At 72.1% G+C, this 57,164-nt stretch carries 50 protein-coding genes (2 of these 50 only partly in view); 32 read left to right on the top strand and 18 right to left on the bottom strand.

Annotated elements, in window-relative coordinates:
• Both ACFFRH_RS16875 and ACFFRH_RS16880 read left to right on the top strand, forming a co-directional pair.
• Positions 1-1,450: the 3' portion of an ABC transporter ATP-binding protein gene (locus ACFFRH_RS16875; RefSeq protein WP_344746289.1), read on the top strand. The gene continues 425 nt to the left of window position 1, outside the view; only the last 1,450 of its 1,875 coding nucleotides appear in the window; its start codon lies off the left edge, out of view; the stop codon is at positions 1,448-1,450.
• 127 nt (positions 1,451-1,577) lie between these two features.
• Entirely contained in the window at positions 1,578-1,922 is a 345-nt protein-coding gene (locus ACFFRH_RS16880; protein WP_386157504.1) for a transposase, read from the top strand.
• A gap of 77 nt (positions 1,923-1,999) precedes the next feature.
• Here ACFFRH_RS16880 and ACFFRH_RS16885 read toward each other — a convergent pair whose 3' ends face one another.
• Entirely contained in the window at positions 2,000-2,887 is an 888-nt protein-coding gene (locus ACFFRH_RS16885; RefSeq protein ID WP_344746290.1) for a sulfotransferase family protein, read from the bottom strand.
• A 30-nt stretch (positions 2,888-2,917) separates the two neighbouring features.
• On the opposite strand from ACFFRH_RS16885, the gene ACFFRH_RS16890 reads away from it, so the two are divergent.
• The 5 genes from ACFFRH_RS16890 (at position 2,918) to ACFFRH_RS16910 (ending at position 10,713) form a co-directional block, all read left to right on the top strand.
• Positions 2,918-3,853 carry a S66 peptidase family protein gene (locus ACFFRH_RS16890; protein ID WP_344746291.1) on the top strand — a complete coding sequence of 312 codons (936 nt, stop codon included), beginning with the start codon at positions 2,918-2,920 and terminating at the stop codon, positions 3,851-3,853.
• A gap of 39 nt (positions 3,854-3,892) precedes the next feature.
• Complete coding sequence (locus ACFFRH_RS16895) at positions 3,893-4,822, top strand: hypothetical protein (protein ID WP_344746292.1); 930 nt, start codon at positions 3,893-3,895, stop codon at positions 4,820-4,822.
• 265 nt (positions 4,823-5,087) lie between these two features.
• Complete coding sequence (locus tag ACFFRH_RS16900; protein WP_386157509.1) at positions 5,088-7,769, top strand: Hsp70 family protein; 2,682 nt, start codon at positions 5,088-5,090, stop codon at positions 7,767-7,769.
• Positions 7,770-8,204: 435 nt separating this feature from the next.
• A complete protein-coding gene (locus ACFFRH_RS16905) occupies positions 8,205-9,770 on the top strand; it encodes a serine hydrolase domain-containing protein (protein WP_344746294.1) in 1,566 nt (521 codons plus the stop codon).
• 160 nt (positions 9,771-9,930) lie between these two features.
• The gene (locus ACFFRH_RS16910; RefSeq protein WP_344746296.1) at positions 9,931-10,713 is read left to right on the top strand and encodes a MerR family transcriptional regulator; all 783 of its coding nucleotides are present in this window, start codon (positions 9,931-9,933) and stop codon (positions 10,711-10,713) included.
• Between the two features lie 279 nt (positions 10,714-10,992).
• Here ACFFRH_RS16910 and ACFFRH_RS16915 read toward each other — a convergent pair whose 3' ends face one another.
• The 6 genes from ACFFRH_RS16915 to yczE all read right to left on the bottom strand — a co-directional run bounded on the left by ACFFRH_RS16915 (position 10,993) and on the right by yczE (position 18,916).
• Positions 10,993-12,921 (bottom strand): dynamin family protein, encoded by a 1,929-nt coding sequence (locus ACFFRH_RS16915; RefSeq protein ID WP_344746297.1) that lies wholly within the window; start codon positions 12,919-12,921, stop codon positions 10,993-10,995.
• Between the two features lie 59 nt (positions 12,922-12,980).
• Complete coding sequence (locus ACFFRH_RS16920) at positions 12,981-14,849, bottom strand: dynamin family protein (protein ID WP_386157515.1); 1,869 nt, start codon at positions 14,847-14,849, stop codon at positions 12,981-12,983.
• 155 nt (positions 14,850-15,004) lie between these two features.
• Positions 15,005-15,961 carry a nucleotide exchange factor GrpE gene (locus ACFFRH_RS16925; RefSeq protein WP_386157518.1) on the bottom strand — a complete coding sequence of 319 codons (957 nt, stop codon included), beginning with the start codon at positions 15,959-15,961 and terminating at the stop codon, positions 15,005-15,007.
• A 105-nt stretch (positions 15,962-16,066) separates the two neighbouring features.
• Positions 16,067-16,321, bottom strand: coding sequence for a hypothetical protein (locus tag ACFFRH_RS16930; RefSeq protein ID WP_344746303.1), 255 nt, complete (start codon positions 16,319-16,321; stop codon positions 16,067-16,069).
• Between the two features lie 180 nt (positions 16,322-16,501).
• Entirely contained in the window at positions 16,502-18,262 is a 1,761-nt protein-coding gene (locus ACFFRH_RS16935) for a glycoside hydrolase family 15 protein (RefSeq protein ID WP_386157522.1), read from the bottom strand.
• Positions 18,263-18,271: 9 nt separating this feature from the next.
• Positions 18,272-18,916 (bottom strand): membrane protein YczE, encoded by a 645-nt coding sequence (gene yczE, locus ACFFRH_RS16940; protein ID WP_344746304.1) that lies wholly within the window; start codon positions 18,914-18,916, stop codon positions 18,272-18,274.
• A 75-nt stretch (positions 18,917-18,991) separates the two neighbouring features.
• On the opposite strand from yczE, the gene yczR reads away from it, so the two are divergent.
• On the top strand, positions 18,992-20,428 hold the full coding sequence (gene yczR / locus ACFFRH_RS16945; RefSeq protein ID WP_386157526.1) for a MocR-like transcription factor YczR: 1,437 nt from the start codon (positions 18,992-18,994) through the stop codon (positions 20,426-20,428).
• Positions 20,429-20,438: 10 nt separating this feature from the next.
• Here yczR and ACFFRH_RS16950 read toward each other — a convergent pair whose 3' ends face one another.
• Both ACFFRH_RS16950 and ACFFRH_RS16955 read right to left on the bottom strand, forming a co-directional pair.
• Positions 20,439-21,050, bottom strand: a complete 612-nt coding sequence (locus tag ACFFRH_RS16950; RefSeq protein WP_344746306.1) for a trimeric intracellular cation channel family protein — start codon at positions 21,048-21,050, stop codon at positions 20,439-20,441.
• Positions 21,051-21,105: 55 nt separating this feature from the next.
• Positions 21,106-22,617: a peptide MFS transporter gene (locus tag ACFFRH_RS16955; RefSeq protein ID WP_344746307.1), complete on the bottom strand. Its 1,512-nt coding sequence runs from the start codon at positions 22,615-22,617 to the stop codon at positions 21,106-21,108.
• Between the two features lie 180 nt (positions 22,618-22,797).
• Here ACFFRH_RS16955 and ACFFRH_RS16960 point away from each other — a divergent pair, with 180 nt between their 5' ends.
• A complete protein-coding gene (locus tag ACFFRH_RS16960; protein ID WP_386157930.1) occupies positions 22,798-24,633 on the top strand; it encodes an AMP-dependent synthetase/ligase in 1,836 nt (611 codons plus the stop codon).
• A 412-nt stretch (positions 24,634-25,045) separates the two neighbouring features.
• Positions 25,046-25,927: a hypothetical protein gene (locus ACFFRH_RS16965; protein WP_386157530.1), complete on the top strand. Its 882-nt coding sequence runs from the start codon at positions 25,046-25,048 to the stop codon at positions 25,925-25,927.
• A 184-nt stretch (positions 25,928-26,111) separates the two neighbouring features.
• Here ACFFRH_RS16965 and ACFFRH_RS16970 read toward each other — a convergent pair whose 3' ends face one another.
• Genes ACFFRH_RS16970 through ACFFRH_RS16980 form a run of 3 tightly spaced genes read right to left on the bottom strand, consistent with a single transcriptional unit; the run spans position 26,112 to position 28,910 of the window.
• Positions 26,112-27,125, bottom strand: a complete 1,014-nt coding sequence (locus ACFFRH_RS16970; RefSeq protein WP_344746311.1) for an NAD(P)/FAD-dependent oxidoreductase — start codon at positions 27,123-27,125, stop codon at positions 26,112-26,114.
• Positions 27,122-27,685 (bottom strand): isoprenylcysteine carboxyl methyltransferase family protein, encoded by a 564-nt coding sequence (locus ACFFRH_RS16975; RefSeq protein WP_344746312.1) that lies wholly within the window; start codon positions 27,683-27,685, stop codon positions 27,122-27,124. Before ACFFRH_RS16975 ends, ACFFRH_RS16970 begins: the two co-directional genes overlap by 4 nt.
• 7 nt (positions 27,686-27,692) lie before the next feature.
• The gene (locus ACFFRH_RS16980; RefSeq protein WP_344746313.1) at positions 27,693-28,910 is read right to left on the bottom strand and encodes a type III polyketide synthase; all 1,218 of its coding nucleotides are present in this window, start codon (positions 28,908-28,910) and stop codon (positions 27,693-27,695) included.
• Between the two features lie 351 nt (positions 28,911-29,261).
• On the opposite strand from ACFFRH_RS16980, the gene ACFFRH_RS16985 reads away from it, so the two are divergent.
• Positions 29,262-30,131 carry a UbiA family prenyltransferase gene (locus ACFFRH_RS16985; RefSeq protein ID WP_386157535.1) on the top strand — a complete coding sequence of 290 codons (870 nt, stop codon included), beginning with the start codon at positions 29,262-29,264 and terminating at the stop codon, positions 30,129-30,131.
• 216 nt (positions 30,132-30,347) lie between these two features.
• Here the strand turns inward: ACFFRH_RS16985 and ACFFRH_RS16990 are convergent, their stop codons facing one another.
• Positions 30,348-31,538: an FAD-dependent oxidoreductase gene (locus ACFFRH_RS16990; RefSeq protein ID WP_386157538.1), complete on the bottom strand. Its 1,191-nt coding sequence runs from the start codon at positions 31,536-31,538 to the stop codon at positions 30,348-30,350.
• A 53-nt stretch (positions 31,539-31,591) separates the two neighbouring features.
• Here ACFFRH_RS16990 and ACFFRH_RS16995 point away from each other — a divergent pair, with 53 nt between their 5' ends.
• The 14 genes from ACFFRH_RS16995 to ACFFRH_RS17060 all read left to right on the top strand — a co-directional run bounded on the left by ACFFRH_RS16995 (position 31,592) and on the right by ACFFRH_RS17060 (position 46,269).
• Complete coding sequence (locus ACFFRH_RS16995) at positions 31,592-32,161, top strand: PadR family transcriptional regulator (protein WP_386157540.1); 570 nt, start codon at positions 31,592-31,594, stop codon at positions 32,159-32,161.
• An 875-nt stretch (positions 32,162-33,036) separates the two neighbouring features.
• Positions 33,037-34,464, top strand: coding sequence for a DegT/DnrJ/EryC1/StrS family aminotransferase (locus tag ACFFRH_RS17000; protein ID WP_386157543.1), 1,428 nt, complete (start codon positions 33,037-33,039; stop codon positions 34,462-34,464).
• Positions 34,465-34,466: 2 nt separating this feature from the next.
• The gene (locus ACFFRH_RS17005) at positions 34,467-35,660 is read left to right on the top strand and encodes an MFS transporter (RefSeq protein ID WP_386157546.1); all 1,194 of its coding nucleotides are present in this window, start codon (positions 34,467-34,469) and stop codon (positions 35,658-35,660) included.
• Positions 35,657-36,676 (top strand): sulfotransferase, encoded by a 1,020-nt coding sequence (locus tag ACFFRH_RS17010; protein WP_386157549.1) that lies wholly within the window; start codon positions 35,657-35,659, stop codon positions 36,674-36,676. Before ACFFRH_RS17005 ends, ACFFRH_RS17010 begins: the two co-directional genes overlap by 4 nt.
• Positions 36,677-36,789: 113 nt before the next feature.
• A complete protein-coding gene (locus tag ACFFRH_RS17015; RefSeq protein ID WP_386157551.1) occupies positions 36,790-37,617 on the top strand; it encodes an SDR family NAD(P)-dependent oxidoreductase in 828 nt (275 codons plus the stop codon).
• Positions 37,618-37,756: 139 nt separating this feature from the next.
• On the top strand, positions 37,757-38,608 hold the full coding sequence (locus ACFFRH_RS17020) for a class I SAM-dependent methyltransferase (protein WP_386157554.1): 852 nt from the start codon (positions 37,757-37,759) through the stop codon (positions 38,606-38,608).
• A gap of 195 nt (positions 38,609-38,803) precedes the next feature.
• On the top strand, positions 38,804-39,661 hold the full coding sequence (locus ACFFRH_RS17025; RefSeq protein WP_386157557.1) for a family 3 encapsulin nanocompartment shell protein: 858 nt from the start codon (positions 38,804-38,806) through the stop codon (positions 39,659-39,661).
• Between the two features lie 96 nt (positions 39,662-39,757).
• Positions 39,758-41,083 carry an NAD(P)/FAD-dependent oxidoreductase gene (locus tag ACFFRH_RS17030; RefSeq protein ID WP_386157560.1) on the top strand — a complete coding sequence of 442 codons (1,326 nt, stop codon included), beginning with the start codon at positions 39,758-39,760 and terminating at the stop codon, positions 41,081-41,083.
• Positions 41,084-41,148: 65 nt separating this feature from the next.
• Entirely contained in the window at positions 41,149-41,898 is a 750-nt protein-coding gene (locus tag ACFFRH_RS17035) for an aspartate/glutamate racemase family protein (RefSeq protein ID WP_386157563.1), read from the top strand.
• A gap of 131 nt (positions 41,899-42,029) precedes the next feature.
• Positions 42,030-42,761 carry a hypothetical protein gene (locus tag ACFFRH_RS17040; RefSeq protein WP_386157566.1) on the top strand — a complete coding sequence of 244 codons (732 nt, stop codon included), beginning with the start codon at positions 42,030-42,032 and terminating at the stop codon, positions 42,759-42,761.
• Between the two features lie 139 nt (positions 42,762-42,900).
• Complete coding sequence (locus ACFFRH_RS17045) at positions 42,901-44,088, top strand: RtcB family protein (protein WP_386157569.1); 1,188 nt, start codon at positions 42,901-42,903, stop codon at positions 44,086-44,088.
• 184 nt (positions 44,089-44,272) lie between these two features.
• Positions 44,273-45,262 (top strand): GTP 3',8-cyclase MoaA, encoded by a 990-nt coding sequence (gene moaA, locus ACFFRH_RS17050; RefSeq protein WP_386157571.1) that lies wholly within the window; start codon positions 44,273-44,275, stop codon positions 45,260-45,262.
• Positions 45,263-45,292: 30 nt separating this feature from the next.
• Positions 45,293-46,015 (top strand): molybdenum cofactor guanylyltransferase, encoded by a 723-nt coding sequence (gene mobA, locus ACFFRH_RS17055; protein WP_386157574.1) that lies wholly within the window; start codon positions 45,293-45,295, stop codon positions 46,013-46,015.
• Positions 46,012-46,269, top strand: coding sequence for a DUF6457 domain-containing protein (locus ACFFRH_RS17060; protein WP_386157577.1), 258 nt, complete (start codon positions 46,012-46,014; stop codon positions 46,267-46,269). Before mobA ends, ACFFRH_RS17060 begins: the two co-directional genes overlap by 4 nt.
• 195 nt (positions 46,270-46,464) lie before the next feature.
• Here ACFFRH_RS17060 and ACFFRH_RS17065 read toward each other — a convergent pair whose 3' ends face one another.
• Positions 46,465-46,776 carry a DUF3099 domain-containing protein gene (locus tag ACFFRH_RS17065; RefSeq protein ID WP_386157580.1) on the bottom strand — a complete coding sequence of 104 codons (312 nt, stop codon included), beginning with the start codon at positions 46,774-46,776 and terminating at the stop codon, positions 46,465-46,467.
• 75 nt (positions 46,777-46,851) lie between these two features.
• On the opposite strand from ACFFRH_RS17065, the gene ACFFRH_RS17070 reads away from it, so the two are divergent.
• Positions 46,852-47,064 carry a dodecin gene (locus tag ACFFRH_RS17070; RefSeq protein WP_362836493.1) on the top strand — a complete coding sequence of 71 codons (213 nt, stop codon included), beginning with the start codon at positions 46,852-46,854 and terminating at the stop codon, positions 47,062-47,064.
• Between the two features lie 20 nt (positions 47,065-47,084).
• Positions 47,085-48,221: a carcinine hydrolase/isopenicillin-N N-acyltransferase family protein gene (locus ACFFRH_RS17075; RefSeq protein ID WP_386157583.1), complete on the top strand. Its 1,137-nt coding sequence runs from the start codon at positions 47,085-47,087 to the stop codon at positions 48,219-48,221.
• Between the two features lie 287 nt (positions 48,222-48,508).
• Here ACFFRH_RS17075 and ACFFRH_RS17080 read toward each other — a convergent pair whose 3' ends face one another.
• A complete protein-coding gene (locus ACFFRH_RS17080; RefSeq protein ID WP_386157586.1) occupies positions 48,509-49,876 on the bottom strand; it encodes a metallopeptidase TldD-related protein in 1,368 nt (455 codons plus the stop codon).
• Positions 49,877-49,944: 68 nt separating this feature from the next.
• Positions 49,945-51,444 (bottom strand): TldD/PmbA family protein, encoded by a 1,500-nt coding sequence (locus ACFFRH_RS17085; RefSeq protein ID WP_386157589.1) that lies wholly within the window; start codon positions 51,442-51,444, stop codon positions 49,945-49,947.
• A gap of 76 nt (positions 51,445-51,520) precedes the next feature.
• Here ACFFRH_RS17085 and ACFFRH_RS17090 point away from each other — a divergent pair, with 76 nt between their 5' ends.
• Together ACFFRH_RS17090 and fabI are read left to right on the top strand one after the other, a co-directional pair.
• Complete coding sequence (locus tag ACFFRH_RS17090; protein ID WP_386157591.1) at positions 51,521-52,225, top strand: beta-ketoacyl-ACP reductase; 705 nt, start codon at positions 51,521-51,523, stop codon at positions 52,223-52,225.
• A 1-nt stretch (position 52,226) separates the two neighbouring features.
• Positions 52,227-52,991 (top strand): enoyl-ACP reductase FabI, encoded by a 765-nt coding sequence (gene fabI / locus ACFFRH_RS17095; protein ID WP_386157593.1) that lies wholly within the window; start codon positions 52,227-52,229, stop codon positions 52,989-52,991.
• A 123-nt stretch (positions 52,992-53,114) separates the two neighbouring features.
• Here fabI and ACFFRH_RS17100 read toward each other — a convergent pair whose 3' ends face one another.
• Entirely contained in the window at positions 53,115-54,116 is a 1,002-nt protein-coding gene (locus tag ACFFRH_RS17100; RefSeq protein WP_386157596.1) for a hypothetical protein, read from the bottom strand.
• A gap of 275 nt (positions 54,117-54,391) precedes the next feature.
• Positions 54,392-55,336 (bottom strand): aldo/keto reductase, encoded by a 945-nt coding sequence (locus ACFFRH_RS17105; RefSeq protein ID WP_386157599.1) that lies wholly within the window; start codon positions 55,334-55,336, stop codon positions 54,392-54,394.
• Between the two features lie 65 nt (positions 55,337-55,401).
• Here ACFFRH_RS17105 and ACFFRH_RS17110 point away from each other — a divergent pair, with 65 nt between their 5' ends.
• The 3 genes in view from ACFFRH_RS17110 to ACFFRH_RS17120 are tightly spaced (at most 9 nt apart) and all read left to right on the top strand, a layout consistent with a single transcriptional unit that may run on beyond the window.
• Positions 55,402-56,103, top strand: a complete 702-nt coding sequence (locus ACFFRH_RS17110) for a histidine phosphatase family protein (protein WP_386157602.1) — start codon at positions 55,402-55,404, stop codon at positions 56,101-56,103.
• Between the two features lie 9 nt (positions 56,104-56,112).
• Complete coding sequence (locus ACFFRH_RS17115) at positions 56,113-56,688, top strand: Rv2134c family protein (protein WP_386157605.1); 576 nt, start codon at positions 56,113-56,115, stop codon at positions 56,686-56,688.
• On the top strand, positions 56,685-57,164 hold the 5' portion of the coding sequence (locus tag ACFFRH_RS17120) for an Rv2133c family protein (protein ID WP_386157608.1). 282 nt of this gene lie beyond the right edge of the window; 480 of the gene's 762 nt are visible here — the first part of the coding sequence; its start codon is at positions 56,685-56,687; the stop codon falls past the right edge of the window. Before ACFFRH_RS17115 ends, ACFFRH_RS17120 begins: the two co-directional genes overlap by 4 nt.

A 57,164-nucleotide genomic window follows, 5' to 3' on the forward strand; every position in this document is an offset into this window, starting at 1 on the left:
CCTGATCTCCCGGCTCAACACCGACGTCATCGGCGCCCAGCGCGCCCTGACCAGCACCCTGTCGTCGGTCGTGGCCAACGTGGTCATGCTGGTGCTGGTCCTCGGCGCCATGCTGGTGCTCTCGTGGCAGATCACCGTCGTCGCCCTCGTGCTGTTGCCGATCTTCATCCTCCCCGCGAAGTGGGTCGGCAGGAAGATGTCCGGGCTCACCCGCGAGCAGATGGAGCTCGACGCCGAGATGAGCACCATGATGACCGAGCGGTTCAACGTCGCCGGGGCGATGGTCGCCAAGCTGTACGGCCGCCCGGCCGACGAGACCGCCGCCTTCGGCGACAAGGCGGGGCGGGTGCGTGACGTCGGCGTCACCGTCGGCATGTACGGGACGGTCTTCCGCGTCGCGCTCGGCCTGGTCGCGGCGCTGGCCACCGCCCTGGTGTACGGCGTGGGCGGCGTGCTGGCCGTCTCCGGCGTCTTCGAGCTCGGCACCCTGGTGGCCCTCGCCGCCCTCCTGATGCGCCTGTACGGTCCCCTGACGAGCCTGTCGAACGTGCACGTGGACGTGATGACCGCGCTGGTGAGCTTCGACCGGGTCTTCGAGGTCCTCGACCTGCGGCCCATGATCGCCGAGAGGCCCGGCGCCGTGCCCCTCCCCGGCGGGCCGGTCTCCGTGGAGTTCGACGACGTCCGGTTCAGATACCCGTCGGCCTCGGAGGTGTCGCTGGCCTCGCTGGAGGCGGTGGCCCGCCCCGACACCGGGCCCGGCCACGAGGTGCTGCGCGGCGTGACCTTCACCGCCCGCCCCGGCGAGATGGTCGCCCTGGTCGGCCCCTCGGGCGCGGGGAAGACCACCATCACCGGCCTGGTCTCCCGTCTCTACGACGTCACCGAGGGCGCGGTCCGCGTCAACGGCCTGGACGTGCGCGACGCCACCCTGGCCTCCCTGCGCGACACCGTGGGGGTCGTCATGCAGGACGCCCACCTGTTCCACGACACCATCGGGGCCAACCTCCGCTACGCCAGGCCGGGGGCCACCGACGAGGAGATCTGGGACGCCCTGCGGGCCGCCCAGATCGCCGACCTGGTCCTGGACCTTCCCGAGGGCCTGGAGACCGTGGTGGGCGACCGGGGCCACCGGCTGTCCGGCGGCGAGAAGCAGCGGCTGGCCCTGGCGAGGCTGCTGCTCAAGGCGCCCCGGGTGGTCGTCCTCGACGAGGCCACCGCGCACCTCGACTCCGAGTCCGAGGCCGCCGTCCAGCAGGCGCTGAAGGTCGCGCTGGCCGGGCGCACCTCGCTGGTCATCGCCCACCGGCTCTCCACGATCCGCGAGGCCGACCAGATCCTGGTGATCCAGGACGGCCGGGTGGTCGAGCGGGGCCGCCACGAGGAGCTGCTGGCCAGGGGAGAGGTATACGCCGAGCTCTACCGGACCCAGTTCAGCCAGACCTCCTGACCCCTCCCGGATCCGGTCCGGCCGGACTCTTCGCCTTTTCCCGGACCTGGGTCACCGGACCTGCTGACAGGGGGCGGCGCGGCTCCGAGTGGATCTTCCGGGGCCAATGGTGTTAGATCATGGGTACGTGGACGACCGGCTGAAACGCGATGACCTGACTGACGACGAGTGGGGGCGGCTGGCGCCGTTGCTGCCCGCTCACGCCCGGCGGGGAAACCGGTGGGCCGATCACCGCACGATCATCGACGGGGTGTTCTTCCGCTCCAGGACCGGCTGCCCCTGGCGCAAGCTGCCGGAGACGTACGGCAACTGGAAGACCGTCTACAACCGGCACCGCCGGTGGTCGGCGGACGGCACCTGGGAGACGATCCTGGGCGCGCTGCGGACCGGCGAGGACCCGGTTCCCGGCTCCGGGCCCGCCCCCTGGGGGGACATCCGGCCCGGTGCGACGTTCGAGGTCCCGAACTGGTGACCCGCGCCGCGCCCCCGTGACGAAGGGGCCCGGACGGCTCGTACGGACGGCACGGCACGGGGGAGCGCCCGCCGGCGTCAGGACGAGGCGTAGCCCAGGCGGGTGAGCTCCTCGCGGGCGACCTTCGCCACCAGTTCGGCGTCCTGCCCGCGCAGGCGGGTGCGCCAGACACCGACCTTCGGGACGTTCCTGCCCAGCAGGGCGATCTTGGGGACCCGCGTCTCCAGGAAGCCGGAGAGCCCCTCCAGGGCCTCGGCGGGGGAGGAGGCCAGGTCCTCGTAGCGCAGGGTGAGCAGCTGCTCCCTGGGCAGCTCCTGGTGGAGCGAGGCCGACAGTCGCACCGCGCTGCGCCAGCGCAGCGCGCACTTGCCCGCCGTGGGCATCGCCTTCCAGCGCTCGCGGTGCTCGCCGGAGTTGACGCCGAGGAACGGGTTGGGGAACTCCGTCTCGTCGCTCAGCATGGCCGGCTTGAACCACGTCAGGGACGCGGGGTCGGCCAGCATGTCGGCGGCCACGTCGCGGCCGTCCCTGATGAGCTGGACGAAACGGGCGTCGGGGAAGGCCTGCAGCAGCACCGAGGCGCTGTAGAGCAGGTCGGGGCTGGCGTCGCCGAAGCGGACCACGGAGCCCGAGGCCACGCAGGGCCCCGCCCCGGTCACGCCGCCCGCCTCCCGGCACGGGGCCGGGCACTCCTCGCAGGCGCCGGGGACGATCTGCCAGGACTCGGCCATGGCGTCGCGGAGCACGCGGGTCGCGCCCATGCCCCGTCCCGCGATCGAGGGCCGCCGGGCGAAGGCGTAGACGACGTGCGCCACCGCCGCCCGTCCCATGGTGACGTGGAATCCGGGGGAGCGTTTCAGGGCGCGGGCCAGCAGGTCCGCGCCGGAGTGCGGGGCGGCGAGCACGAACACCGGCCTGCGGACCTTGATGCCGTTGACCACCAGGATGTGGGGCGGAGGTCGCATATGAAAGCCCAGTGTGGCACCGTTTGCGGAGTGAACGAACCGGCCGCCGGGATACGGGTCCCGCCTCCGCCGCGTCCGGGCGACACGGTGGCGGTGGTCGCCCCGTCCGGACCCCCCGATTCCGAGCGGCTGGCGCGTGGCATCCGCGTCCTGGAGGGGCTCGGGCTGAAGGTCGTCGTCGGTGCCCACGTCCTCGACAGGGACCGCTACCTCGCGGGCTCGGACGCCGGCCGCGCGGCCGACCTGCGGGACGCCTGGTGCGATCCCGCGGTGAGCGCGGTGCTCTGCGCCCGGGGCGGCTACGGCGCCACCCGCCTCCTCGGCCACCTCGGCCCCCTCGACTGGGACGCCATGCGGGCCGCCGGCCCCAAGGCGCTGGTCGGCTCCAGCGACGTCACCGCCCTGCACAGCGCGTTCGCCGTGGAGCTGGGCGTCGCCTCCTGGTTCGGGCCGATGCCGGCCTGCTCCACGATCAGCGACCCCGAGGGGCCCGAGCCGCGCACCTTCGAGAACTTCACGGCCGCCCTCGCCGGAGCCCCGCCGACGATCACCGGCGACCGGGTGATCGTTCCCGGCGAGGTCACGGCGCCGGTCACCGGCGGTAACCTCACCCTGCTGGCCGCGCTCTGCGGAACGCCGTACGCGCTGTCGGCACGGGGCCGGATCGTCCTGCTGGAGGACGTCGCCGAGGCCCCGTACCGGATCGACAGGATGCTCACCCAGCTGCTGCAGGCCGGGGCGCTCGACGGGGCGGCGGGGTTCGTCCTGGGGTCCTGGGTCGGCTGCGGCGACCCCTACCCGGTGCTGGAGGAGCTGCTCGCGCCGCTCGGGGTGCCTGTTGTCGCGGGGCTTCCGATAGGGCATGGAAAGCCACAGTTTTCTGTATTGCTCGGGGCACTTGGTGCTATTGATGCAAAATCGTGCTCTCTGGCCTACTCAACAGGGGGCGCCGACAAGGCACGCTAGGTGCGAACCTAGGAGGAAACCGGCAGAGGGGGCGCACGCGTGAGATTGTTCCGGCGGCACCGTGACCGGCGGACCGAGACGCCGCGGCGTCCGGTCGAAGAGGTCGATCTCGACTCCCTGCTCGCCCTGGTCGCGGACAGTCTCGGCTACACGTGCGCCTTCGATCCCGGCGGCGGGACCCTCACGCTCACCGGCCCGCGCCGGGTCGTGGTACGGCTCACCGGACTGCGCGCCGAGGCGCTCCGGAGCTCCCGCGAGGACTGGCCCATGCTCGTCTCCGAGCACCTGACCCACACCCTGGCCACGGTGGACGAGCCGTTCGACGCCTGCGAGCTGGAGCAGGTGCGCCCGATGCTGCGGACCCGCATCCAGCTCGACGACGACCTCGAGCCGGCCCGCGTGGTCGGGCGCCACCTCACCGCCGACCTGGTCGAGGTGCTCACCATCGGCGACGCCGTCTCCGGGCGCCCGGTCCGCCCCGAGGAGGTCGGCTGCTGGCCGATCACCGCGGGCCAGGCGCTCGACCTCGCCCTGGAGAACACCCACCGGGAGGAGCGGCTCTCGGTCACGGAGGGTGACCTCGGCGGCGTGGCGGTCCGCAGGCTGACCGGCCCCACCGAGGGCGCCGCCGCCCACCTGCGCAGGCTGGGCGACTATCTTCCGGTCCCCTCCGACGGGGTCCTCGTCGCCCTGCCCGACCCGGCGACGCTGATCGTCCATCCGGTCGAGAGCATCGGCGTGGTCCGCGCGATCGAGCGGCTGCGGCTGTTCGCCCAGCGGGAGTTCGACAGGCGTGCCGGCGCCCTCAGCCCGCAGGTCTACTGGTGGCACGGCGGCCGTCTCTCCCTGATCAGGGCCGACCTGGTCAGCCAGGACGGGCAGACCCGGCTGGTGGTCGCGCCCCCGCCGGACTTCGCCCGGGTCCTCGCCGCCCTCGCCGTCCGCCCCGACGGCGCCACCGGCGGCTGACGACCGGCCACCCCCGGGGGTCCCCGGTGGCCCGTTTTCGTACGGCGGAATCGTGAGCCGCGGAGACTTCCCGTACGGCGGAATCGTGAGCCGTGGAGACGGCACCGGCGCGGGCGCGAGATGATGAGACGCCCCCGCGCCCGTCCCGGCCGCCGCCGACGCCCCGGGGCCGGACGGGTCCCGGACCGGTACCGGCGCCCCGGCCCGTGCCCTGGCCGTGGTCGCCGGATGCGGGATGACGGGGCCCGATGTACGAGGAGTGGACATGGCGCAGTGGTGCCTCGGTGTCGATCTGGGGACGAGCTTCTCCGCCGGGGTGATGGCGGCGGAAGGGCGCTTCGACGTCCTGGAGGTCGAAGGAGAGCGGCGCATCCCCTCCGCGGTCATGCTGGACGAGCGGGGGACGCTCGTGGCGGGCAGGATCGCCCAGCGGGGCATCGCGATCAGCCCCGAGCGCGTCGAGCGCAACCCCAAGCGCTACGTCGGCCGGGGCCGGATGCTGCTCGGCGGGGTCCCGGTGGACGTCGCCGACGCCCTGGCGGCGCTGCTCGAACTGTTCGTCAGCGAGGGGCGGCGGCGGTTCGACGGCGCCGACCCCGACTGCATCGCGCTCACCCACCCGGTGGCCTGGGGCGCCGACCGCAAGGCGGTGCTGCTCGCGGCGGCGAGGAAGGTCGTCAGCGGCGTGCGGATCGCGCTCATCGACGAGCCGGTGGCCTCGGCCCGCTACTTCGCGTCCGCGGGGCGGGCGACCGGCGGCTCGCGGCTCGCCGTCTACGACCTCGGCGGCGGCACGTTCGACGCGGCCGTGCTCACCGTGGACGGCGGCGACTTCGCGGTCGTCGGCGAGCCGGGGGGCAGCGACGAGATCGGCGGCGAGGGGTTCGACGAGCAGGTCTTCGCGTTCCTCGGCGCCCAGATCGAGCGGCTCGACGCCGACTGGTGGCTGCAGGTGACCACCAACCCCGAGCGCCGCTACGTCAGCTACGCCGCCGACCTGCTCAAGATGGCCAGGGAGGCGAAGGAGACGCTGTCGAAGTTCGACACCTCCTCCCACTACGTGGTGGGCATCAACGAGGACGTGCACATCACCAGGGCCGACCTGGAGGACCTCATCGGCGAGGAGATCGTCAGGACGGTCGACATCCTCGACGAGACGATCCGCGGCGCGGGGGTCGAGTCGGACGAGCTGGCCGCGGTGTTCATGACCGGCGGTCCCAGCAGGATGCCGCTGGTCCAGAAGGCCGTACGCGAGCGCTTCGGCGAGCGGGTGAGGACCTACGACGACCCGAAGATCGTGGTCGCGTACGGCGCCGCGCAGCTGGCCTGGAAGCTCAAGGTCGAGCACCGCGAGCCCGGCCCGGGCCCTGTCCCCGCCACCGGCGGCCACCCGGTGCCCACCGGCGCTCCCGGCGTTCCCGGCGTTCCCGGTGCCGGGCGGGTCTCCGGTACGGAGCAGCGGGCCTTCACCGGCCCCGCGGCGGACTCCCCGGTCCCCGCGGGCGGTCCGGCCGGGGGCCACCGGCCTCCCGGCGCGCCGGTCGCGGGCCCGATCGCCTCCCCGCGGGCCTTCACCGGCCCGGCGGGCGGCGCCACCGGGGACCACCGGGTGCTCACCGGCCCCGAAGACGGCGCCACCGGCGGCCACCGGGCCCCCACCGGCCCCCCAGGGGTCTCAGGGGCAGGGGGTGCCGGGGGCGGCGGGGGCGGGCCCACGGTCCAGGGGATCGAGAAGGTCATGGACGCCGTGCTGGAGGCGCGGGCCGAGGCGGGCCGGGTCTTCGTCCACCAGGCCTTCGACCACGGCCACTTCCTGCGCAGGCTCGACGGGATCGGCGGCCGCCACGACCGGGAGCTCCGCTTCGGCAGGCTCGTGGAGTGGGCCGCGTCCGGAGAGGGCGTCGTGGCCGTGGAACAGGTGGGGCCCGCGCAGGTGCTGGTCCGCACCCTCACCCCCGACCTGGCCATCCGCGCCACCCACCCGCTGCAGATGTGGGGCGACCCGACCGTGATCGCCCATGGCCGTACGGCGTGGGTCTTCTTCCAGCCCCGGCAGGCCGTCCCGGTCGACACCTCGATGGGCCTGCCCTGGGGCGAGACCGGCCACCTGGCCATGGTCGAGATCGACCTGGCCGGGACCTTCGCCTTCCAGGCTCCCCAGCCGCGCGAGCTGGGCCCGTACGCCCAGTGGTTCCTCAACGAGGACAACAGGCTGCGCCGGCTGCTCGACCAGGAGGCCCCCAGTGGTACCGAGCCGTCGCCCTCGGTGGGCGCGCCGGGCTGCACCGTGGTGCTCGGGCAGTTCACCAGCAACAAGCCGATGTTCCAGAACCGCCACCAGGACTTCAGGCCGTGGCAGGTGCTGTGCCTGGTCGACCCAGGTGGCGTCGTGCGCCCGACGGTGCGCGAGCCGGGGCGGAGCTGGCTGCACCAGGTGGTCCTGCACCGGGGCAGGTGGTTCACCTCCGGTTCGGCGGGGCTGGAGGCCGACACCGCGGACGGCAGGACCAGGCTGGTCATGCCGCGGCCCCGGGGCGGCGCGCTGCGCTGGTTCCCGGCCGGTGGCCAGATCTACGCGGTCGGCGTCGACCAGGTGAGCCCGGCGAGGGGCTGGTCGGTCGGGATCTTCGACCAGCGCTCCCAGACGCTGGAGTTCCTGATGGGCAAGCAGTCGGCGACGCTGGCCGGTCACCTCACCTCACGGCACCGCTGGGAGCGTCCCAGGTTCGTCGCCGACGGCGACTCGATGTGGATGACCATGCGCGACGCGGGCCGCAGCAGGCTGCTGCACGTCACCCCGGCCGGGGCGCGGGAGGTGCACCGCACGCCGGGGACGTTCGAGCCGGTCGCCCGGGTTCCCACCGGCCTGCTCTGCCTGCACCACCCCGACGACGCGACCGGCGCCGCCCGCGACCAGCCCGCCACCCTGGTGCACCTGCCGCTCTGACCGTTCACGGCCCCGGCCCGGGGAGGCGGGGGCCGTGAACGCCTTCACGGGCGTGTCACACCCCCCCGTGCCCGGCCCCCGGTTCCCCGCCGGCACGAAAACCGACGACGGGCGACGGCGGGCGACGGGCGACGACCGGCGACGAGCGACGATCGCCGACGACGGGCGAGGGCCGACGCCGACGTGTCGTCCGGGCGGAGACCTGCCCTGTTGGCCGTTCGAGGCCGGTGATCGTCCCGTACGGCCCCCGGTCACCGGGACAGCGCCCGGAACACCCCAAGATCGGATGTCCCGGGCGGCCGATCGCCCCGCGGAACACCCCCGCAAGTGGCTGTGAGCCAAATCACGGTTGAGGTTGACCTTGGGTCAGGGTGCACGTTCGTCGCAACGGCACGACGCCGACCGGACATAACGGATTTGAAGGAGTGCGCCACCATGTCCATCACCCTTTCCGACCAGGACAAGAGCACCTTGCGGACCGCCGCGTACGGCGCCGTGTCGCTGATGGCCGCCGCGGACGCCACCGGTAAGCCTCGCGAGACCGCCATGAACGGTTCCGTCACCCTGGCGTCGGCGACCGGCCCGATCGGGCACGTGCTCGCCGCGAGGTCGAAGGACATCGACCTGAGGAGCGAATCCGTCGCCGAACTCGCCGATCAGGTACTCCCGGCCCTGACCGCGGCCATGAGCCTGCTCGAGAAGCAGGATCCGGTCGAGGCCGGCAACTTCCGCGGCGTCGTCCTCATCGCCGTCGACGCGGCCGCCCGGTTCCGCCGGGGAGCGCCCAACCCCGCCCTGGCCGAGATGGCCCGCAAGATCACCGCAGCCCTCGACGCCGCCGGGGTGGCCACCGCGGAGAGTGGTGCCGCGCCGATGGCCTCCGGTGGGCAGGATCGTCCGGAGCTGCGGAAGGTGATCGAGGAGATCGTCGACTCCGGGTTCATCGGGGTGTCGTTGCGCGTGAACGACGAGCGGGGCGAGTGGGTCGGCAGCGCCGGGGCGGCCGAGCTGGGCGGGGCCGCCAGGCCGCCGATCGACGGGCACGTCCGGATCGGCAGCAACACCAAGACCTTCACCGCGACCGTGGTGCTGCGGCTGGTGGCCGAGGGAAGGATCGAACTCGACGCCCCGGTGGCGGACCACCTGCCCGAGTTCGGGCTGGACGAGCGGATCACGGTGCGGATGCTGCTGCGGCACACCAGCGGGGTGTTCAACTTCACCGGCGAGGTCCATGACGACGGGACGATCGCGCCGGGCATCCCCATCCCCTACGGCACCACCGGCAAGGAATGGATGGACAACCGGTTCAGGACCTACCGGCCGCAGGAGCTGGTGGAGCTGGCGCTGTCCAAACCGGCGCGGTTCGAGCCGGGGACGGGCTGGAGCTATTCCAACACCAACTACGTGCTGGCCCGGCTGCTGATCGAGAAGGTCACCGGCCGCTCGCTCGCCGAGGAGACACGGCGGCTGATCCTGGAGCCGCTCGGGCTGTCGGACACCGTGGTGCCGGACGCCTCGCCGGAGATCCCCGAGCCGCACGCCCACGCCTACTACCGGTACGAGGAGGCCGGCCGGGAGAAGACGGCCGACGTCACCCGCCAGAACCCCTCCTGGATCTGCACCGGCGGCGACATGATCTCTACCACCAAGGACCTCCACACGTTCGTCTCCGCGCTGCTGCGCGGCGAACTCCTGCCGGCCCCGCTGCTGGCCGAGATGTGCGCCCCGCACCCGACGGGCATCCCGAACATGGACTACGGCCTGGGTGTGTTCGTACTGACCACGGACGGCGGCACCGTCATCTCCCACAACGGCGCCGCCGCGGGCCACGCGGCGCTGATGTACGGCACGCCCGACGGCGGCAAGACCCTCACCGCCGCGCTGAACTGCGTGGACGACGCCGGCTTGTCCATCGCGGCAGCGTTCCAGGACGCCCAGCGAAGGCTCCTCAACGAGGTGTTCGGTGGTGAGCGGGCTGCCCCGGCCCGGCCGGCGAACTGAACACCTGTGCCCCGCACGCCTGGAGGGGCGGCCCCTTCCCGCCGCGCGTCGGGGAGAACGCGAACCGGGGCCGGGCCGGGCTCGGCAAGCCCGGCCCGTCCACACGCTCGGCCATGGTCCGCCTGGTCGCCGAGCTCGAACACGAGGCAGGATCTCGCAGATGAACGGAGTCACGATCGGGCAGGCGGCGGCGTTCGTCGGCGTCACGGTGAAGACGGTGCGGCACTACCACAAGCTTGGCCTGGTGAAGGAGCCGGAACGCGACGGCTCCGGTTACCGGCGGTACGGATCGGCCGATCTGTTGCGGCTGGTGCAGGTCCGGACACTGGCCGCCGCCGGGGTGCCGCTGGCCGGGATCGGACCCCTGATCGACGCCGACGTCACGCTGTTCACCGCCGCGCTCGCCGACGTCGAGCGGCGGCTCACCGAACAAATCGAGGAGTTGGTCGCGCGGCGTGACACGCTGCACCGGCTCGCCGACGGTGACCGGGCTCTGCTGGGCGACCGCGCCGTGGCGCTGCTGGAGCGGATGTCCGGCCTCGGATTCCCCGCGGACGCGGTGGCGGCCACCAGGGAGGGGTGGGTGCTGGCCAAGGCCCTGGCCCCGGAAGGCTTCGATGACTACCTCACCCATTTCGAGCACGCCCTGCACGACACCCGGCTCCTCGCCCTGACCGAGCGCGCGGCCGAAGCCGCGGCCTGGGAACCGGACGACCCCCGCATCGCGGAGCTCGCCACCGCCGTGGCCGACCACTACCTCACCGACCCCGCATTGCTGAAGACCGTCACCGGCCTGCAAGCCCGCACCGAGGCCGCGACCCGGTACACGCTGATCGCCCACCACGGCGAAGAGCGGACGCCGGCCGCGGCGCGGCTGGCCGCGCTTTTCGAGACCAGGCTCCGCGCCGCCGGCGTCCACATCCCCAGACCGGACTCCCACTGACCACGCCGTGCTCCGGCCCATCGGCGCGGCGACCGGCCGGGGCCCGCCCACGCCGGCCCGGCTCCACGAACGCCATGTCCGCCGGGCCGGCGTGAAAGACCGGAACGGCTCCTCCCCATCGATCTCCGGGAACCCCGCAACGCCTCCGATCCGAAGATCTCCAGGTCGGAACCGGGGAGCCATCGACGTCGGAACGGCGGACGGCGGCGACTCCGGCCGATCCGGCTCGCCGACGCCACCGGCCGTTCCGTTGTCGATCGAACCCCTCCTCACCCCCGGTCAGGTCGTCGGGGCGGGCACCGGCCGTTCCGCGCCCAGGGCGGCGACCGCGGTGGCGAGTTCCCTGCGGAGTTCCTGGCCGCGCGTGGTGAGGGTGCCGATCGCGGCGATGCGGTCCTCACCCGACTTGCGAGCCTTGAGACGGTCGGCGGCCGAGCGGGCGGAGGCGGACTTCAGCTCGGCCCGCCTGGTCTCCAGCTCCCTGCGGCGGCGTGCCAGGCTCTCGTCCGCGGTCTGCTCGACGCCCACCCGCCAGGTCGCCACCATCCGCTCCAGGTCGAGCGTCATCTCCCTGGCGACCACCGAGAACTGGTCGCGCAGCGCCCCCCTGATCGCCGCCTGGCTGCGCTGCACCTTCTCCATCGAGCGGCGTCCCATGAAGATGGCCGCCCCGATGGCCGGGGCGACCAGGATGAAGCCCACCGGGCCGAGCAGGGCCGTGGCGAAGCCGCCCAGGGACAGCCCGATCGAGGCCGAGGGCAGCACGTCCCGGATCAGGTCCACGCTGCCCGGGTCGTCCGCCGCCATGTCACCCTTGACCTGGACCTGCGTCAGGTTGGGCATCGCGCGGCCGTCGGTGGCGAGGTCGACCGGGTCGAGGCCGAGGTCGCGGGCGAAGGCGTCCAGCGTGGTCCTGGCCAGCTTCTCCACGTCGTACACGATCTGCGACCACGCCGCCTCCAGGGAGCGCTGCACGCTCTCCGGCAGCTCCGCCATGTACTGGTCGATCTGGGCCTGCTTCTTCAGCGTGGCGATCGTGTTCTCGTACGGCTGGCGGATCTCCGACACCCGCGCCGCGACGATGCCCGCCACCTCGCGCCCGAGGAAGGTGTTGGCCACCGCGCCCGCCCTGCGGCGTCCCGCCAGCTCGGTGAGCTCCGCCAGACCGGCGTCCACCTCGGCGAGCCGGGCGGTGACGTCGCCCTCGTCGTCGGAGCCCACGGCGACGTCGTCCTTCGCGCCGGTCGCGAGCGAGCCCAGCACCGACAGCGCGGCGGCGACCACCGTGGCGCCCCGCGCGGAGTCCCTGCCCTCGGCGAAGCCGCGCAGGTGCCGCTCCAGCACGTCCATGCCGCTGCGCGCCCGCAGGGTGTCGGCGCGTTCCGTGCGCCCCTCGCGGCGCTTGACCTCGGCGGCCTCGGCGAGCTTGGCGCTCACCGGGATCCACGGCGCCTCCAGGAGCGGGGCCAGCGTCGCCGCCCTGCCGGGACTCGCCGCGATCGCCTCGGTGACGAAGGTCCTCAGGCGGGCCTTGTTCTCCTCCTGCAGGGCGCGCCAGTTGGCGGAGTCCTCCACCTTCGTCAGGACGAACGCGATCGCCTGGACCCGCTCGGCGGCCTCGGCGAGGAACTCCAGCTCGTGCCTGAGCACCGGCTGGTCCTGGGCGCTGAGCGTGAACAGCAGCGCGTCGGCCCGCTGCAGCATCGCCACCGTCACCTGCCGGTGGCCCACCGTCAGGCTGTCCACGCCGGGGGTGTCGAGCAGCCGCAGGCCGTCGAGGAGGGGGTTGTCGAGGGTGATGTCCACGCTGACGACGTCGCGGCGCTTGCCCGCGTCGCCGCGCATCGAGGCGTAGTCGGGGATCGACTCGACGGTGATCGGCGTCTGGACCGGTCCCGCGTCGGTGCTGCGGTGCACGACGGCGGCGAGCCGGGGGCCGCGCCGCAGCGACAGGAAGCAGTTGGTGGCGACGTCGGCGTCGACGGGGAGCAGGTCGGGGTGGCCCACCAGCGTGTTGAGCAGCCGGCTCTTGCCGCGCTTCTGCGCCCCGGCGACCACGATGTCGGTGCACTCGTCCTTCCAGCGGCCCGCGCACGCGGCCAGCACCTCCGCGAGGTCCTTCCTGCCGCACTGCCCGGCCAGCGCGTGGACCTCGTTGGCGTAGCGCAGCAGCCTGGCCACGGGGCCGGTCGGGTCGGGGGTCGTCATTTCCTTTTCTCCTGTCGGGGATGGTTCGGGGGAGCGGGGGGAGAGAAACCGGTGCCGTCTCAGGAGCTGTAGTGCGCCCAGATGGTCTCGTACGCCTCGCACAGGGTCTCGGCCGCCCGTCGCTGCCGCAGGGAGAGCGGCCGGTGGGTGAGGGTGCGGAACCGGGCGCCCAGGGCTGCGGCGTAGCCGGCGACCTCGGCGCGCGGGGCTCCGGGCGGCGCGCCGAGCTGGGTGGCCAGCTCGGCGCCCGCGAGCAGGAGTTCCAGCGCCCGCCGGTCGTCGGCGGGGACCATGGGGGAGGCCCGCAGCGCCTCGATCGCGGCGGGGTCCACCCGGACCGGGGGGAGCGGTTCGCCGCCCCCGGCACCCGCGAGTCCCTCCCGCGCGGCCCCGTCCCGCGCCGCCTTCTCCAGCGCCACCTCGTCCAGCGCGGCGGAGACGAGGTCCTCCAGGACGGTCAGCACGTCCCTGGCCCGGTGCCCGCCGGTCCTGCCCTCGCTCATCATGGCGAGGGTGCGCCAGCGCATCGACGCCGCCGTGGCGGCCGGGGCGATCTCCGCGGGCGAGGCCCCCGGGGACAGGCCGAGCTGCTCGGCGGGCTCGTCGTGGCGGGCCAGGCGCAGCAGCTCCGCGGTCATCTCCTCGTTCAGCACGAGCGTGCCGCGGCCGAGTGCCTCGGCGGCGGTGAAGATCCGCAGGCCGCCCAGGGAGGTCGCGATCGGCCGGTTCTCGTCGAGCTGGGCCGCGAGCGCGTCCAGGGTGGCGCGGTCGGCGCCCAGCGCGGGCGTGCGGGCGATCGCGCGCAGTCGGGTCAGCGCGTCGAGCGCCTTCAGCTGGTCGGCGCGGCGGGCGAAGTGGGCGATGCCCGCGGCCACCGAGCCGGTCGCGGCCCGGCCCGCGGAGGAGTAGCCGGAACGCTCCAGCAGGTGGGCGGCGAGCGCCCCGGGGTCGGCGGTCCCGGTCGCGCGCACCGCCTCCACCGCGCTGGTGATGCCGTAGCGGTGCAGCCGCTCCACCAGCCGGTGCCGCACCTCGGCCGGTACGGGCAGCTCGGGCGCCGAACGGAAGTCGTCCAGGTCCAGGAGGTAGTCCTCCAGGTCGTCCTCGTCGAGCCCGGCCAGCGCCGCCAGGGCCGCCGCGTCCTCGGCGTCCAGCGGGCGGGCCCGCGCGGTCTCGGCGAGCAGGCCGATCACCGGGACCACGTCGAAGACGGAGGTGCGCAGGTCCGCGTAGCCCTTGGCGGCGAGCCGCCTGGCGGTCGGCCACGGGTCGCCCTCGTCGCCGCGCCGGTCGACCTGGCCGAGCACGGCGAGGGTGTTGACGCAGCTCATGCCGCAGGCGTCGGTCAGCCCCCGGAACTCGGCGAGGGTGGTGTCGTCGAACTTCTGGACGTAGCGCAGCACGTAGATCATCGCCTGCGCGCGGTCGTCCTCGTCGCCCGAGCCGAACAGCATGCTCCTGGCCGCCCGCTCGTTGGCGGCCGTCACCGTGTTCATGCCGGGGGTGTCGACGATGGTGATCGTGCGCAGCGACGGCAGGTCCAGCGTGACCCGCAGGCGCCGGATCCTGGCCACGTCGACGCCGAACTCGGCGGGGAGCCGGTGTCCGGGCAGCAGCCGGGAGTGGGCCACCCCGCCGTCGGTGAGCTCGACCGTGATGTGGCCGTCGTCCTCGCCGTACTCGTACTGGGTGACCACGAAGGTGCACTCGCCCGCGTCCACCGGGGCGATGGGGAGCCCGAGCAGCGCGTTGACCAGCGTCGACTTGCCGCTGCTCACCGCGCCCGCCACCGCGACCCGCAGCGGCGCGTCGAGTCCGGCGCGCACCTGCCTCACCCGTTCGCGCAGCTCCGCGCCGGAGAGCCTGGCCGCGGTGGTGTCGCACAGGCGGCGCAGCAGGTCCGCGGGCCCGGCGGGCCCGGCGTTCACGTGTCACCGTCCCGGCCGCCCGGGGCGTTCCCGCGGGCGGGTACGCGGGTCCGGCCGTCCGGCGGAGGCGTCTGAGCGGGCATGTCCGGGATCTCCTCCTCGGTGGGTACGGGAGCTCGATGAAAGGGCGTGAGGACGGGGCGGGGAGGGGCGTCTCAGCGCCCGGCGCCCGGGTCCGGGGATCCGTGGCGGTAGACGACGACCTGCGGCACGCGGATCACGCGCTCGCCGTCGGCGTATCCCCGCCTGACGGTCTCGGCGACGATGTCGTGCAGCTCGGGGCGCCCGGCCGTCTCGGTGCCGGACGCCTCGTGCAGGCGCGGGTCGAAGCGCTCGCCGTCGGCGACGATCTCCCGGACGCCCGCCCGGTTCAGCGCCTCCAGCAGCGTCCCGGCCAGCCGGGGGTGCCGCTCGGCGAGCTGGTCACGGTAGCCGACGCAGGCCGCCACCAGGGCCTCGCGCCCCGGGTGGCCACCGGAGAGGAGCCGTTCCACCTGCTGCGTGAGCGCGGCGCTGATCCCGCTCCCCGCGACCTCGGTCAGCGCCCCGGCCAGCGGGTCCGCAGGCAGGCCGGCCGGTGACTCCGACGGCGACCCCGACGGTGACCCCGCCGGTGGAGACGGTGATCCCGACGGTGATCCCGACGGTGATCCCGACGGTGACCCCGCCGGTGGAACCGGCGGCTGGAAGGACGGCGGAGCGGTGTGATCCGCGCCGGGCCGCCCCGGTGCCGGTCCCGCCCCACCCGCGGGGAACGGCGGCATCAAGGGTGGTGCGGGAGCCGCCCGCCAGGTGCCGGGCAGAGGCGCCCGGGATGCGGCGGGGCGGTCACGGCGCCACAGGTACAGGCCCACGGCCACCACGGCCACCACGGCCACCGCGACCAGGACGCCCGCCGCCACCGCGAGCACCGGGGGCGGCGGGAGGAACCCGGACGGTGTTCCCACCGTGACGGGCCCCGCCTCCCCGGGACGCAGGGAGCGCACCCCGCCGTCACGCAGCGGTGCCGACGGCGCGCCGACCGCCTCCCCTCCGAACCCGGTGACCGCGCCGCAGCCGGCCAGCGCCGGCCAGGCCAGGAACAGGGAAAGGAACGCGCGTCGGTCCCTCATCGCAGGCCTTCCTCGTCGGCCGCCCGTGTGACCCGGATCCGGGTCCCCCCTCGGTGAGATCACACGGGCTCGTGCCGGTCTCTCTGGTTCTGACGGTCAGACGGTTCAGACGGTCGGGAACGGGCCCACGGTCTCGGTGTAGTCGGCGACCCCGTCGCCGTTCAGGTCGACCCGGGTCTCGTCGATGTAGCCGTCGCCGTCGTGGTCGAGGTAGACGACGTCGGTGACGCCGTCGCCGTCGGTGTCGTAGCGCTCCTCGTCGGCGAGGCCGTCGCCGTCGATGTCGATCAGCTGGGCGTCGGTGCCTCCGTCGCCGTCGTAGTCGACCAGGTCAGTGCTGCTCACATCGAAATCGCTCATTGGTCCGATCCTTTCCGGTGGTGTTACATCGGATGAGAGTCACGATCGCACCGGATTGTTGCAGCCGAATCCCAGATTTCTTAGCGGATTTCCGAAAAGTCGTCCTGCTGTCATCACTTATCCGGACTAAAAGGGATGAAGTGGTCCGAAAGTCCCCGGATGGTCCCGGATGTCGCCGTCTCAGCTGAGCGCGCGGGCGGTGTGGATCAGCGGAACGTGGCTGAACGCCTGCGGGAAGTTGCCGACCATCCGGCCGTAACGGGGGTCGTACTCCTCGGCGAGCAGGCCGACGTCGTTGCGGAGCGACAGCAGGCGCTCGAACAGCTCGACGGCCTCGTCCTTGCGGCCGATCATCGCCAGCGCCTCGGCGAGCCAGAAGCTGCACGCCAGGAACGCGCCCTCGCCGCCGGGCAGGCCGTCCACGTCGTTGTCGGCGGAGACCGGGTAGCGCAGCACGAAGCCGTCGACCATCAGCTCGCGCTGGATCGCCTCCACCGTCCCGACCACGCGGGGGTCCTCCGGCGGCAGGAAGCCGACGATCGGGATGAGCAGCAGGGCCGCGTCCAGCTCCCGCGAGCCGTACGACTGGGTGAAGGTGCCGCGCACCGGGTCGAAGCCCTTGTCGCAGATCTCGGCGTGGATGCGGTCGCGCAGCTCCTTCCAGCGGGTCAGCGGGGCGGCCTTGCCGAAGGCCTCCACCTGCTTCACGGCCCTGTCGACGGCGACCCAGCACATCACCTTGGAGTGGACGAAGTGCCGGCGCGGGCCGCGGACCTCCCACAGGCCCTCGTCGGGGTCGCTCCAGTGCTCCTCGACGTAGGAGATCAGCTCGAACTGCAGGGTCCACGCCCGATGGTCCGCCTCCAGGCCGGAGACGCGGGACAGGTGCAGGGAGTTCATGACCTCGCCGTAGACGTCCAGCTGGAGCTGGTTGACCGCGCCGTTGCCGATCCTGACCGGCCGGGAGTTCTCGTAGCCGGGCAGCCAGTCGAGCTCCAGCTCCGTCAGCCTGCGCTCCCCGGCGACGCCGTACATGATCTGCAGGTCCTGGGCGCGGCCCGCGATGGCCCGCAGCAGCCAGGCCCGCCACGCGCTGGCCTCCTCCAGGTATCCGGCGCCGATCAGGGCGTCCAGGGTCATGGTGGCGTCGCGCAGCCAGCAGTAGCGGTAGTCCCAGTTGCGGACGCCGCCGATGTCCTCGGGCAGCGAGGTGGTCGGGGCGGCGACGATGCCGCCGGTGGGGGCGTACGTGAGCGCCTTGAGCGTGATGAGCGAGCGGAGCACGGCGTCGCGCCACGGGCCCTGGTAGGTGCACTGCTCGACCCACTCGGCCCACAGCGCGTCGGTCTCGGCCAGCTGCTCGTACGGGTCGATCTCGACGGGCCTGGGCTCGTGCGAGGGGTGCCAGGTGAAGACGAACGCCAGGCTGTCGCCCTCGGACACCTCGAACCGCGCCCGGTGGGCGTAGTCGCTGCCCTCCAGCGCGACGGGGGAGTGCAGCCACACGGAGTCGGGCCCGCCGACGGCCTGCAGCAGGCCGTCGCTGCGGCGCACCCAGGGCACGATGCGGCCGTAGTCGAAGCGGATGCGGATCTCGGTGGCCATCTCCACCGTGCCGGACACGCCCTCCACGATCCTCACCAGGTCGGGGTTGGTGTGTCGGGTGGGCATGAAGTCGGTCACCCGCACCGTGCCGGTCGGGGTGTCCCACTCGCTCTCCAGGATGAGGGTCTCGCCCCGGTAGCGGCGCCGGGTGGCCTGCGGACGCTCGGCGTGCGCGGGGCCGATCCACCACTGGCCGTTCTTCTTGTCGCCGAGCAGCGCCCCGAAGCAGGAGGGCGAGTCGAAGCGCGGCAGGCAGAGCCAGTCGATGGAGCCGTTACGGCCGATCAGGGCCGCCGACTGCATGTCGCCGATGAGAGCGTAGTCCTCGATCCACATGCCTCGAAGCTAATGCCTTCGCGTGATCCACGGTGGCCTCGGGAGGAACTGGGCGCCCGGCTTCGTCCTGGGCATGAAGAACTGGCTCAGCGGCCCGATGGCGAGGGCGAACACCAGCGTTCCCACCCCCACGGTCCCGCCGAGCAGCCAGCCCGCGGCCAGCACGGTGACCTCGATGACGGTGCGCGCCGCGCGGATCGACAGGCCGAGCCGGTTCAGGCCGGTCATCAGGCCGTCGCGCGGCCCGGGGCCGAGCCCCGCGCCGATGTACAGGCCGGTCGCGGCGCCGGTGACCACGACGCCGAGCAGGAGGTACGTCCAGCGCGCGGCGAGGGCGTCAGGGGCCGGGAGCAACCACATGGCCGCGTCGGCGAACAGGCCGAGGAAGACGACGTTGCTGAGGGTGCCCACCCCCGGCCGCTGCCGCAGCGGGATCCACAGCAGCATGACCAGGGCGCCCACGATGATGATCCAGGTGCCGATCGACAGGCCCATGTGGATGGAGAGCCCCTGGTGGAACACGTCCCAGGGGCTGCCGCCCAGCCGCGACTCGATCTGCAGGGCGACGCCGACGCCGTAGAGGGCCAGGCCCGCGTACAGACGGGTGAGCCGGTTGGGGAGGGAGACGAGGGCGGGCAGGGAAAGTTCACTCATAATGGTGCTAATCGTCCAGGCCATAATGTCGGACCAAAAGGGCCAATCACGAGAAGTGGCCTTACGATGGCCGTCATGGATCGGTATCTGAGCGGCCCCCAGCTCGCCCGCCTCCTGTCGATCGACCCCGCCGCCAGGCCCTACTACCGGGTCCTGGCCAGGACCGTGCGGTCGCTGGTCCTCGACGGGCGGCTGCCCGTGCGGGTGCGGGTGCCCGCCGAGCGGAACCTCGCCGAGGCCCTGGGGGTGAGCCGCACCACCGTGACCTCGGCCTACGACCTGCTCCGCGAGCAGGGGTACCTGGAGAGCAGGCAGGGCGCGGGAAGCTGGACCGCGCTGCCCGACGCGGGCTCGCTGGGTACCGACAACCCGTGGCTCGCCGCCGGGGACGACGGGCTGCTGCCGATGCACGCCGCGGCGCCGAGCGCGATCTCCACGCTGCCCGAGGCGATCGCCGCGGCCACCGGCCGCTATCCCCGCTACACGCTCGGCATGGGCTACGACCCGGTCGGGGTCGCCCCGCTGCGCCAGGCGATCGCGGCCCGCTACACCGCGCGCGGGGTGGCCACCCGTCCCGAGCAGATCCTCGTCACCACCGGAGCCCAGCAGGCCATCCACCTGGTGACCACGATGCTGCTCTCCCGGGGCGACCCGATGCTGGTGGAGTCGCCCACCTACCCGCACGTCCTCGACCTGGGCAGGATGCGCGGCGCCAGGATCGTCCCGGCCGGTATCCCCGACGAGGGCTGGCGTGATCTGGACCTGCTGACCTGCGCGATGCGCCAGTCGGCGGCCCGCCTCGTGTACGTCATCCCCGACTTCCAGAACCCGACCGGCCACCTGATGGACGACGCGGCGCGGGCGGCCCTCGCCGCCGCGGCGAGGCGGTACGGCACCACGCTGGTGGTCGACGAGAGCTGGTGCGAGCTGGCGATCGACGAGGGCGCCGCGGCCACGCCGCTGGCCGCGTTCGACACCGACGGCAGGGTGATCACCATCGGCTCGGCGTCCAAGCTGTGGTGGGGCGGGCTGCGCATCGGCTGGATCCGCACCAACGCCGCCACGGTCCGCCGCCTGGCCGTGCTCCGCGCCTCCGTGGACATCGCCAGCCCGCTCTTCGAGCAGCTGGTGGTGGCCGAGCTGTTCGAGGACATCGAGGGGGCCAAGATCGAGCGGAGCCGCCTCCTCGGCGCCTCCAGGGACGTCCTGGCGGCCGAGCTGGCGGCGCGCATGCCCGACTGGAGCTTCCTGACGCCCCGGGGCGGCGGCTCGCTGTGGATACGGCTGTCCGGCCCCTCGGCCGTCGCGCTCGCCGACGCGGCGGCCTGCCAGGGGGTCCGCCTGGCCCCGGGGCAGTGGTTCGGGATGGACGGCACCCTGGAGGGGCGGCTGCGCCTGCCCTTCACCCAGCCGCCCCGGGTCCTCGTCGAGGCGGTGCGGCGCATCGCCGAGGCCAGGCTGAGGGGGGCGTACGGCATCCGCCCCGCCGAGCCCCTCACCCCGACCCTGTGAGGCGGGTGGTTCAGTCCGAGGGGACGCCCCTGGCCAGCGGGGCCCGCAGTCCCAGTCGCACGGCCGCCATCCGCAGTCCGAAGGCGAGGAGCGCGGCGGCCACCGTGGCCGGCCAGCCGTGCAGGTCGAGGGTGTAGAGCAGCGCCATCAGCGCCGAGCCGAGCATGGCGGGCACCGCGTACAGCTGGCGGTCGTACAGCAGGGTGGGGATCTGCCCGGCGAGGACGTCGCGCAGGATGCCGCCGCCGACCGCGGTGGTGACCCCGAGCAGGGCCGCGTGCAGCGGGGAGAGGCCGAAGTACATCGCCTTCTCGGTGCCGACCGCGCAGAACAGGCCGAGCCCCGCGGCGTCGAACACGTTCACCGCGGGCATCACCCGCTCGACCTGCGGATGCCAGAAGAACACGATCGCCGTGGCCAGCACCGGCACGACCACGTAGCCGACGCTGGAGAAGGCCGCGGGCCGCACGTTCAGGATCAGGTCGCGCGCGATCCCGCCGCCCAGCGCGGTCATCTCGGCCAGCACGGTCATGCCCACCACGTCGAGCCGCCTGCGCACCCCGACGAGGGCGCCCGAGAGGGCGAAGACGAAGATCCCGATGAGATCGAGCACATGATTCACTGACAAATCATCCCATGACCGGATATATACGCTTTCCATGAGGTCGATGGGGAGGTCAGGACGCCGGGGCCGTGTCTGTGTCCGTGTCCGGCGCCCGGTGCTCGCGCATCATCGCATGCAGCCTTCCGGCGAACGCGAGCAGCACCAGCGACGCCACGATGGAGATCGTGGCGAGGGTGAGGAAGTACGCGGGCTCCGACATGTGGTTCCTCAGCCGTCCCGTCTGACCGCCCACCGCGTCGCCCACCGAGAAGGAGAGGAACCACAGCCCGAGCATCTGGCTCTTGAACGCCTCGGGGGCGAGCTTGGTGGTGACCGAGAGCCCGACCGGGCTCAGCGCCAGCTCCCCGAAGACCTGGACGAGGTAGACCAGCACCAGCCACCACACCGAGATCCTCCCGGTCTGGGCCAGCAGGGCGGCGAGAGCCATGATCATGAAGCTCAGGCCGTTGACGAACAGTCCCGCCGAGAACTTGTGGGGAGCGGTCACCCGGTTGCCCAGCCGGACCCACAGCGCCGCGAAGACCGGCACGAAGATCATGATGAACAGCGGGTTGAACGCCTGCGTGGTCGCCGGGGTGATCCGCAGCCCGAACAGCGACAGGTCCGTGTTGTTCTGGGCGAAGAACAGCAGCACGGTCGGCGCCAGGTCGTAGACCATCCAGAAGATGGCGGCCGCGACGAACAGCCAGACGTAGGCCTTCATCCGGGAGCGCTCGTCGTCGGTCAGGTTGTGGCTGCCCAGCAGGATGTAGCCGAAGTAGAGCACCGGCACGGTCACGATGAGCAGCGTCATCACCAGGGCGAAGGTGTCGAGGCTGAAAGTGCCCGAAGCCCCCCACACGGCCAGCGCGCCGCCCGCCACGACGACGGCCGCGACGAGGGCGAGGGTGAAGTGACGGCGCTCGCGCGGGGTCATCCGGTGGCCCGGCCGCTCGCCCACGCCCATGAGGTGGCGCCTGCCCAGCACGTACTGGACCAGGCCCAGCGCCATGCCGACCGCCGCCGCGCCGAAGCCCAGGTGCCAGCGGTCGCCCTCGGCGAGCCTGCCCACCACGACGGGGGCGATGAAGGCGCCGATGTTGATGCCGAGGTAGAAGATCGAGAAGCCCGCGTCCCTGTGCGCGTCGTCGTCCTGCGCGTAGAGCTTGCCGACCATCGTGGAGATGTTGGGCTTCAGCAGCCCGGTCCCGGCGATGATGAGGAACAGGCCGAGCGCGACGAAGACGCCGCCCCTGACGGGGACGGCCATGCTGATGTGGCCGCACATGATGACGACGCCGCCGCACAGCACCGCCCTGCGGGCGCCGAGGATCCGGTCGGCGATCCAGCCGCCGGGCAGGGCGACGAGATAGATGAGGGCGCCGTAGATGCCGATGATCGCCTGGGCGGTCTGCTGGGTGAGCCCGAGGCCGCCGGTGGCGGGGGAGGCGGCCATGAAGGTGGCGAGGATGGCCCGCAGCCCGTACCAGCTGAAGCGCTCCCACATCTCGGTGCCGAACAACGTGGCGAGGCCGCGCGGATGCCCGAAGAAGGTCCTGCCGCGAGCCCGTGTTCCCGATGGCATGCGTCCCCCCGAACGTCATCGCGTGATCAGAGGCTAACTCTACGTACGCCTCCTCCCGGGGCCGGAAAGCCGGTTGTGCAATGTGGCGTTTCTTCTCTCTTTCAGGGGCTTGTCCAAGGGGAACGGCGTGTGGTGCGATGCATGCCACTCGTGCAAGTGAGCACTTTCTGGAGGCGCGTCATGGCCGGTGTCCTTGAGGAGCGGGCGGCGATCGAGAGGGAGATCGCGGGCCGTACGGTCTGCGGTCAGCTGAAGGAGGCGGCGGAGAGCAATCCCGACGCGCCCGCGTACTCCGACCCGGTCGAGGGGGGCTGGTCCACCCTCACGTACTCCCAGGCCAGGCAGCGGGTCCTGGAGATCGCCGCCGGTTTCGCCGCCCTCGGGCTGGAGCCCGGCGAGGCGGTCGCGCTCATGATGGTGAACCGCAGCGAGCACGTGCTGGCGGACCTGGGCGCGGTGCACGCCGGCGCCGTGTCCTGCTCCGTCTACTCGACCTTCGCCCCCGAGCAGGTGGCGTTCGTGGCCGGTGACGTCGCGGCCCGGATCGCGGTGCTCGGCGGACCGGCCGACCTGGCCAGGTGGGAACCGGTGCTGGACGAGCTCCCCGGACTGCGCAAGGTCATCGTGCTGGAGGGAGCCCCGGCCGGGGACCGGTTCATCTCCTGGGACGACTTCCTCGCCCTCGGCCGCGAGACGCTCGCCGCCGACCCCGCCGCCGTCGACGCCCGCTGGCAGGCGGTGACCGCCGACGACGTCCTCACCGTCCTGTACACCTCCGGCACCACCGGCAACCCCAAGGGCGTGCCGCTCACCCACGCCAACGTGTTCTTCGAGGTCGTGGCCACCAACCGGATGGCCGAGCTGCCCAGCAACGGCACCCAGATCTCCTACCTCACCTACGCGCACATCGCCGAGCGGGTGCTCAGCCTCTACCTGCCGCTCTTCAAGTTCTCCCACACCCACTTCTGCACCGACCTCGCCCAGCTCGGCGCCACCCTCGGCCAGGTCAAGCCGGTGCTGTTCTTCGGGGTGCCGCGCGTGTGGGAGAAGATGATGGCCCGCCTGCAGGCGCTGCTGGCCACCCAGCCGGAGGAGCAGCAGGAGGGCGTGCGCCAGGCGATGGCCGCCGGGCTCGCCTACGTCGAGGCCAACCAGTACGGACGCACCCCCTCGCCCGAGATCCTCGCCGCCTACGAGCAGGCCGACGCCGCGCTGCTGTCGATCATCCGGTCGATGATCGGCTTCGACAACGCGGGCTGGCTCGCCACCGCCGCCGCGCCGATGCCGCTGGAGGTCCAGCGCTTCTTCGCCGGTCTCGGCCTGCGGGTCCTCGACGTGTACGGCATGACCGAGACGACCGGCGCGTTCACCGCCAACGCCCCCGAACGCTACAAGCTCGGCACGGTCGGCCAGGCGGGCCCCGGCGTCGAGGTGCGGATCGCCGAGGACGGCGAGATCATCACCCGCAGCCCGGCCAACACCCGCGGCTACCTCGGGCGCCCCGAGGCCACCGCGGAGCTGCTCGACGAGGACGGCTGGCTGCACACCGGAGACGTGGGCTCCATCGACGAGGACGGCTTCGTCAGCATCGTCGACCGCAAGAAGGAGCTCATCATCACCTCCGGGGGCGAGAACATCTCCCCGGCCAACATCGAGAGCCACCTCAAGGAGCACCCGCTCATCGGCCAGGCCCTCGCCTACGGCGACGGCAGGCCGTACCCGGTGGCGATCCTCACCCTCGACGGCGAGGTGGCCCCCGGCTGGGCGCAGGCCAACGGCGTCTCGTTCACCACCCTGGCCGACCTCGCCGAGCACCCCGACGTCCTCAAGGCCGTCGAGGGCGCGATCGCCGTCGCCAACGAGAAGCTCGCCCGCGTCCAGCAGATCAAGCGCTGGCGCCTGCTGCCGGTGGAGTGGACGGCCGAGAGCACGGAGCTCACCCCGAGCCTGAAGCTCAAGCGCCGCGTCATCCACGCCAAGTACGCGGAGATCATCGACGGCATGTACGAGGGCTGACCGCACGGCGTGTGCGAGGGCTGAGCACAGGGACCGCGTGAAAGCCCATCGCGCGGCGTGTGCGAAGGCCCGGCGCACGGACCGTACGAGAGCCGGTCGCACGGCACGTGCGAGAACTGATCACGAGGAGACCGAGAGCAGCGCCCGAGCCGCCCGAGCCGCCCGAGCTGCCCGGCGCCCGCCGTCGCCGGGCGCCGGGCTCTCCTTTTCCCAGGCTCCCGGGCTCCCGGGCATCCTCCGGCCGGCGGTGGCGATCCCCGCCGGCACGCCGGTCCCACGGCAGAGGACACGGCAGAGGACACGACAGGGGAACGGCCGGGCCTGGGGGCTCCCGCGGGGCGGCTCTCGTTTTGCCCAACGGGGCGTGTGTCCTCTACCTGCTTGTTACCGGCGGCCTCCTAGCGTCCTGATCATGACGATGAGAGTCCTTCTCGCATCCCTGGCGGCCGGGGCAGTGACCCTGCCGGCACCGGCCGGAGCCCCGGCCGCCGCCGCTGTCGAGGACCTGACGATCCGCTCGGTGACCCTGCGCCCCGCGAACCCCGTGGTCGGGCCCGCCGACTCCGTACGCATGGTGATAGAGGTGGTGGCCCGGGGCGTCAGCGGCCCCGAGGGGGTGAAGATCAAGGTCGAGCCCGGCGCGCCTCCCGCCTCGGCGGGCCCGCCCTTCCCCGTCACCGCGCCCCGTCCCGGAGCCACCGCGCCCCGCCCCGGGGCGTCCGCCCGGCCGGGGCCCGGCCGGGAGCCGGCCCTCGCGCCCGGACCGGCGCCCGGCCCGGTCGTGGCCGCCCGCCTCATCCCCGGCGCGGCCGGGGCGGCGGCGGGGAGGATCCTCTCCCGCCCGGGGGAGGGTTGGGTGACCTGGCGGTTCGCCCCGGAGCGGAGCCTGAGCCGCTGGTACCCGGCAGGACCGTGGACGGTCTCCGTGACCGCCAGGGGCGCGGACGGCGCCGAGGTCACCGGGCACACAGGTTTCCTGCTGAAGCGCCTGACCAGGTTCGGCGGGGTGGAGGCGGTCAGGGAGAACTCGGGTGTGCGGGTGACGGGCGTGCTGAACCGGGTCGACCCGCAGGGGGACCTCGACTACGCGCCCTTCCCCGGCCAGCCCGTCGAGATCCTGCACCGGCCGGGGAAGAAGGCGGCGTGGACGAGGGTGGCCGGCGCCACGACCGACTCCCACGGACGTTTCACCCGGACCGTGGGCGACCGCACGGGCGGTGAGTGGCGGATCCGCTTCCAGGGCACCAACCACTACGCCCCCAGGCTGGGCATCGTCCACCAGGTGACGCGCTAGGCGTCTCCTGGTGGATCACCGGGCCGGCCGGTGGGGACGGAGGCTCCGGCCGATCGGCGAGGTCACGCCAGGCCGTGCCAGGTCAGGTGAGGTCATGCCGGGAACCATGTCAGCCCAACCCAGGCCAGCCCAACCCAGGCCAGGTCAGCCCAGCCCATGTCAGGCCAGGTCAGCCCAGCCCATGTCAGGCCAGGGCGTGCACCGCCGCGCCGAACAGGGAGGGCATCCGCCGGGCGGCCGGGACGATCAGCCGTCCCGCCGTCCGGTACCGGCGGGTGCCCACCAGCGCCCCGGTGAGCATCCGGTGCCGCCGGGAAAGCCGCAGCCAGGCGGCCTCGTACGACCCGGGCGTACCGGCCCGCAGGCAGTCCACCAGCAACCGCGCGGACGTCAGCGCGAGCGACACCCCCTCCCCGGTGAGCGCGTCGACGTAGCCGGCCGCGTCACCGACCAGCAGCACCCGCCCGGCCACCCGGGCGCGCACCCGCTGGCGCAGCGGCCCCGCGCCGCGCACCGGGGTCGCCGCCGGTCCCTCCAGCCGTTCCAGGAGCGCGGGGAAGTCCGCCAGGTGCTCCGGGTAGCCGCGCCGCCGCGAGCTCAGCACGGCGACGCCCACCAGGTTCTCGCCCACCGGCGTCACGTACGCCTCGCCGTCCGCGGCCCAGTGGACCTCGACGAAGTCCGTCCACGGCGCGACCGGGTAGTGCCGCCGCAGCCCGTACCTGCGCGGCCCGCGCCCCGGCAACTCCAGTCCGAGCAGGGCGCGCAGCGGGGAGTGCAGCCCGTCCGCGGCGACCAGCCAGCGGGCTCGCAGACCCGCCGCCTCGACCCCGTGGCCGTCCTGCCGCACGCCGTCCACCTTGCCGGGCACGACCTCCACGCCCAGCTCCCGCGCCCGCCGGGCCAGCGCGGCGTGCAGCGCGGTCCGCCGCACGCCCAGGCCCGCCCCGTCGCGGAACGCCGCCTCCACCGCGTACCGGCGGTCCAGGTAGCGGATGCCGCGCAGCGGCCTGCCCTCGACCCGCACCCCCAGCGACCCCAGGGCGGCGGTCCCGCTGGGCATCAGCCCCTCGCCGCACGCCTTGTCCACCGGCACGGCCCTGGGCTCGACGACGACCGCCTCCATCCCGGCCAGCGCGGCGTGGATCGCGGTGGCCAGCCCCGCCGGCCCCCCGCCCGCGATCAGGACGTCGATCACGCCCGCGCCCCGCCGGTGGACGGCGGCGTCGTGGCGAGCGAGGCCAGGGCGTCCTCCTCGCAGCGGATCCGTACCACCATCAGCGCGGCGTTGAGCACGGTGAACACCAGCGCGGTGACCCACGCGGTGTGCACCAGAGGCAGCGCCGCCCCCTCGACGGCCACCGCGACGTAGTTGGGGTGGCGCAGCCACCGCAGCCGGTAGGGGCCGCGCTCCACCAGCGGCAGACCGGGTACGACGATGACCTGGGTGTTCCACTGCGGGCCCAGCGCGGTGATGCACCACCAGCGCAGCCCCTGCGCGGCGACCACCAGGACGAGCATCGGCCAGCCGAGCGCGGGCACGAAGGGCCGGTCGGCCAGACCCGCCTCGACCAGGCATCCGGCGAGCAGGCCCGTGTGCAGGGCGACCATCCACGGGTAGTGTCCCTGCCCGGACATCACCCCGCCGCGCGCCATGCTCCAGCGCGCGTTGCGGCGCGCGACGACCAGCTCGGCGACACGCTCCAGGCCGACGAGCAGCACGAGCAGCAGGTACCAGGACGACAGATGCCAGGACATCGGGCTCCTACCAGCGCAGCAGTACGAGTTCGGAGCAGAAGCCCGGCCCCATCGCGAGGAGGAGTCCCGGCGTGCCCGGCGGTGGTGGCCGCAGGGCGAGCGTATCCCGCAGGACGTGCAGGACGGAGGACGAGGACAGGTTCCCGATCGCCGCGAGCGAGCGCCAGGTGAGGTCCAGCGCGCCCTCGGGAAGCCGCAGCGTCTCCGCCACCGCCTCCAGGACCTTCGGGCCGCCCGGGTGACAGACCCAGGCCGTCACGTCCTCGACCCTCAGGCCGTGGTCACCGAGGAAGCCGTGCACGTCGTCCGCCAGGTAGGTGCGCACCACCTCGGGGACGCTCGCGTCGAGCACCACGCGGAAGCCGGTGTCGCCGACGTGCCAGCCCATCACGTGCTCGGACCCCGGATACAGGTGGCTGCGCGAGGCCACCACCGTCGGCCCCGCCGTCGCGGCCGTCGCGGCGGTCGCAGTCGTCGGCTCCGTGATCCCGGGCGCTCCCACCGGTTCGGGGAGCCGCCGGTGCGTCACGGGCGCGCCGGTCGCGGGGGAGGACCACACGGCTCCCGGGGATGCCGAGGACGAGGAGGGAGCGGAGGCCCCGGTACGTCGTGGCCGCCACTCGTCGCCGTGGGCCACCACGGCCGTCGCCCCGTCGCCGAACAGGGCGCTCGCCACCATGTTGGCGATGGAGGCGTCACCGCGCTGCAGGGTGAGGGAGCACAGCTCGACCGAGAGCAGCACCGCGAGGTGGTCCGGCCAGCCGCGCAGGTAGTCGTGGAGGCGGGCGATCCCGGCCGCCCCCGCGACGCAGCCCAGGCCGAAGACCGGTATCCGCTTGACGTCGGGGCGCAGTCCGAGCCGCCCGGCCAGCCTGGCGTCCACCGAGGGCGCCGCGACACCGGTCACCGAGGTGAAGAGGATCATGTCCACGTCCTCGGGGAGGACCCCCGCGTCCCGCAGCGCCCCGCCCACCGCCTCGACGCCCAGCTCCACCGCCGTCTCCACGAAGGCGTCGTTGGCCGCGCCGAAGCCGTCCAGCTTGGCGTACTGTTCGAGCGGCAGCGTCAGGTGCCGTGACTCCACCCGGGCGGAGGCGTGCAGCCTGTCGAGCAACAGGCGGCTGGCACCCTTGGGAAGGCACGCCTGCGCGAACGCGTCGGTGATCTCTGCCTGGGAGTGGTGGTTCGGCGGGAGTGCGCCGCGGACAGCGACGATTCGCGTCATCTGGTAACTCCCGGCTCGCGAACAGCGGACACCTCCCTTTTGCCCATCTGCCGCGTGCGGCATGCGTCAAGAAGCCCTCCGCGCCCGCCTGCCAAGGCGTCCGGGCCCGTACGAGGGCCGTGTTCCGTCCCCGCGAAGTCCGCGAGGAAGGCGCGCTCCGGTTCGACGAAGTCCGCGAGGAACCCGTGTCCCGGCTTCGTGAGGTCCGGGAGGGAGCCGCGCCCTGACTTCGTGCGGTCCGTGAGGAGGTCGCGCCCCGGCTTCGTGAGGCGGGCGACCGGAAGGCGCGGGCCGCGGATCCGGCCCGCGAGGGTGCCCGCGCTCCGCGAGGTTCCCGCCTACGATCGACGCGTGACGACGAGCCGGCCATCGCGCCTGGGACCCGGGCCGCCGCTCCGGGCCGTACGGGGACTGCTGCTCGCCTGTCACCCGGGGCCGACCGTGGCGGTCACCGTCCTGGTGACCGCGCTGGCCGTCGCGAGCGGGCGCGACGCGGCCGGGTGCGCCCTGGTGGCCGCGGCCGTGCTGGCGGGGCAGCTCTCGATCGGCTGGTGCAACGACGCGGTGGACGCCGCACGCGACGCCGCCGCGGGCCGCACCGGCAAGCCCGTCGCCTCCGGCGCGGTGGGCGTCCGTACGGTGTGGGCCGCCGCGCTCGCGGCCCTGGCGCTGTGCGTGCCGCTCTCGCTGGCCTCCGGTCCCGCCGCCGGTGCCGTCCACCTGACCGGCGTCGCCGCGGCGTGGGCCTACGACCTCGGGCTCAAGGCGACCGCGTTGTCCTGGCTGCCGTACGCGGTGGGGTTCGGCTCGCTGCCGGGGTTCGTGACCCTGGGCCTGCCGGGGCACCCGTGGCCCGCCTGGTGGGCGGTGACGGCCGCGGCGCTGCTCGGCTGCGGGGCGCACCTGGCCAACGTGCTTCCCGACATCCCCGCGGACCTCGCGGGCGGGGTCCGCGGCTGGCCGCAGCGGCTCGGCACCGCCCGCGTCCGCCTCCTGATCCCGCTGCCCCTGCTGGCCGCGACGACCCTGCTCGTCTTCGGCCCCCCGGGGCCGCCGGGCGCGGGAGGCTGGGCCGCCCTGGCGGCGGCGGGGGCCTTCACCGCCGCGGGACCGGCACTGGGCCGGGGCTCGTCGCGCGTCCCCTTCGCCGCGGCGATCGCCGTCGCCGCGGTCGACGTCGTCCTGCTCCTCGCCCGCGGCACCGTGATCACCGCCCCCTGACCGGCCGGCCGCCCCCGAACGGGATCCCCGACCGGTCCACATCCGCCCTGCCTGCTCCCGCCCGGCCTGTGCCTGACCGGAGGGCTCCAGGCCGGTCCGCTCTCCACCGCCCTGCTCCCCGGCCGGTCCACCCCCTGACCCGTTCCCGCGCCCGCGCCCGTTCCCGGGCTGACCCTTGGGCCGGCCCGGCTCCCGGCCGGTAGGACCGCTCGCGTCTCAGCGGGACGCCACCGGCACCGCGGACACCCGCTCGTCCCAGGAGATCCGGTAGTCGTGGATCCAGGCCAGCGCGTTCCTCTTCTCCACCTGCCGCATGATGGCGGGGAGCGTGAGGTCGCGCAGGAAGGCGCCGACGGCTCCCGGGGCCTTGCCGCTCCCGCTGCGCCTGCCGTGCGCCACGATCCGCTCCACCCGGTCTCGCCGCAGCCTCTCGAAGGCGGCGAACGCGTCGGGGATGCCGGGGACGTCACGCAGGCACTTGGCCAGCACCACCGCGTCCTCGATCGCCATGGACGCCCCCTGGCCCGACGAGGGCGAGGTCGCGTGCGCGGCGTCGCCCAGGATCACCATGCGCCCGTCGAACCACTTCGGCACGGTCGGGAAGTCGTAGGTGTTCCATCCGGCCGGGATGTGGCCGGTCGCGCCGATGATGTCGAGCATCGGCCCGGTGTCGTCCCTGAACAGCTCCATCAGCGTGGCGCGCCACCCCTCCGAGGTGATCGCCGCGAGCTCCTCCGGAGTCGGTTCCCTCGGGCTCGGCGGGTTGGCGAACCACCACACCTGCCCGTCCGGATGGACCAGGTAGCCGAAGAAGGCCCTCTTGCCGAAGACGAAGTAGTACGTTCCCGGCTCGCCGGGAACCTCCACACCGTCCGCGAAACCGCCCGTGTTCAGCAGCCCGACGTGCCGGGCGCGGGGAGCGCCGGGGTCGATGATCGTGCGCGTGCGCGAGTGGAGCCCGTCGGCGCCGACCAGCAGGTCGCCCTCGGCCGTGCCGCCGTCGGCGAAGACCGCCCGCACCCCGTCCGCGGTGGCCGAGGCGTCGGTGAGGCGCCTGCCGTAGTGGATCCGCACCCCGCGCCGTACGGCCTCGTCGCGCAGCGCCAGGTAGAGGTCGGCGCGCTTCAGGGTCCGGCTGGGCTGCCGGGTGGTGGCGAGCGGCCTGCCCCGGCGGTCGAGCATGAGCATCCGCGGGGAGTCCATGCCCAGGTCGTGGACGAGGTGGTGCAGATCGAGGAGGCGCAGGGCCTCGATCCCGTTGACCGCGAGCGTGAGGAAGACGCCCACGCCCTCCGAACCGCGGTCGTACGCCTCGAAGACCTCGCAGTCCACGCCCGCGCGCCGCAGGGCCATGGCCGTCACCGGACCGGCGATGCCCCCGCCGATGATCAACGCTTTTTTAGTCATAAGATGACTATACATAAAATGACCATTACGCGGCGAGCCCTACGATGTTCGCCATGTCGACGAGGCGGTCTCCCCTGGCCATGGCGCTGCTCTCGCTGGTCGCCGAGGCGCCGATGCACGCGTACCAGATGCAGCGTCTGATCAGGGAGCGGCACAAGGACGACGTGGTCAACGTCGCGCAGCGCAACAGCGTGTACCAGACCATCGACCGGCTGCTGCGCGACGGGCTCATCGCGGTCCGCGAGACCTCACGGGAGGAGAACCGCCCGGAGCGGACCGTCTACGAGCCCACCGGCGCGGGCCGCGACACGCTGCGGGAGTGGATGCGGACGATGCTCTCCGCGCGGGCCCGCGAGTTCCCCGAGTTCCCCGCCGCGCTCGCCTTCATGCCCGTACTGCCGCCCGGCGAGGTCCGTGCCGCGCTGGAGGAGCGCCTGACCTCGCTGGAGGCGCGGCTGTCGGAGCTGGAGGCCGACCTGACCGAGGGCGGGAGGTTCCTGCCCCGCGTCTTCCTGGTGGAGTCGGAGTATCAGCGGGCCGTGCTCAAGGCCGAACTCGACTATGTCCGCGGCCTCGTCGCCGACCTGCGCGCGGGCCTGCTCGACTGGGACTACCGCATGTAGTGCCCGAGCCGGTGGGTGAGAATCCGCCGGGGAGTGCCCGCGTCGCGCGAAGGCGTTTCGGATGAGCGGCGAATGTGGATCCGGTCGCAAGGGAGACGGGAAGGCGCGTTCGGTCGTACCCGAGAGGTATTTCCGCAAATACAAATAAAGCGGCGACCGAAATTGATATGGCAAATGCGGGGTGAGGCGGGATAAGGTCGAACCGCTCTGGCCGGTGGCGCTTTGAATCCGAATTTTCGACTTTATTTATAGGTTTTGCGGGTTTTTTGGATGCGGGTCGTGGATATCCCGTCCCGGATCCCGCCGGACCCGTCCGACGGCGGGTGTTTCGACGGCCGAGCTGGGCGAAACACAAAGAATTTCCAGGTCAGGTCGGCTTCTGTTCGGGGATGCGAGGCGATGGCCGTCCTCGCCGCACGCGAGTCCCGGCCTACGCCGGACCGCGAGGCGCACCGCCGGGGCCGTGGAGAAGGTGATTATCCGGCGTCCGGAAGAGCGCGGGTGGCCGTGGACGCGTGCGGATGATCGGGTGCTCGTTTTCCCGGCCATACCATTTCTGCCCATTGACACCCTTGGCGCATTTAGGGAACATTCTAAAGATTTCCACAATCCCCAGCATGATCGATAATTCGTTCCACGAGCCTGAGGAATCCTCGGAAGAATTGATCTCCGGGGTTTTCCGAATGATCGTCAGCGTTCTTTCCGGTCCGCTCCCGGCCCCGTGATCGCGGCAGGGAGTGCGACGGGCAAGTTCACCGCCGCCCCCTCCGACACCGCCGGCCCCGCGTGACCATGACCGCGCCGGTGGTGGTGATCACGCACGCCCGGAAGCCATCGAAGAGAAAACCAGCCAGCCAGCAACAAGGAGCTCGACGGTGAACAGAAAGAAGGAGGGGCCCGCGCGGGTCCGGTCGTTGCCGGGGAGCGGGGAGGCCGAGGACACGCGGCTCGCCATACACGGTGGCGCTCCCGTCCGGCGCGTACCCTGGCCCACCTATGACAAGGGGGCCGTCTTCGTCCACCCCGAGGACGAGGAGGCGGCGATCCGCGCCATCCGCAGCCATCTCTACTTCCGCTACGATCACCGATCCCAGCGCGACACCGAGTGCGGCCGGTTCGAGGAGGAACTGTGCCGTTACTTCGGAACCAAGCACGCGCTGGCCGTGTCGAGCGGTACCACCGCGCTCGCGCTCGCCATCATGGCCGCGGGGATACCAAGGGGTTCCCTGATCGCCTGCCCGGGCTTCACCTTCGTCGCCACCCCCAGCGCCATCGTGCTCGCCGGTTGCACCCCCCTCCTGGTGGAGGTGGACGAGAACCTCCATATGGACATCGAGGATCTCCGCCACCGCTGGACGCCCGAGATCAAGGGCATCCTGGTCGTCCACATGCGCGGCTTCGCCGCCGACATGGAGGCTCTGACACGCTTCGCCGAGGAGATGGGCGTGCCGGTGTTCGAGGACGCCGTACCGGCCCTCGGCGCCGAACTGAAGGGCCGCAAGCTCGGCACCTTCGGGCTCGCGGGTGCTTTCAGTACCCAGTCGGACAAGTCGCTCAACTGTGGTGAGGGCGGCTTCCTGGCCACGGACGACAGCGTGCTCTTCGCCCGAGCGGTCGTGCTCTCCGGCGCGTACGAGGGGCGCTTCCGGAGGCACTTTCCCGACGGCGAGCCGCCGATCGGCACCGATCTCGACCTGCCGCTGCTCAGCTTCCGCATGGACGAGATCCGGGCGGCCCTGCTGCGCGCGGAGATGGCCCGGCTGCCGCTGCGCCTGGAACGCTTCCACCACAACTACGCCTACGTGGCCTCCGCCCTCTCCGGCCTCTCCCGGATCGCGATCCGGCAGCCTGTGGAACCCGGCGCATACCTCGGTGAGGCGTTCATCTTCCGCGTTCCCGGCGTGGACGCGAAATGGTTCGCGAACGCGCTCTGCCGCGAGGGCGTCGACGCGCGCAACCTCGGCTCCGACGAGGACACCAACGTGCGGGTCTTCTGGAACTGGCGGTTCATGTTCGGTGACAAGGACGCCGAGGAGATCAAGGCGCTGCTGCCGAACACCACGAGATACCTGGAACAGGCGGTCGACGTCCCCCTGTCCTCCAGCCTCTCGCCGGAGGACTGTGACCAGCTGATCAGGGCGATCCGCAAGGTCGCCGCCGCCGTCGCGCCGGATCGCCACCACACGGAACCGGCGCGGGCCGTCCTGGGCGACGACCGCGGGTACGCACCGGCCGGTCAGGGCTCAGGTCATTCGGCGAAACCGGCCGCCGGGCTCGCCGACCCCGCACCCGTGGGGCAGTAGCGATGGAGGCCCCCGCGGAAAGGAGCACGATCCCGCGCCTCGCCCTCGTCGGGGTCTTCGGAGGGCTTTTCTGCGGCTACCTGGGTCTCACCGCCGTGATCCCGGTACTGCCCGGCTTCGTCAGGGAGAGTTTCGGCGCCGGTGACCTCGCCGTCGGGCTGGTCGTCATGGCGACGGCTCTCACGGCCCTGCTCGTACGGCCCGTCTCCGGTCACCTCGCGGACCGGTACGGCCACCGCCTCGTCATGCTGGCGGGCGCGCTGGTCATCGCCGTCGGAGGGCTGCTCTACTTCCTGCCGTTCGGCCTGAACGGTCTTGTCGCCGTCAGGCTGCTGCTCGGTGTCGGCGAGGCGTCGCTCTTCACCGCGGGTGCCGTCTGGGTCGTCTCGCTCGCGCCGCACCACCGCCGCGGACAGTTGATCGGGCTCTACGGCATCAGCATGTGGGGCGGGATCTCGGCCGGGACCTTTCTCGGCGCGGCGCTGCTGAACTTCGGCTACGGCGCGGTGTGGGGTTTCAGCGCCGCCGCCGCGCTCGTCGGTCTCCTGCTGATCGCTTCGGTTCCCGCGCCCTCGGGGGCCGGGAGCCCCGGGGCGGGGCGGGACGGTGCGGGACGGAACCGGGGGAGTACCCTGCTGCCGCGGCCCGTGCTGCTGCCCGGACTGGCACTCGCGCTCGCCTCCGCCGGATACGCCGGGATCGCCGCCTTCGTCGTCCTGCACCTCCAGGCCCGGGGCGTGTCGTCGGGCGTCGTCGTGCTCAGTGTTTTCAGTGCCGTCTACGCCGGCACCCGCCTGTTCATCGGTCACCTGCCGGACCAGCTCGGGCCGCGAAAGGTCGCGACCTGGTCCGGCGGCGGTGAGGCCGTCGGCCTGCTGATCATCGCCCTCGCCCCGAACCTGCCCGTCGCCGTGCTCGGCAGCGTGATCATGGGTGTCGGGTTCTCGCTGCTGCACCCGTCGCTCGCCCTGATGGTGATGAACCGCACCGACCCGTCGAGGCAGGGGGCCGCGATCGGCGCCTACACCTCCTTCTGGGACCTGGGCCTCGCCGTCTGGGGGCCGCTGGCCGGAGCGGTCGCGGCCGGGTTCGGCTACCCCGCGGTGTTCGTCGTCGGTGCCGCCTGCGCGGCGACGGCCGTGGCCGTGTCGCTGTGTGTCCGCCGGCCCGACGCGCGGCCGGCGGCCGTGAGTTGAGCCCGTCGAGTCAGGAGTACGCCATCAACACACCAGATCCCCCGGGCGCGCCGCCGCTCAGGATCCTCTGCATCACCGGCTGGTGCCGTAACGGCAGCACCATCATCGGCAACATCCTCAACGAGGTCCCGGAGTTCTTCCACGTCGGGGAGATGCACTTCCTGTGGAAGAACGCCGCGGGCAAGGGCGCGAACAGCTCGTGCGGCTGTGGCAGGCCACTGACCGAGTGTCACATCTGGTCGAGGATCCTCCCCCTCGACCGGCCGCCCGGGGTCTCGGCGGAGGCCCACGCCGAGGCCGTCATCCGCCGCCAGCTGGCCTGCGTACGGACGCGGCACACCTGGCGCGTGCTCGGCCGCGGGCTGCACTCTGCCGAGATCCGCGAGCACGCCGCCCTGATGACGCGGACCTACCGGGCCGTGGCCGCGCTGACCGGCGCACGCGTGCTCGTGGACACCACCAAGATCCCTGGGGAGGCGGCCCTGCTGTCGCACCTCGAAGGGGTGACGCCCTACTACGTCCATCTCGTACGCGACCCCCGGGCGGTCGCCCAGTCGTGGAGCCGTGAGAAACAGTACTGCTACGTCATGTCGTCCAGGAAGAGCACGGCCTACTGGTACGGCTTCAACGTGGCCTCACAGGCGATTCTCCGGCGCCACCCGGAGCGGTCGATGTTCCTGCGCTACGAGGAGTTCATCGCCGACCCGGCCGGGACGATCGACGCGCTGCTGCGGTTCTGCGGCGCCGGCCCCGAGGCCAACCCGATGCGGGGCCAGACGGTCGAACTCCACACCAACCACACGGTGACCGGCAACCCGGACCGCTTCAACACCGGCACCACCGTCATCCGGAACCGGGACGACTCCTGGAGGACCGGCCTTTCCACGCCCGCCCGGCTGACCGCGACGACGCTGTCGTGGCCGCTCTTCCGGCGCTACGGCTATGGCGGCACACCTCTCACCGGCCGCCCGCGGCGGCCCGGCACCGCGCCGCCGCGGGCGGCCGGTGAGCGTTAGGACCCGGACGACGGTGGACCGCGCGTCGGGAACCCGTACGGCGGGCCGTTCCGGACAGCGGCAGGAACAGCGACAGCGGCAGGAACAGCGAGAACGGCAGGGGAGGAGGACGGTTGGACCTGGGGCTCGAGAACAGGGTCGCACTCGTCGCCGGTGGTTCCAGCGGCCTCGGCCTGGCGGCCGCCATGGAACTGGCGAGGGAGGGCGCGCACGTCGCGATCGGCGCCCGCGACCGCGACCGGCTCGCGGAGGCGGAACGCAGTGTGAAGGAGGTGGCACGCGGGCGCGTGCACGCCACGAGTGTCGACGTCACCGACGGGGTCGCGGCGCGCCGCTGGGTCGACGAGGTCGCCGCCGGCTTCGGCGCGCTCCACGTCGTCCTCGTCAGCGGTGGCAGCCCGCCGATCGGCACGGCCTCGCGGTTCTCCCCGGCCGACTATCAGGCGGCCGTCGACAAGGTGCTCCTCCCCGCGGTCACCCTGGCTCTCGCGGCGCTGCCCCATCTGAAGGCCGCCCGGTGGGGCCGGCTGCTCTTCGTGGCCTCGGAGACGGCGAGCGTCCCCATCGCGCAGCTGGCGCTGTCCGGGGTGACCCGCGCCGCCATCGTGCGTTTCGCCCAGTCCCTCGCCTCGGAGCTCGGCCGCGACGGCATCACCGTCAACGTGCTGGCGCCCGGCGCGACCCGTACCCCGCCGGTGGAACGGGCGGCGGCGAAACTGGCCGCGGACGGCGACGTCGAGGCCCGGCTGCGCGCCATGGGCGATCACAACGCCCTGGGCCGCCTCGGAGCGCCGGCCGAGTTCGCCGCCGTGGCGGCCTTCCTCGCCGGGGAGCGGGCCTCGTTCGTCACCGGCGCGCTCCACCTGATCGACGGTGGCGCCAGTGTGGTGGGACCGGAGCCGGCCCACCTCACCGCGGCGAGCAGGGACACCTTCACTTGAGGGCAGGTGACGGCCGGGGATCACGGCGGGGGGCCGGACGACAGGGCTTCGAGCGATCAGGACTCAGGACGGGTTTCCCAAGACAGGGCTTCGTAAGGCGTTCCGTAAGACGTTTCGTAAGACAAGAAAGGCATCCGTCATGTCGACGACCAGCCACGCCTACACCGAGACAGACGTCCGCGACTTCTTCGACCAGACCCTCAGCACCTACCTGAGTTTCTGGGACGGCGACGGCGTCCTGCACACCGGTTACTTCGCGGACGACACCGACGACGACTACCGGGCCGCCGCCGAGCGGACGTCCGACATCCTGGCCGCGGACGCCAGGATCGACGGCTCGTCCTTCGTCCTCGACGTCGGTTGCGGCTGCGGCAACTTCCTCATCCACCTCGCCAGACGGTTCGGCTGCCGAGGAGAGGGGCTCGACCTGAGCGTGGAGAGAGTGAAGTTCGCGCGGGAGGCCCTCGCCGCCGAGACCGGGCTCGACATCGCGTTCCGCGAGGGCTCGGTCACACAGATGCCCTACGAGGCCGGCACCTTCAGCCACGTCGTCAGCCAGGACGCGCTCTGCCTCGTGCCTGACAAGCCCGGCAGCCACCGCGAGATCCACCGTGTCCTCAGGCCCGGGGGCATCTTCGCCTTCTCCGACTTTCTCCAGCCCAAGGAGGAGGTCGGCGAGCGCGCCCGCAAGCACGTCTATGACCGGGTGAGATGGAACAGCGGCTACTCGTTCGTCGGCTACCAGGCCGTTCTGCAGGAGGCCGGGTTCGAGATCCTGCTCGCACGCAACCTGGAGAGTCACATCAGGCAGACCTACCGCGTACTGGGCAGGACGGCCACGGAGCGTGCCGGGACGACGCAGGACGCCGCGGCCCGCGACTGGATGCTGGCCTTCGCCGAGTCCTGCGCGGAGATCCAGGTCGCCATCGACGACGGTGAGTTCGGCTGGGGGATGTTCGTCGCCAGGAAGCCCGGCACCGCCACGGCGTAGCGCCGAACCGCCACGGACACCGACCACGAGCCCCGGACCACGACGAGCGCGGAACCACAGCGCGGAACCACAGAGCGGAACCACCACGAGCGCGGAACCACAGAGCGGAACCACCACGAGCGCGGAACCACAGAGCGGAACCACCACGAGCGCGGAACCACCACGAGCGAGGAAGCCATGCAACGTACGGAAGGCATGAAACGGACGATGGCCGAGGTCGTCGCCGAGCGGAAGAAGCAGATGTCGCCGGGCCGGATGTTCGTCGAGGCCTGTATGGCCAAAGGGCTTGAGGCCTCCGTCGAGTACGACGTGACGATCACCGACTCACTGACGAGCTCACGGCGCAAGCCGCGCTACCCGGCACGCAACATGCTCAAGGTCGTCGACCTCTCCAGGGACCCCCGGCGGTACTACTGGCACGAGAGCCCGCCCCGGCCGGAGGACCCCGAGGTCGACGAGGCCGACCTGAGACGCGAGGCGGCGAACCGCTTCCACAAGTCGCCGATCCCGGAGCTCTATCCCACCACCGCGTGGGTGCAGGTACCGCCCGGCCTGTGGGAGGACCCCGAGACCTTCGAGTCCTTCATCAACTACCGATTGATCGTTCGCCTCGGTACGGCCGAGAACCACACCATCATCCGCGGGAAGGGCGGGCTGCTGAACATCCCGGACGTCATACGCATGACGTCGAAGGGGCCGTTCACCTCGACGATCCTCGCGGCGTGCAACGAGGCGGAGCAGATGGGAGGCACAGCCGACGGCCTCATCATCAACCCCGTCGACTACTACCGGTTCATGGGACAGGGCCGCCTGATGGACGACCTGGAGCAGAACGGCGTCTTCATCGTGCGTACGCGCCTGGTCGACCCGGGAACCGCCATCGTCGGGGACTTCGGGCACGGCGCCCAGTTGTTCGACGCCGGCCGTTCGGTGATCCGCTTCGCCGAACCACCCCCGGGTACCTTCGCCGAGCCCGGCATCGCGCTCATGGCCGAGATCTACGAGCGGGTCGTGATCAACCTCATGACCAACTTCTTCATCGTGACCCTGTGACCGCGCTTCCCGTGGCCGTGACTCCCGCGACCGCGCCCCCGCGAGCATGAACCCGCGAGCATGAACCCGTGATCGTGACCCCGTAGAGGACAACAGATGCCGACAGCGCCGCCGCCACCGTCACAGTCGCCGAGCCCGGCGCCCATCCGGAGCGATCCCGACGTCCTCGTCATCGGCGGCGGCGTCGTCGGCCTGTTCTGCGCCTACTACCTGCGTCGCGCGGGCAACGGCGTGACCGTCGTGGAACGCGGGCCGGTCGGCGGTCCCCAGTCCTGCTCGTACGGCAACACCGGCTTCGTCGGCACGCAGGGCGCGCTCCCCCTCGCCGAGCCCGGCGTGATGGCCCAGGGGTTGCGCTGGCTCCTCGACCCGGAAAGTCCCTTCTCCATCAGACCGCGGCCGGACCCCGAACTGCTGTCCTGGCTCTGGCACTTCCGCCGCGCCTGCAACGAGCGGGACGCGAAGGCCGGTTTCCGCGTGCTGGTCGACATGAAGAGGCGGAGCCTCGGCATCCTGCGCGAGCTTTGCGCGCCGGGCGACCTCGCCCCCACCTTCACCGCCCAGGGCATGCTCCTCGCCTACAGGACCCCGCAGGGGTTCGAGAAGGCATGCCTGTCGGTGCCGGGTACGGTCGCGAGCGGCGTGCCGCTGCGCGTCCTCGAACCGGGGGAGCTGAGCGCGCTCGAACCGGACGCCGAGTTCGACATCTGCGGCGCCCTGTACAACGAGGAGGGGGCCTACCTGCGGGTTCCCGAGTTCGTCACCGGTTTCGCCCGGATGCTCGAAGGCATGGGCGTCGAGATCCACGAGCGGACCGAGGTCGTCGGCTTCGAGGTCGCGGGCCGCGGGATCCGGCGGGTCAGGACCACCCGAGGGGATCTCGCCCCCCGCGAGACGGTCGTCGCCGCCGGGACATGGTCGGCGGAATGCGCCCGCGACCTGAACCTCGGGCTCAGGCTCCAGCCCGCCAAGGGGTACTCCGTCACGGTCAAGGCGCCGGCCAACGCGCCTCGGCTGCCGGTCCTCCTGGGCGAGGGGAAGGTCGCGCTCGTCCCCCTCGGTGACCGTCTCCGCTTCGGGGGAACCCTGGAGCTGGCGGGCCTGGACGCCACGATCTCCCGTCGCCGCGTGGACGGCGTCCTGCGAACCGTCCACACCTACCTTCCGGAACTGGAGCGCACCGAGATCCTCGAAACCTGGAGCGGCTTCCGCCCCTGCAGCCCGGACGGCCTTCCCTATCTGGGGCGTGCCGCCCCCTACCGCAACCTCTCCGTCGCGTGCGGCCACGGCCACATCGGCATGGGTCTCGCGCCGGTCAGCGGAAGGCTGATCGCCCAGCTCGTCGCCGGAGAACGGCCCGAGATGGACCTCGCGCCCCTGCGCCCCGATCGCTACGGAGGCCGTGTCCGGCGCCGGCCCTGACCACGATCCACGCCCGCACCCGTACTCATGACGTGACAGAACCCCTCCGACGGGAGAGAACCCCCATGGCAACCGAGGCGGACACGACGCGCGACGTCACGATCGGCGTCCTCTGCTGCGACACCGACTTCACCAAGATCCCGGGGCACATTCGCAACCGGGCCACCTTCGACTTTCCCGTCATCTACCGGGTCGTGGACGGCGCGACGGCGGAACGCGTGGTGACCCAGGCCGACCCCAGCCTGCTCGACCCGTTCATTCAGGCCGCGCGGGAACTCGAAGCGCGGGGCGCGGCGGCCATCACCGGTGCCTGCGGCTTCCTCGCCATCTTCCAGAGGCAACTGGCCGACGCGGTCAACGTGCCGCTCCACGCCTCAAGCCTGATCCAGCTGCCCATGGTCCACCGCATGATCCGTTCGGACCGGAAGGTCGGGCTGCTGGTCGCCAAGAAGCCCTCTCTCACCCGGCGCCACCTGGAGGCGGTCGGTGCCGAGCACGTCCCGGTCTGCGTCGCGGGCCTGGAGGACCAGCCGGAGTTCCGCGAGGTGATGCTCGAAGGGCGGCGCGCCCAACTCGACGTCGACCGTCTGGGCCGCGAGGTGCTGGGCCAGACCGAACGGCTCGCGAAGGAGAACCCGGACATGGGAGCACTCGTCATCGAGTGCACCGACGTGGTGCCCTACGCGCACGAGATCCAGGCGCGGCTCGGCATGCCGGTCTTCGACATCGTGACGCTCACCCAGATGGTCCACCGGAGCCTCACCCGCCGCCCCTTCGGCACCTTCGGCACCTTGGGCACTGCCGGGAACACGTGACCGCGAGCGGATGGAGTCCACCGGAGTTTTCGCCGACACCGTTGTCCTGGCCACAAGTGGTCATCTCATTGCCGCTGGGCAAATGTGATGGAAGTGTCGTGATTCCTCCGAAAAGTAACTGGGAGATCACCATGAGTCAATCCACGCACACGACCCCCAAGCAGGCGCGGATGGCGGCCGTGCAGACGGCGATCGGCAAGACGAAGATGACCACGGCCAAGCTGTGGAACCCCTGGCCGCAACTGCTGGACGACGACGTCGTCATCAAGAGGCTGGAGGTCGCGGCCGGCGGTGGGAACGTTCCAGAAATCATTCCCGACGGTCAGCGGTTCTCCGACCTCAAGCCCGTGCGCCTGCCGGCGATCGGCAGGGAGGCGGGGCTCGGCGGGCCGGTGACCGAGTCCACGTTCGCCGAGGCGCGGGAGAAGATCAAGAGCAGGTACGTCGCGACCGGCCGGGCCAACTATCGCGGGCTCGCCAGCGCCAACTGCACGCTTTTCGCCTGCTGCGTCATCGGGATGCTCGCGGACCAGCCCAAGCTGCTCGGCTCGGGCGTCAAGGTGGAACTGATCAACTTCCGCGACACCACCGGAGGCGCCGGACACGCCTACGTCGTCGTGGGACGCGCCGAGGGCGATGTGGGCGACATCAAGACCTACGGTGCCGACTGCTTCTTCGTCGACCAGTGGTACGCCCGCCACAAGAGCGGAACACCGGGCGTCCAGGGGGTCAAGGACGCCGTTCCGGGTGAGTCTCCCAACCCCTTCTGGGACCTCGACTTCTACGCCTTCATGAGCGATGAGACCTCCCCCGTCGTGAAGCTCACCTTCACCAGCGACGAACTGCCCAAGCTCGGACTCTGATCCTCCCGGCCGCGTCCCGCTTCGCGGGGTGGCGGGCCTCCTCCCGGGCGCGTTCGACGATTATTGAGTTGCGAGGGGATCGACCTCTCTGGCTTTATTGATCATGTTCGGGATGCGACCGGGAGGAGGCGATGTGGGGATGTCGTACAACGAGGTGATGGGCGGGCGTGCGCCGATCCGCATGTGGGCCGACCCCGACGAGGTCGAGCCGAACGTGATGCAGCAGCTGCGCAATGTGGCGAATCTGCCGTGGGTGCAGGGAGTCGCGGTGATGCCGGACGTGCATCACGGGATGGGCGCGACCGTGGGGTCGGTCATCGCGATGCGCGACGCGGTCTCGCCGGCGGCGGTCGGGGTCGACATCGGGTGCGGGATGACCGCGGTGCGGACCTCCTTCAAGGTGGAGAGCCTTCCCGACAACCTGGCGTACCTGCGTTCGAAGCTGGAGCAGGCGATCCCCGTCGGGTTCGGGCACCACAAGCGGCCGGTCGACCCGACCAGGCTGTACGGGTTCAAGACCGCCGACTGGGCGGGGTTCTGGAAGGACTTCGACACGCTGGCCCCGGCGGTGCACGCGAGGCGGGAGCGCGCCGAGGCGCAGATGGGAACCCTGGGCGGGGGAAACCACTTCCTGGAGGTGTGCGCCGACGACGAGGGCACGGTCTGGGTGGTGCTGCACTCCGGGTCGCGCAACATCGGCAAGGAGCTGGCCGAGCACCACATCGGCCAGGCCCAGCACCTGCCGCACAACCAGGATCTGCCCGACCGGAACCTCGCGGTGTTCGTCGGGGACACCCCGCAGATGGACGCCTACCGGCGTGACCTGTTCTGGGCGCAGGACTACGCGCGGCGCAACCGCGCGGTCATGATGGCCATGGTCTGCGACGTGCTCCGGCGCCATCTGGCGGGCATCACCTTCGAGCGGCCGATCTCCTGCCACCACAACTACGTGGCGGAGGAGAGCTACGACGGGGTGGACGTGCTCGTCACCCGCAAGGGCGCGATCCGCGCGGGGGCCGGCGAGTTCGGCATCATCCCCGGGTCGATGGCGACCGGCACCTACATCGTGAAGGGCCTGGGGAACACGGCCGCGTTCAACTCGGCCTCGCACGGCGCGGGCCGCCGGATGAGCCGGAGCAAGGCGAAGAAGACCTTCACCCTGGCCGACTTCAAGGCGCAGACCGCCGGTGTCGAGTGCCGCAAGGACACCGGGGTGATCGACGAGATTCCCGGCGCCTACAAGGACATCCGGTCGGTCATGGCGGCCCAGGCCGACCTGGTCGAGGTCGTCGCCCACCTGCGGCAACTGGTCTGCATCAAGGGCTGACCCGGTTCTCCTCAAGGACCGGCGGCGGAGGCGGGCCGGCCGGGCCGGGACGTACGGGGCGGCAGGTCAGGAATCAACCATCTCGTGGTGATGTTGGAACAGTGAGGCCTGCCTAGGGCCGGGCGGGGGGCTGGCCGTAGGCTGGCCCCCTGTTCCAACAGGACCAACTGGGAGGTGGCGTCCCGTGCTGCAGGACTCGTTCGGCCGCGTGGCGACTGACCTGCGGGTGTCCCTCACCGATCGCTGCAACCTTCGCTGCTCCTACTGCATGCCGCCCGAAGGGCTCGAATGGCTGCCGAAACCCGAGCTGCTGACCGCCGACGAGATCGTCAGGCTGGTCACCATCGGGGTGGAGCGGCTCGGCATCACCGAGGTCCGCTACACCGGCGGCGAGCCCCTGCTCCGCCGCGAGCTGGTCGACATCGTGACCCGCACCACCGCGCTCGACCCCGTCCCGCAGGTCTCGCTGACCACCAACGGGATCGGGCTGAGCCGGATGGCCGCCTCCCTCGCCGCCGCCGGCCTGCACCGGGTGAACGTCTCCCTCGACACCCTCGACCGCGAGACCTTCAAGAGGCTCGCCCACCGCGACCGCCTCACCGACGTCCTCGAAGGGCTGGAGGCGGCCGACGCCGCCGGGCTGCGGCCGGTCAAGGTCAACACGGTGCTGATGCGCGGGATCAACGACCACGAGGCCGTTCCGCTGCTCCGCTACTGCCTGGAGCGGGGCTACGAGCTCCGGTTCATCGAGCAGATGCCGCTGGACGCCCAGCACGGCTGGCGCCGGGAGAACATGATCACGGCTGACGAGATCCTCGCCATGCTCCAGGCCGACTTCGACCTGGCCGACGCCGACGCGGCGGAGCGCGGCAGCGCCCCGGCCGAGCTGTTCCTCGTCGAGGGCGGCCCGGCCAGGGTCGGGGTCATCGGCTCGGTCACCCGGCCGTTCTGCGGCGCGTGCGACCGGGTACGGCTCACCGCCGACGGCCAGATCCGCAACTGCCTGTTCGCCACCGACGAGTCCGACCTGAGGGCCGCGATGCGCGCGGGCGCCGGCGACGAGGAGATCGCCGAGCGCTGGCGGTCCGCGGTCCGGATCAAGAAGGCCGGTCACGGCATCGACGACCCGGCCTTCCTGCAGCCGTCCCGCCCGATGTCCGCCATCGGGGGCTGAGGTCCCCGCCCACAGAGCCGGAGGTGTCCGATGACCGTCCGCCACGACGCCTGCATCCTGGCGGGCGGTCTCGCGCGAAGGCTCGGCGGGCGCGACAAGCCCGGCCTGCGCGTCTCCGGCCGCCCGCTGGTCGAGTCGGTGGCCGCCGCCGTGCCCGGCGCGGCGCGGTTGATCGTCGTCGGGCCGCCCCGCCCCGGGCTGCCGCACGCGATCTTCCGGCGTGAGGACCCGCCGGGAGGCGGTCCCGTCCCGGCGCTGCGGGCGGGCCTGGCCGAGGTGACCGCGCCGTGGGTGGCGCTGCTCGCCGCCGATCTCCCGTTCCTGACCGCCGGGCACGTGGACGCGCTGCTGGACGCCGCCGGGGCGGGGGAGGGGCGGGACACGGCGCCGTACGCGGGAACGGGGACACCGCCGGGCGGGGCCGGAGAGGCGGGCGGGCCCCGGGCGGGGGCGGTGCTCCTCGACGACGGCGGGCGCGAGCAGTGGCTCGCCGGGGTGTGGCGCGCGGAGAGCCTGGCGCGGGCGCTCGCCCGCTACGAGGGGCGGTCGCTGCACGGGCTGCTCGCCCCGCTCGCCCCGGTCACGCTTCATCTCACCGGGCAGCCGTGGTTCGATTGCGACACCATGGACGATCTACAGCGGGCCCGGACGGTGGAGCCGGGCTCCGACGGCGGAGGCGCAGGTCCCGGCGTGGGCCGCGAGAGCGGCGACGGCTCGGGACGGGCGCGGCCGCGGACAAGGAGCGAGAGATGAACGTGCTGGCGGAGTGGACCGCGCTGGTCTGCCGGGAGCTGGGTGTCGATCCCGCGCTGGTGGACCGCGACGAGGTGCTGGACCTGACCAAGGAGGTCGCGCACGGGGTGGCGAGGCCGGCCGCGCCGCTCACGGCCTACCTGCTCGGCCTGGCCCAGGGGGCGGGCACGGCGCCGCCGGACGTCGTGGAGAGGCTGACCACGCTGGCGCGCAACTGGGAGCAGGCGACGACCGAGACGCTGGGCGACAAATAGTGCCAAAAACAAGGCGTTTTAATGTGAAAGTCTGAGAAAAGGGCGACGCCGGGTGGTTACGGGGGCAAACCACCCGGCGTCGCTTCATCGGCGTTCCGACGGGGGCCCGGAACGCCGGCAACAGTGCCCCGACGGGGGACCAGGGCACTTGGCTAAAGCGTACACCTACTACCCTTGGGGTGCGTCAAGACTTAGTCACGACCCGATCTCGCGTCGGTGGCGTGGAATCTCGCTTTGTCCGGAATCTTCCACGTCAGGGGCATGCGGAACCACGCGCGGCGGGGCGTTGGCCCCGATCACGGCAACGTATGGTAAAAAGATCGCTCCGGCGAAGAGTAGCAGCCGCACGGGCATCGGAGCGGGCACCGTGAAGGCGAGGACCAGGCAGATCAGCCGGATCCCCATCTTGATGAAGTAGCTCTTCTCACGCTTGCCGATGTCGGCGCTGAGCGAGGGCCGGGCGTCCGTCACCTGATGAACCACCGGGCGCCTGCGCCATCCCCTCACGATTCCCAATCTAAGCCTCATATCGGCTGGGTGCGAACGGTCATGTAATCGTGGCTTTCCGGGAAGAAGCAGGGGATGACAGATCGAACGTATCGGGTGACCGAGATAGTCGGCACTTCGGGGGAGAGCATCGAGGCCGCCGTCCGCAACGGGGTCCGCCGAGCCTCCCGGACCCTGCGCCACCTCGACTGGTTCGAGGTGACCGAGATCAGAGGGCACATCGAGGAGGGGGAGATCGGCCACTTCCAGGTCGGCATGAAGATCGGGTTCCGTCTGGAGGACGACTGAGCCTGTACGGCGGATGTCCGGTGACGCAGACTACGGGGATGGAGAAGACCCGGGTCGCGAGGACGGGAGGGCCGCGGGGCACGGCGGTGGCGCGGGCCGCGCTGGCCACCGTGATGATCCTCCCGGCCGGCTGCGCCACCCCGGCGGGTGGCGTACCCGCCGGGCCCGCCCCGGTGCCCGCCACCGGGGCCGTCTCGCGAACCACGCCCGCGGCCACCACCACCGGTGCCGGGCCGCGCGCCGGAACGGGGGAGGAACCCCTGCTGCGCCAGAGCGCCGCCGACGTCGCGCGGACGATAGGCAGTCTCCGCAGGATCGACGACCTGCCGCTGTACGAGATGACCTACCACGGGTCGTACGACCGCGAGGCGCCCCTGGGGGAGGAGGAACTGGCGGGACGCGCCGACGGCTGGGCCTGCTCCCTGTTCGCCCTCGGCGGCGACCGGCCGCTGTTCGGCCGCAACTTCGACTGGGACCCCAACCCGGCGCTGATCGTGCACGCCGACCCGCCCGACGGCTACGCCTCGGTCTCCGTCGTCGACCTGTTCCACCTGATCGGCGGCTCCACCCCGCCGGACCTGTCCGCCGCCTCCGACCGCCGCAGGATGGCCCACGCGGTGCTCGCCCCCTTCGACGGGGTCAACGAGAAGGGCCTGGCGGTCGGCATGGCCACCTCCCCCGAGGGCGGGCTGCCCGCCCGATCTCCCGACCGCCCCGACATCGGCAGCGTGCGCGTCATCAGGATGATGCTCGACAAGGCGGCGACCGTGGACGAGGCGCTGGCGATCATGCGCCGCCACGACGTCGACTTCACGATCGGGCCGCAGGTCCACTACCTCATCGCCGACGCGGCGGGCGGGTCGGCCGTCGTGGAGTACGCCCGGGGCAGGCTCAACGTCATCGACGACCGCATGCTCACCAACTTCGGCATGACGGGCACCTCCGCCGCCCAGCGCCGGGCCGACCACCGCTACCGCACGCTCGCCGAGGGGCTGCCCGCCACCCGGGACTGGCGCGACGCGATGGGCCTGCTCCGGCGGGTGGCCCAGACGCACACCCGCTGGTCGGTCGTCTACGACCTCACCGACGCCACCGCCCGCGTGGTGGCGGGCCAGCGCTGGGACACGGTGCACACCATCCCGCTCGTCCAGCGCTGAGCGTCCGCAGCGCCGGTCTTTCACAGCGCCGGACACTCTGCGCCGGGTGTCCGCAGCGCCGGGTGTCCGGCCGGGCGGAGGAGACGGGCGCGGCGCGTTCCGTCGCGCCCGTCCGGCGCAGAGCGTCCGGCCGGGCGCAGGAGACGGGCCCGGTGCGCTCCCTCCCGCTCGCCCGGCGCCGGACGGCTGGGAGCGTCCCGCCCCTTCATCGCGCACGCCCCGCGACCGCGGGCCGTGCCGCCTCCCTCGGGCGGGACGCGCCCGGACGGCTCTCAGCGGGCGAGCACCTAGCTGGCCTGGCTCACCGTCGACATGTTGAAGTCGGGCACCCGGATCGGGGGCATGATCGCGCGGTTGAAGTAGTCGCTCCACTCGCGCGGCAGGGTCTGCTCGGAGGCGCCGATCTCGGTGAGGCGCCGGAGCAGGTCCACCGGGCTCTCGTTGAAGCGGAAGTTGTTCACCTCGCCCACGACCTCGCCGTTCTCCACCAGGTAGACGCCGTCGCGGGTCAGCCCGGTGAGCAGCAGCGTCTGCGGGTCGACCTCGCGGATGTACCACAGGCAGGTGAGCAGCAGGCCGCGCTCGGTGGAGGCGATCATCTCCTCCAGCGACCGCCCGCCCTCGGGCCCCCGCATGATCAGGTTGTCGACGGCCGGGGTCACCGGCAGGCCGGTCAGCTCGGCCGAGTGCCGGGTCTGCAACAGGTTGGCCAGCCTGCCGCCGGAGATCCAGTCGGTGGGCGCGAGCGGCAGCCCGTTGTCGAACACCGAGTTCTCCCGGCCGGAGGCGTGCGCCACCACGAACGGCGGGCACTCGATACCCGGTGCCGAGGGGTCGCCGTACAGGCGGATCGGCAGCTCGGAGAGGACGTCGCCGACGCGGGTGCCGCCGCCGGGCCTGGAGAAGACCGTGCGCCCCTCCAGGGCGTCGCGCGCCCCGGCCGTCCAGTACAGGTACGTCATCAGGTCGGCCACGGCCGTCGGCGGCAGCAGCGTCTCGTACCGGCCCGCGGGCAGCTCGACGCGGTTTCTCGCCCACTCCAGGCGCTGGGCCAGCGAGGCGTCCAGGGCCGCCACGTCGACGTCGGAGAAGTCGCGGGTGGACACGCCGGTCCACGCCGAGCGCCGCATGTCGGGGGACTTGGCGTTGAGCTCCAGGCGGCCGGTGGGCTGGGTGTGCCGCAGCCGGGTGCCGGTCGAGGTGCCCACGAAGGTCGTCGTGACGGTGTGCTCGGCGAAGCCGTACAGCCTGCGCCCGCCCGCCTCGGCCGTGGCGAAGGTCTCGCCCAGGGCGGGGGCGAAGGCGCCGAACACCCCGATCGAGGTCGTCTCCGCGGGGGCGTCCCAGTCGCCGGAGCGGGTGCCCTCCAGCAGCGGCCGGGCGTCCTCCGACGGCCGCGCGTCCTCGGCGGCGTGGTCGGCGGCGGCCACGACGTCGTCGAGCTGGTCGGGGCGGACCGCGGCCCGCGACACCACGCCCACGCCACGGCCCACGATGGAGATCACGGTCAGCTGCGCGGAACGGGACACGCCGTTGGTGGTGAGGGTGTTGCCCGCGAAACGCAGGTTGGCGCTCGACGTCTCGTCCACGATCACGACGTTGTCGTCGGCCGTGGAGAGTTCGAGGACCTTCTCGATCATCTCCTGGGGGGTCATCCCGTTCCCTTCCCGCCGGACCGTCCGGCCGACGCCTTCTTCCGTCCGCTCACCGTCACCGTGCGCGCTCAACTGCCACTCTCCTGGACGGTGTTGAGGATGCGAACGCCGCGGAAGAGCGCCGACGGGCAGCCGTGGCTCACCGGCGCGACCTGGCCCGGCTGTCCCTTGCCGCAGTTGAACGCCCCGCCCAGCACGTACGTCTGCGGCCCGCCGACCGCCGCCATCGAGCGCCAGAAGTCGGTCGTCGTGGCCTGGTAGGCGACGTCGCGCAGCTGCCCGGTGAGCCTGCCGTTCTCGATCAGGTAGAACCGCTCACCGGTGAACTGGAAGTTGTACCTCTGCATGTCGATGGACCAGCTCTTGTCGCCCACCACGTAGATGCCCCGGTCGACGCCGGAGATCAGCTCCTCGGTGGTGGGGCCGCCGGGCGCCGGGCGCAGCGACACGTTGGCCATCCGCTGGATCGGGGTGTGGCCGGGGGAGTCGGCGAAGGCGCAGCCGTTGGAGGCGCCCAGGCCCTTCAGCAGCGCCATCCGCCGGTCGAGCTGGTAGCCGACCAGGACGCCGTCGGAGACGATGTCGAACTCCCTGGTCGCCACCCCCTCGTCGTCGTAGCCGATCGTGGCCAGGCCGTGCTCGACGGTGCGGTCACCGGTCACGTTCATCGCCGGCGAGCCGTACACCAGCTTGCCGAGCTGGTCGAAGGTGGCGAAGCTCGTCCCGGCGTACGCCGCCTCGTAGCCGAGGGCCCGGTCGAGCTCGGTGGCGTGCCCGATCGACTCGTGGATCGTCAGCCACAGGTTCGACGGGTCGACCACCAGGTCGTACACCCCCGCCTCGACGGAGGGGGCCCGGAGCTTCTCCTCCAGCAGCTCGGGGATGCGCGCCAGCTCCTTGGGGAAGTCCCAGCCGGTGCCGGTGAGGTATTCGTACCCCCGGCCGGCGGGCGGGGCGAGCGTCCGCATCGAGTCGAAGCGGCCCTCCAGCACCCTCGTCGCGTTCAGCCGGGGCTGGACGCGCACCCGCTGCTGCGTGGTGACGGTCCCGGCCGTGTCGGCGTAGAACTTCTGCTCCTTCACCTGCATCAGCGACGCCTGGACGTGGTCCACCCCGGGATTCCTCAGCAGGTCGCCCGACCAGTCGGCGAGCAGCGCCGCCTTGTCGCGCATCGGCACCTCGAACGGGTCGACCTCGTAGGAGGAGATCCAGGTGACGTCGGAGTGCACCGGCTCGGGGGCCAGCTCGACGGGCTCGCGGTTGACCGCCGCGGAGACGACCGCCACCTCCACCGCCTGCTCGGCGACCCTGACGGCCGCCTCGGGGGTGAGCTCGATGCCCGCCGCGAAGCCCCAGGTGCCGTTCTTGACGACCCGTACGGCGTAACCGAGGGTGTCGGCGTCGATGGCACCTTCCAGCGCGGCGTCCGAGAGACGCAGGGTCTCCCCGCGGACGCGCTCCAGCCGGAAGTCGGCGTGCTCGACGCCCAGGTCACGGGCGCGCTGCAGGGCCGCGTCCGCCAGCCGGCGCAGAGGCAGGGCGAGGAAGTCGGAGTCGATCTGGCGCATGTCAACGATCCTAGCCCTGTGATCTTGTCCCTCCCGGACAAGGCGGTTACCCGCCGGTAGCCGATACCGTCTGACCATGGCTCGATCTGTTCTCGTAACCGGCGGCAATCGCGGCATCGGCCTCGCGATCGCCCGCGAACTCGCTCAGGCAGGTGACGACGTCGCCGTCACCTACCGTTCCGGCCAGCCTCCCGAGGGCCTGTTCGGCGTGCGCTGCGACGTCACCAGCACGGCCGACGTGGACGCCGCCTTCGCGAAGGTCGAGGCCGAGTACGGCCCGGTCGAGGTGCTCGTCGCCAACGCGGGCATCACCAGGGACACGCTGCTGCCGATGATGAAGGAGGAGACCTTCACCGACGTCATCGACGCCAACCTGACCGGCGCCTACCGGGTCGCCAAGCGCGCCACCCGCGGCATGCTTCGGCTCAAGCGCGGGCGCATCGTGCTGATCTCCTCGGTGGTCGCCATGCTCGGTTCGGCGGGGCAGAGCAACTACGCCGCCTCCAAGGCCGGGATGATCGGCTTCGCCCGGTCGGCCGCCAGGGAGCTGGGCTCGCGCAACATCACCGTCAACGTGGTCGCCCCCGGCTTCGTGGAGACCGACATGACGGCCGAGCTGGACGAGACCTACCAGGAACAGATCAAAAAGAACATCCCGCTGGGCCGCTACGCCGCCCCGGAGGAGATCGCACGCGTGGTCAGGTTCCTGGCCGGCGAGGACGCCGCCTACATCACGGGGGCCGTCATCCCCGTCGACGGCGGCCTGGGAATGGGGCACTGACGTGGGAATTCTCGAAGGCAAGCGGATCCTCGTGACCGGGGTGCTCACCGACGCCTCCATCGCCTTCTCGGTGGCCAAGCTGGCCCAGGAGGAGGGCGCGCAGATCGTGCTCACCGGGTTCGGCCGGCTCAGCCTGGTCGAGCGCATCGCCAAGCGCCTGCCGGAGCCGCCCCCCGTACTGGAACTCGACGTCACCAGCACCGAACACCTCGACTCCCTCGCCGACCGGGTCGGCGAGCACCTCGGCGGCCTGGACGGGGTGGTGCACGCCATCGGCTTCGCGCCGCAGACCGCCCTGGGCGGCAACTTCCTGAACACCTCCTGGGAGGACGTGGCGACCGCCGTCCAGGTCTCCACGTACTCCTTCAAGTCGCTCGCGGTGGCCGCGCTCCCGCTCATGAAGGAGGGCGGCGCGATCGTCGGCCTCGACTTCGACGCCACGAAGGCCTGGCCGGTGTACGACTGGATGGGCGTGGCCAAGGCCGGTCTGGAGTCCTGCTCCCGCTATCTGGCCCGCGACCTCGGCAAGCAGGGCATCCGGGTCAACCTCGTCGCCGCCGGCCCGATCAGGACCATGGCCGCCAGGAGCATCCCCGGCTTCGTCGAGTTCGAGGAGAGCTGGCCCGCCAAGGCCCCGATCGGCTGGGACATCAACGACCCGATCCCGGCGGCCAAGGCGTGCGTCGCCCTGCTGTCCGACTGGTTCCCCGCCACGACCGGTGAGATCGTCCACGTCGACGGCGGAGTCCACGCCATCGGAGCCTGAGCCGTTCCCACCCCGGCGGGCGGTGACCGGCCGGGGTGGTGCCGTACGGAGGCGGTGAGGCCGGGGCGGCCGATGAGCGGCCGAGCCGAGCCGAGGACCACGGGCGGGGCCGGGGCGGTGAGGTCAGGCCACCCGGTGGTGTCCCGGCGGAGCCGGCTCGAAAGGTATCGACTCCCGCACCTTCCGCCTGCTGTACAGCAGGCGGACCGCGAGGATCGCCGAGACGAGCACCGCCGTGGTGAGCACGGTGCTCGCCGTGTCGGACGACCGGCTGGGGGTCACCGGCTGCTCGTCCGGCATCTGCCGCTGGAGCTCCTGCATCAACGGGGCGGGCCACAGCAACTCCACCCGGGGCGCCTCGGCGTCGACCACGGGCGACGGCTTGGGGGCCGGCGGCTCGCCCACCTCGGTCGTGAGCGTCCGGGTGTCCGGGACCGGCACCTCGGGAAGCGGCGGCCGGTCGGTCGGCACCGGGACGGGGCTCTTCCTGACGGGAGCGGCGCCCTGGTCTCGTGAGGGGCTCGGCGAGGGGGTCGCCGACGGGCTGGGACTCGGCGACGTCTTGGGCCAGGGCGTCTCCGAGACCCCGGGCTCCTGCGACTCCTCGGTGAGAGGGGCCGCCGACGAGTCCGCGCACTTGGCGGAGGAGGCCACGGACCGGCAGGCGTCGGCGGGGTCCTGAGCCTGGGGCGCGTCCGTGTCGCCGGAGGACCTCTCCTCGTCCTTCCCGGTGGACGGTCTCTTCCCCGAGGGGGTCTTGGTGGCCGAGGGGGCCGGTGCCGGGCTCTCCGTCCCGGCGGGCGCCTCCTCGGCGCCGGCGGGCGTCTCGGCGCGGTTTCCGGCGTCGTCTCCGGTCCTGCTCCTGGCGCCGTCGCCGGGGGCGTCCGTGCCGGAGGGCGCCTTCGAGGGGGAGAGCGAGGAGATGCCCTCCGCGAGGCCGTGCACGACACCGTCCACGGCCTGGCAGACCCGGCCCGTCACGGTGCCCAGCAGCCCTCCGTGATCGCAGTCGTCCAGCCGCGTGGCGGAACTCGCCCGGGCGGCGCTCACGGGCACGATCGCGACCGCCGGAATCGCGCCCCCCAGCGCCAGCGCCAGAACGCCTGCCGCCATCGCAGTTCGCACTCGTCTCCTTCACCCCGGGCCGGATGCCGGCCATGAAACCGCGGCGGCATCCAGGTGTCCCCCTGCCACCTGCTTTGCCAGTTTTGTAGGGAGGCCCGCTTTTTCCACGGAAAGTCGTCATTCGGTATCGACTAGTGATACGCGAGACGAATTCTCGTTCGGTTTTTGTTCGGTTCTGCCAGGAGGTTTGTTACAGAAGTCTTGTCCGGTCCCGCCGGGAGATCGCCCGCTTTCCCGGCGGGCCGTGCGCGCCGGTGCTTTCCCGGTTTCACGCCTCAGTCCGCGGACACGTCGTCGAGCGCCTCCCTGATCTCGACGGGCAGCTCCAGGTCCTCGGCCTGGAGCACCCCGGACAGCTGCGCGTGGGTGCGGGCGCCGACGATGGCGGAGGCCACCCCGGGCTGGTCGCGTACCCACGACAGGGCCACCGACAGCGGTGAGACGCCGAGCCCCTCGGCGGCGGTCGTCACCGACTCCACGACCCGGCGGCACCGCTCGTCGAGGTAGGGGGTGACGAAGTCGGCGAAGTGCGGGGTCGCGGCCCGGGAGTCGGCGGGGATGCCCGTCCGGTACTTCCCGGTGAGGACGCCACGCCCGAGCGGCGACCAGGCGAGCACCCCCGCGCCGACGTGCTCGGCGGCGGGGATCAGCTCGCGCTCTGCCTCCCTGGCCAGCAGCGAGTACTCGACCTGGGCCGCGACGATCGGCACCCTGCCCGGGACCGCCCGCTGCCCCACCGCGGCGGTCGCCAGCTGCCAGCCCGCGTAGTCGCACACCCCGGCGTACGCGGCCCGTCCCGAGGACACGATGGCGTCCACCGCGGCCAGGGTCTCCTCCAGCGGGACGTCGGGGTCGAAGGCGTGTAACTGCCACAGGTCGACCTCGTTGACGCCCAGGCGGGTCAGGGAGGCGTCGATCGCGGCGACCAGGTGTTTCCTGGAGGCGTCGCGGGGCCTGCGCCCGGCGGGGGTGAGCACGGCCTTGGTGGACAGCACCAGCTCCGAACGCGGCACCGAGTCGCGCAGCAGCCGCCCGAGCAGCCGTTCGGCGTCGCCGCCGGTGTAGACGTCGGCGGTGTCGATGAGCGTGCCGCCGGCCTCGGCGAACGTGCGGAGCTGCGCCGCGGCCTCCTCGGCGCCGGTGTCACGTCCCCACGTCATCGTCCCCAGTCCCAGACGGGACACCGACAAGCCGCTCCGGCCCACATAGCGCTGCTCCATGATCCGGCCAGGTTACCGCCCGGCCACTTAAAAGTAGTGGAGCGAAGGCTGCAAGACTTGCCCGCGTGACGACCTTGTTGCTGGCCAGACACGGCCTTACCCACCTCACCGGTCCGGTCCTCGCGGGCTGGACCCCGGAGGTGCACCTCAACGACGCGGGACGGGCCCAGGCGGAGGCGCTCGCCGCGCGGCTGACCACCCTGGAGCTCGACGCGATCGTCTCCAGCCCGCTGGAACGCTGCCAGGAGACCGCGCGGGCGGTCGCCGGCGGGCGGCCGGGGGCGGAGGTGCTGACCGACGAGCGCTTCGGCGAGTGCCGCTACGGCGACTGGACGGGCCGCCCGATCGCCGAGCTCGTCAAGGACCCCCTCTGGCCGGTCGTGCAGGCCCACCCGAGCGCGGTGACGTTCCCCGGGGGAGAGTCCCTGTCCGCCGTACAGCACCGCGCCGTGACGGCCGTCAGGGAGTGGAACGAGCGCCTCGGCCCCAAGGCGGTCTATCTCGTGTGCAGCCACGGAGATGTGATCAAGGCCATCGTGGCCGACGCCATGGGACTGCATCTGGACCAGTTTCAGCGGATAACGGCCGACCCGGCGTCGCTCACCGCCATTCGCTACACCCCCTTGCGCCCCTTCGTGCTCAGGCTCAACGATCTCGGCGGAGATGTGGCCGGATTGCGCCCGAAGGAGGGTTCGGCGGGCGAGGACGGGGGAGAAAATCCCACCGGGAGCGATGCCGCAGTCGGCGGCGGATCCGGAACCACGTAAGGTCGGGCTATGCCGGTCTTCGACTACGATCCACCCGAGAGATTCGTGGCCGGTGCCGTGGGGCAACCGGGATCACGAACCTTCTTCCTGCAGGCGCGGGGCCAGGGCAGGCTGACCACCGTGGCCCTGGAGAAGTTCCAGGTCGCGGCGCTGGCCGACCGCCTCGACGAGCTGCTCGACGAGGTGTTGCGACGCGGTGAGGGCACCGTCCCCGTGCCCGCCGTCGCCCCGGCCGCGCTGGCGGACAACGCCCCCCTCGACATGCCGATCAGCGAGGACTTCCGCGTCGGCGTGATGGCCCTGGCCTGGGACCCCGAGGCCGCGCAGGTGGTCATCGAGGCCAAGGAGGCCGTCCCCGAGGACGAGGAGTTCGAGCCGTCCCCGCTCGTCGAGCCCACGGTGCTGCGCGTGCACATCAGTCCCGGCGCCGCGAGGGCCTTCACCAAGCGGGCCATGGCGCTCGTCGCCGCCGGCCGCCCGCCCTGCCCGCTCTGCGCCCAGCCTCTCGATGCCGAGGGGCATATTTGTGTGCGGCTCAACGGTTACCGGGGTAGTAGCGCTTCATCTGCTGGAGGAGGCGAATGAGTGCTGAGAGCGAGCCGGCGCTGAGCGCGGCGCCGGCCACGGGGCTGGACGACGAGACCGCGACGCGTCTGCTCCGTGACGGCCAACTGGACGTGGCGGGCCGCCTGGTCGAGGCGACCAACATGACGCTCTACTGTTCGGTCCGGCTCGGCGGGCTCGCGGCGGCCTGCGTGTACAAGCCGGTACGGGGCGAACGCCCCCTCTGGGACTTCCCCGACGGCACCCTGGCGGCCCGCGAGGTCGCCGCCTACGAGGTCTCCGCGGCGATCGGCTGGCGGATCGTGCCGCCCACCGTCTACCGCGACGGTCCCTTCGGCCCGGGAATGTGCCAGCTCTGGATCGACACCGACCCCGAGATCGACCTGATGGTGCTGATCCGCAGCCGCCAGCCCTCGCTGCGGCGGATGGCCGTCTTCGACGCCATCGTCAACAACGCCGACCGCAAGGGCGGCCACCTGCTGCCGCTCGCCGACGGC

Origin of the sequence: Streptosporangium vulgare, assembly GCF_042428775.1 — a bacterium.
GTDB lineage: Bacteria > Actinomycetota > Actinomycetes > Streptosporangiales > Streptosporangiaceae > Streptosporangium > Streptosporangium vulgare.

What these genes read in the sequence shown, in the direction of transcription:
- ACFFRH_RS16885 (WP_344746290.1), bottom strand. Translation starts at nt 2,887, where the DNA reads ATGCGACCTCCGCCCCACATCCTGGTGGTCAACGGCATCAAGGTCCGC.
- ACFFRH_RS16900 (WP_386157509.1), top strand. Translation starts at nt 5,088, where the DNA reads ATGGCGCAGTGGTGCCTCGGTGTCGATCTGGGGACGAGCTTCTCCGCC.
- ACFFRH_RS16905 (WP_344746294.1), top strand. Translation starts at nt 8,205, where the DNA reads ATGTCCATCACCCTTTCCGACCAGGACAAGAGCACCTTGCGGACCGCC.
- ACFFRH_RS16910 (WP_344746296.1), top strand. Translation starts at nt 9,931, where the DNA reads ATGAACGGAGTCACGATCGGGCAGGCGGCGGCGTTCGTCGGCGTCACG.
- ACFFRH_RS16915 (WP_344746297.1), bottom strand. Translation starts at nt 12,921, where the DNA reads ATGACGACCCCCGACCCGACCGGCCCCGTGGCCAGGCTGCTGCGCTAC.
- ACFFRH_RS16925 (WP_386157518.1), bottom strand. Translation starts at nt 15,961, where the DNA reads ATGAGGGACCGACGCGCGTTCCTTTCCCTGTTCCTGGCCTGGCCGGCG.
- ACFFRH_RS16930 (WP_344746303.1), bottom strand. Translation starts at nt 16,321, where the DNA reads ATGAGCGATTTCGATGTGAGCAGCACTGACCTGGTCGACTACGACGGC.
- ACFFRH_RS16935 (WP_386157522.1), bottom strand. Translation starts at nt 18,262, where the DNA reads ATGTGGATCGAGGACTACGCTCTCATCGGCGACATGCAGTCGGCGGCC.
- yczE (WP_344746304.1), bottom strand. Translation starts at nt 18,916, where the DNA reads ATGAGTGAACTTTCCCTGCCCGCCCTCGTCTCCCTCCCCAACCGGCTC.
- yczR (WP_386157526.1), top strand. Translation starts at nt 18,992, where the DNA reads ATGGATCGGTATCTGAGCGGCCCCCAGCTCGCCCGCCTCCTGTCGATC.
- ACFFRH_RS16955 (WP_344746307.1), bottom strand. Translation starts at nt 22,617, where the DNA reads ATGCCATCGGGAACACGGGCTCGCGGCAGGACCTTCTTCGGGCATCCG.
- ACFFRH_RS16960 (WP_386157930.1), top strand. Translation starts at nt 22,798, where the DNA reads ATGGCCGGTGTCCTTGAGGAGCGGGCGGCGATCGAGAGGGAGATCGCG.
- ACFFRH_RS16965 (WP_386157530.1), top strand. Translation starts at nt 25,046, where the DNA reads ATGACGATGAGAGTCCTTCTCGCATCCCTGGCGGCCGGGGCAGTGACC.
- ACFFRH_RS16975 (WP_344746312.1), bottom strand. Translation starts at nt 27,685, where the DNA reads ATGTCCTGGCATCTGTCGTCCTGGTACCTGCTGCTCGTGCTGCTCGTC.
- ACFFRH_RS16980 (WP_344746313.1), bottom strand. Translation starts at nt 28,910, where the DNA reads ATGACGCGAATCGTCGCTGTCCGCGGCGCACTCCCGCCGAACCACCAC.
- ACFFRH_RS16990 (WP_386157538.1), bottom strand. Translation starts at nt 31,538, where the DNA reads ATGACTAAAAAAGCGTTGATCATCGGCGGGGGCATCGCCGGTCCGGTG.
- ACFFRH_RS16995 (WP_386157540.1), top strand. Translation starts at nt 31,592, where the DNA reads ATGTCGACGAGGCGGTCTCCCCTGGCCATGGCGCTGCTCTCGCTGGTC.
- ACFFRH_RS17005 (WP_386157546.1), top strand. Translation starts at nt 34,467, where the DNA reads ATGGAGGCCCCCGCGGAAAGGAGCACGATCCCGCGCCTCGCCCTCGTC.
- ACFFRH_RS17020 (WP_386157554.1), top strand. Translation starts at nt 37,757, where the DNA reads ATGTCGACGACCAGCCACGCCTACACCGAGACAGACGTCCGCGACTTC.
- ACFFRH_RS17025 (WP_386157557.1), top strand. Translation starts at nt 38,804, where the DNA reads ATGAAACGGACGATGGCCGAGGTCGTCGCCGAGCGGAAGAAGCAGATG.
- ACFFRH_RS17030 (WP_386157560.1), top strand. Translation starts at nt 39,758, where the DNA reads ATGCCGACAGCGCCGCCGCCACCGTCACAGTCGCCGAGCCCGGCGCCC.
- ACFFRH_RS17035 (WP_386157563.1), top strand. Translation starts at nt 41,149, where the DNA reads ATGGCAACCGAGGCGGACACGACGCGCGACGTCACGATCGGCGTCCTC.
- ACFFRH_RS17040 (WP_386157566.1), top strand. Translation starts at nt 42,030, where the DNA reads ATGAGTCAATCCACGCACACGACCCCCAAGCAGGCGCGGATGGCGGCC.
- ACFFRH_RS17045 (WP_386157569.1), top strand. Translation starts at nt 42,901, where the DNA reads ATGTCGTACAACGAGGTGATGGGCGGGCGTGCGCCGATCCGCATGTGG.
- mobA (WP_386157574.1), top strand. Translation starts at nt 45,293, where the DNA reads ATGACCGTCCGCCACGACGCCTGCATCCTGGCGGGCGGTCTCGCGCGA.
- ACFFRH_RS17060 (WP_386157577.1), top strand. Translation starts at nt 46,012, where the DNA reads ATGAACGTGCTGGCGGAGTGGACCGCGCTGGTCTGCCGGGAGCTGGGT.
- ACFFRH_RS17070 (WP_362836493.1), top strand. Translation starts at nt 46,852, where the DNA reads ATGACAGATCGAACGTATCGGGTGACCGAGATAGTCGGCACTTCGGGG.
- ACFFRH_RS17080 (WP_386157586.1), bottom strand. Translation starts at nt 49,876, where the DNA reads ATGACCCCCCAGGAGATGATCGAGAAGGTCCTCGAACTCTCCACGGCC.
- ACFFRH_RS17085 (WP_386157589.1), bottom strand. Translation starts at nt 51,444, where the DNA reads ATGCGCCAGATCGACTCCGACTTCCTCGCCCTGCCTCTGCGCCGGCTG.
- ACFFRH_RS17090 (WP_386157591.1), top strand. Translation starts at nt 51,521, where the DNA reads ATGGCTCGATCTGTTCTCGTAACCGGCGGCAATCGCGGCATCGGCCTC.
- ACFFRH_RS17105 (WP_386157599.1), bottom strand. Translation starts at nt 55,336, where the DNA reads ATGGAGCAGCGCTATGTGGGCCGGAGCGGCTTGTCGGTGTCCCGTCTG.
- ACFFRH_RS17115 (WP_386157605.1), top strand. Translation starts at nt 56,113, where the DNA reads ATGCCGGTCTTCGACTACGATCCACCCGAGAGATTCGTGGCCGGTGCC.